A 54,377-nucleotide genomic window follows, 5' to 3' on the forward strand; every position below is an offset into this window, starting at 1 on the left:
AGCTCGGCCGCCGCGAGCTCGGTCGCCGCGTCCCGCACCGCGGCGGGCGCGAGCGAGGCGAGCAGGTCGCGGATCGAGCGCCCGTCGTCGATGCGCCCCACCATCTGGCGCATCACGCCGAGCCCGCCGCTCTGCACGACCTTGCCGCCGTGCGGCGTCTCGTCGCCCGCCACGATGCGCAGCAGCGTCGTCTTGCCCGCACCGTTGGGGCCGACGAGCGCGACCCGCGCCCCGTCGCCGACCCGCAGGTCGACCTCGTCGAGCAGGGGGCGCCCGTCGGGCAGGAAGTAGCTCACGGAGCTGATGTCGAGGTGTCCCACAGGTACCAGTGTCCCGGTGCCGCACCCCTGCTGGCGACCACATATCCCTCTCGCGCGGACGCCGACGCGGTGCAAGTGTGGAGACATGAGCGAAGAGACCCCCGCCACCCGCAGCGACCCGGAGACGTTCACCGAGGGCGACAGCGACCAGCTGTCCAAGGAGGACACCCTCGAGCAGCGCGGGGTGGACGACCTGCTCGACGAAGGCATCGCCCCGCCCGAGTACCCCCTCCACAACCGGTTCGGCGAGACCCCGTGGGAGGAGGTGCACGGCGAGTCCCTCGACGCGCGCCTCGCCGAGGAGGAGCCGGAGGTCTGGGACACCCCGGGCCCGCGCGTCGACCCTGCACGCGAGCCCGACCGTGCCGGTCGGCTCGTGGCCGACGACGAGGCCGTCGAGGCGGGCGTCAACGACCAGTTCGCGATCGACGAGGGGGTCGCCGGGGGTGCCGCGTCGGCCGAGGAGGCCGCCGTGCACGTCATCGAGGAGGACGAGGACCGGTAGGCGCCTGCGCCGTGCTCAGCAGCAGCCCGACGGCAGGACCGGTGTCGGGTCGACGTCGTCCGGCGAGCGCACCGCACGCGTCAGGGCGGCCCGCTCCCCGAGCTCGTCGTCGGGCGGGTACGTGACCTCCTCGAGCGTCAGGCCCAACGCCGGGGCCACCGCGCTGCTCGGGTCGCGCCGACGGGCCGCGAGGACGTCCGCGGGCCACGTCACCGGGCGCCGCCCCTCACCCACGGCGAGCGAGGCGCCCACGAGCGCACGCACCATCGAGTGGCAGAACGCGTCGGCCTGCACCCGCGCGACGAGCAGGCCCGTGTCGGCCCCCTCGACCGGCCGGGTCCACGACAGCCGTTCGAGCGTGCGGATCGTGGTGGCGCCCTCGCGCGGCTTGCAGAACCCCGCGAAGTCGTGGCGTCCGAGCAGCAGCTGCGCGGCAGCGTGCATCGCGTCGACGTCGAGCGGGCGCCGATGCCACAGCACCGACGTGCGGCGCAGCGGGTCACGGAGCATCGGGTCGTCGCACACCCGGTAGGCGTACAGCCGGCGCAGCGCCGAGAACCGCGCGTCGAAGCCCGGGGCGGCCTCGGCGACCCGGTGCACCACGACGTCGCGCGGCAGCACACCCGTGAGCCGGATCTGCAGCGACTCGCCGGCGGTACGCGTCGAGCGCCCGGGGACGCCCGCCCACACCTCGGGGTCGAGGTCCACGTGGGCCACCTGCCCCCGGGCGTGCACGCCCGCGTCGGTGCGCCCTGCGACGGTGACCCGCGGCGGGCTGCCGCTCAGCACCCGCGCGAGCGCGTCCTCGAGGGTCTCCTGCACCGTGCGCAGTCCCGGCTGCCGTGCCCAGCCGGCGAAGTCGGTGCCGTCGTAGGCGAGGTCGAGGCGCAGTCGTACAGAGCTCACTGCGCCACGCTAACGCCTCGCGGCCCCGCTGCTCGGCGGCGCTACCGTGGACGCGTGACCTCAGCCCCGGCGCCCACGCCCGATCCGGCGCCCGACCGCACGGGCCGCACGCTCGCCGTCGACTGCGGCGGCGGAGGCATCAAGGCGTCGGTGCTCGACGCGGCCGGCACGATGCACGCCCCCGCCATCCGGGTCCCGACGCCCTACCCGCTGCCCCCTGAGCGGCTCGTCGCCACCATCGCCGAGATCGCCGCCTCGCTGCCCGCAGCGCAGCGCGCCACGGTCGGGATGCCCGGCATGATCCGCCACGGCGTCGTCGTCTCGACGCCGCACTACGTCACCCGCACCGGCCCGCACAGCCGGGTCGAGCCCGGGCTCGTGACCGCGTGGGCCGGTCGGGACATCCGCGCCGACCTCGAGGCCGGGCTCGGCATGCCCACGCTGGTGCTCAACGACGCCGAGGTCCACGGCGCGGGCGTCATCGTGGGCGCGGGCCTCGAGCTCGTCCTCACGCTCGGCACCGGTCTCGGGTCGGCCCACTTCGACGGCGGCGTGCTCGCCCCGCACCTCGAGCTGTCCCACGCCCCCGTGCGCCGCGGCACCACGTACGACGAGTACATCGGAGAGATCGAACGCGCGCGGCTCGGCGACGGGCTGTGGTCACGACGCGTGCGCCGCGTCGTCGACGGGCTGCGCCCCGTCTTCCGGTGGGACCGGCTCTACCTCGGAGGGGGCAACGCGCGGCGCATCACACCGCAGACCCTGGCCCGCCTCGGGGACGAGGTCGTGGTGGTCCCCCACCAGGCGGGCATCGTCGGAGGGGTCCGCGCCTGGTCGCTGCGCGCCGGGTGAGCAGAGCCCACCCCCTCACGGCTCCCGCTCGTCGAGCTCGTCGAGCGCCTCGAGCACCACGCGGGTGAACCGTTCGGGGCGCATCAGGCTCACCAGGTGGGTGGCCCGCGGCACCACCAGCAGCCGGCCGTCGGGGGCCGCCGCGACGAACCTGTGCTCCTCGCCGCGGAAGTGGTCGTAGCGCCCGTTGACGATCCACACGGGCACCTCGATCCGGGCCAGGTCGTCGAGTGGATGCAGGCCGCTGACCTCGCGCAGCACGTCCTCCATGACCTCGAGCGCGAACCCGCCCGCACCCACGTCGGCTGCGGTCGACATCGGCAGTGAGAGGTCGACCAGGCGCTGGTTGAGCCGCGCGCCGCCGTCCGGCAGGTGGCTGATGCCCCGCGCCGCCATCCGCCACGAGCCCGTGAGCAGCGCCAACGGACGCGTCGAGCACCCCGCGGCCACGAGGCCTGCGACCTGCTCCGGGTGCCGGGCCGCGTGCGCGATCGCCGTGTAGCCGCCGAGCGACAGCCCCACGACCAGTGCGCGTCCACCCACCGTGTCGACCCCGTCGGTCACCGCGCCGATCGCGCCGTCGAGCGTGAACACCTCGCCCCGGCGCGCACCGTGCCCCGGCAGGTCGATCGCGAGCGCTGTGAGACCGAGCTCCGTGAGCACCGCGACCTGGTACCGCCACATCGTGCGCGAGGTGCGCACCCCGTGCACGAGCACGACCGGCAGACTCATACCGCCGACGCTAGCCGCGCCCGCACGCCGACGCAGCAGCGCACGGTCCGGGCACGACGAAGGCCCGGGCCCGAGACGTCTCGGGGCCGGGCCTTCGTACGGTGCGGTGGATCAGGACTTGTCGGCGCTGTCCTCAGCGGTCTCCTCGGCAGGAGCCTCGACGGCGGCCGTCTCCTCGACGACCTCCTCGACGCTCTCCTCGGCGACGGGCTCGGCCACGGGGGCCGACTTCTTCGCGGCCTTCTCGGCCTCGCGGACGACGGCCTGCTTGGGCGAGACGGGCTCGAGGACGAGCTCGATCACGGCCATGGGCGCGTTGTCGCCCTTGCGGTTGCCGATCTTCGTGATGCGGGTGTAGCCACCCTCGCGCTCGGCCATGGCCGGGGCGATCTCGGTGAAGAGGGCGTGCACGACGGACTTGTCGCGGATCGTCGTCATGACGCGGCGGCGGGACGCGAGGTCACCACGCTTGGCGATCGTGATGAGGCGCTCGGCGTGCGGACGCAGGCGCTTGGCCTTCGTCTCGGTCGTCGTGATCCGCTTGTGCTCGAACAGCGACGTGGCCAGGTTGGCCAGGATCAGCCGCTCGTGCGCCGGTCCGCCACCGAGCCGGGGACCCTTGGTGGGCGTAGGCATGGTTGTTACTCCTTGAGTTCCAGTGATGGGCTACGCGCGGGGGCCCGAGAGCCCCTGCACATCCCCCGGCTTCAGTACTGCTCGTCCTCGACGAACTCGCCCTCGTAGTACGTGGCGGCGGTGGGGTCGAAGTCCAGCGGGCTGTCCTTGAGCGACAGGCCCAGCTCGGCCAGCTTCTCCTTGACCTCCGTGATCGACTTCGCGCCGAAGTTCCGGATGTCGAGAAGGTCTGCCTCGCTGCGCGCAACGAGCTCACCCACCGAGTGGATGCCCTCACGCTTGAGGCAGTTGTAGGAGCGGATCGTCAGCTGCAGGTCCTCGATCGGCAGCGCCAGATCCGCAGCGAGAGCGGCGTCCGTCGGGGACGGGCCGATCTCGATGCCCTCGGCCTCGACGTTGAGCTCACGCGCCAGACCGAACAGCTCGACGAGCGTCTTGCCGGCCGAGGCCAGCGCGTCGCGCGGGCTGATGGCCTGCTTGGTCTCGACGTCGACGATGAGCTTGTCGAAGTCCGTGCGCTGCTCGACACGCGTCGCCTCGACCTTGTAGGTCACCTTGAGGACCGGCGAGTAGATCGAGTCGACCGGCACGCGGCCGATCTCGGCGTCGAACGACTTGTTCTGGTTCGCCGAGACGTACCCGCGGCCACGCTCGACCGTGAGCTCGATCTCGAGCTTGCCCTTGTCGTTCAGCGTCGCGATGTGCAGGTCGGGGTTGTGCACCTCGACGCCGGCCGGCGGGACGATGTCCCCGGCCGTCACGACACCCGAACCCTGCTTGCGCAGGTACATCACGACAGGCTCGTCGTTCTCCGAGGAGACGACGAGCTGCTTGATGTTGAGGATGATCTCGGTGACGTCCTCCTTGACGCCCGGCACGGTGGTGAACTCGTGCAGCACGCCGTCGATGCGGATCGACGTGACCGCAGCACCGGGGATGGAGGAGAGCAGGGTCCGACGCAGCGAGTTGCCGAGCGTGTAGCCGAAGCCAGGCTCGAGCGGCTCGATCGAGAACCGCGAGCGGTTCTCCGAGATGACCTCTTCGGTCAGGGTGGGGCGCTGTGCGATGAGCACGGTGGGGTTCCTCTCAGCGAGCGTCCGCCATATGACGCTCTGCAGGTACTGCGAGCCAGCCGGGTCTCGGTCCACCCGGACAGGCGAGGTGTGCCGGATCCGGACGGGGGTCGCCCCCCGTCCGGATCCGGCCTACCTGACGATCAGACCCGGCGACGCTTCGGCGGGCGGCAGCCGTTGTGCGCCTGCGGCGTGACGTCCTGGATCGAGCCGACCTCGAGGCCGGTCGCCTGGAGCGAGCGGATCGCGGTCTCACGGCCCGAGCCGGGGCCCTTGACGAAGACGTCGACCTTCTTCATGCCGTGCTCCTGCGCACGACGAGCGGCTGCCTCGGCGGCGAGCTGCGCGGCGAACGGGGTCGACTTGCGCGAGCCCTTGAAGCCGACCTGGCCCGACGAGGCCCAGGCGATGACGGCACCGGTCGGGTCCGTGATGGACACGATGGTGTTGTTGAACGTGCTCTTGATGTGCGCCTGGCCGTGGGAGACGTTCTTCTTCTCCTTGCGGCGCGGCTTGCGCACGGCGGTACGAGTCTTGGGAGGCATCTGCTTGTTCTCTCCGAGTTTCCAGGTGTGAGGTCGGTGTGACCGACGCGTGGGCGGCGGCGCTCAGAGCGCCTGCCGGGCCCGGCGTCAGGGCTACTTCCGGCCGGCCTTCTTCTTGCCGGCGACGGTGCGCTTCGGGCCCTTGCGGGTACGCGCGTTGGTCTTGGTGCGCTGACCGCGCACCGGGAGGCCGCGGCGGTGCCGCAGGCCCTCGTAGCAACCGATCTCGACCTTGCGGCGGATGTCCGCGGCAACCTCACGCCGGAGGTCGCCCTCAAGCTTGTAGTTGCCCTCGAGGTAGTCGCGCAGCGCGACGAGCTCGGCGTCGCCGAGGTCCTTCACGCGGACGTCCGGGCTGATGCCCGTCGCGGCGAGCGTCTGCTGGGCGCGGGTACGGCCGACGCCGTAGATGTAGGTGAGCGCGATCTCGAGCCGCTTCTCGCGGGGGAGGTCGACGCCGACAAGACGTGCCATGTGCCTGGTGGCTCCTGTGGTGCCTCGGAGGTCTGCCGCACTGCCCTCCCGCGTTCTGCGGGCCCCGGCCTCCGAGCCGAGGGTTCGCTGCTGCCGACCTGTCGGGCGGCATCAGAGTGGCGGTGCGCTTGCTGGTCCCCACCGACAGGCGGTGGACCGGGTGGTGCTGCTCGGGTGCGCCCCGAGCGTCAGGGCATCAGCCCTGGCGCTGCTTGTGGCGCAGGTTCTCGCAGATCACCTGGACGCGACCGTGCCGGCGGATCACCTTGCACTTGTCGCAGATCTTCTTGACGCTGGGCTTGACCTTCATGGTGTGTTCCTCCGCCGCCGTGCTGCCCGCGAGGGCCGACGGCGTGATCGAGTGGCGGTTACTTGTAGCGGTAGACGATCCGGCCGCGGGACAGGTCGTACGGGCTCAGCTCAACGACCACTCGGTCCTCGGGGAGGATTCGGATGTAGTGCTGACGCATCTTGCCCGAGATGTGGGCGAGCACTCTGTGGCCGTTGGCAAGCTCCACGCGGAACATCGCGTTCGGCAGAGCCTCGACAACGCTGCCTTCGATCTCGATGACACCGTCCTTCTTTGCCATATCCTCCGCTATCTCTCTGATGGTGACGAGCCGCCACGGCCACCCGTGCCGCTCGTGCGCACTCTCGCGCACGGTCGATCCCGCGTGGTCGTGGTTTGGTGCCGGCAGCCCGCAAGAGGGCGCACACACCCGACGGACGATCTTACGCCACTTCCCTCGGGAGAGGAAACCGGGCCGAGAACCGGCTGTGGCGAGCCGGACACGGCACCGCCGCACGGGGTCGGACGACCTGTGCGGCGGCGCCGTCGAACGACGGGCTCCGAGGGCGTCAGCCCTCGTCGGTGGCCGACCGGCGGCGGTACAGCACGAGGGCGACACCCGCGCCGACCAGGACGACCCCGCCGAGCAGCACGGGGAGCACGGTCGAGCCCGTGGCGGCCAGGGCGCTGCCGCCCGAGCCCGCCGCGAGCACCTCAGAGGTGTACGTCGGCGACGGCGTCGACGTCGACGTCGCAGCGAGCACCTCGGACGCGGGGGTCACCGACGGCGTGACGGTCGGGGTGGTCGTCGGGGTCACCACGGGCGACGCGCACGTGGTCTGCTCGCCGGCGGTCAGGTCACGCGAGCCGCGCTCGGTCGCCGTCGTGGCGTGCGCGGCATCCAGGACCCACTCGTCACCCTCGAGCACGTAGGGCGTCGTGGTCACGGTGCGGCTGCGCACGACGACGACGTCGTCGCACGTCCACGTGCCGTCCACCCACGCCCCCGGGGCGACCAGGGCGGCCAGCTGCTCGGGGGTCGGCACGGTCGGCGTCGGCGTCGACGTGGGCGTCCCGGTGGGCGTCTGCGTGGGCGTCCCGGTGGGCGTCTGCGTGGGCGTCCCGGTGGGCGTCTGCGTGGGCGTCCCGGTGGGCGTCTGCGTGGGCGTCCCGGTGGGCGTCTGCGTGGGCGTCCCGGTGGGCGTCTGCGTCGGCGTGGTGGTCGGCGTGGGCGTCGCCGTCGGGGTCGACGTCACGCAGGCCGGCACCGTCACGACAGCCGTGAGATCGGAGTGCCAGTCGGCCACGACCGGCGGCCAGCCCAGGACACCCACGTCCTGCTGGCGGTCGACCACGTCCGGGAGCACAGACACCGGTCCCCAGACCTGGTCCTGCTGCACACCCCAGCCCGTGCCGCACACACCCGCCGGAAGCAGGCTCGGGTCGAACGAGGCCTTCCACGACCAGCCGCTCCACGTGGCGACGAGCACCTGACGGCCGCTGTTCCACCAGGTGGCGCCCGCGGTCGCGTCGACCTTCGGGTACACGTACAGGCCCGTCGAACGCAGCGCGAGCTTGCAGCCGTCCGCGAGGATCTGCGTGCCTGTCACGCCGTTGAAGGTCGTCGAGAGGTTGGTACCGGGCTTCCCGGGCACGATGTCCCACTTCTTGGCCCGGAACCCCGACGCCTTGACCTCGGACGCCTTCCAGGTGAAGTCGCCCCAGACCTCGCCACCCGGCGTGGACCGAGAGTTCGTGGCGGGCTGAGCCTTGTCCGAGACGCAGACCGTGATCTTCCCGTTCGACCCGCCGTTCCCCTGGCCCGGGCCGGTCGCACCGGCCGGCAGGCCCGCGGTCACGGCGACCACACCCGCGACCGCCAGCGCCGCAGACACCCACACGAGGCGCGAGCCCAGGGACCCACGCGTCCGACCTGTCCCGACCGGTGTACCGCTCCTGCGCATCATGCTCCATCCACTGCCTCGGTGACGTGCGAGCAGGAGACGCGACGATCCCTGCCGACTGGACTCCGGGCCCGCACCTCGCTCCGCCCGCACCCGTGGGTGTGGCTCCGCGACGATGCCGAAGGCCCTGCGCAGGCACGCGGCCTGCACGATCGGGAGACTAGCCGACAAACTGGACAAGCATCCAACAATCCCCAGATATCCGGGCCGATCGGTCTTCGCACGGCGAAGTTCACCCCCGATCGGTCCAACGGCGACGGATCGGGTGGCGACGGGGCACGACGGCAGGCCCGATCCCCCGCAGGGGTCGGGCGGTCCGCCGGGTGGTGCGGTGGCGCGTGCGGGGACGCGCGGGAAGACAGGCTGCGGGGTGCGGGCTACGCGAGGGGCGCGATGCGCACACCGAGCTCGGCGAGACGCGCTGCCCCGCCGTCGGATGCGGTCAGCACCCAGATCCCGTCCTCGAGCACCGCGACGGTGTGCTCCCAGTGGGACGCCCGCTGGCCGTCCTCGGTGACGACGGTCCAGTCGTCGGCGAGCACGCGGGTCCGCTGGTCGCCGCGCGTGATCATCGGCTCGATCGCCACGCACAGGCCGGGCCGGACGCGTGCGCCGCGGTCCCGGGTGCGGTAGTTGGGCACGTCGGGCGGCTGGTGCATCGCCGAGCCGATGCCGTGGCCCACGTAGTCCTCGACGATCCCGTAACGGACGCCCGCTCCCCCGGCCTGCGCGGCCTCGACCACGTCCTCGACCGCGTCGCCCACGGCGCCGAGCCGGTCGGCGGTCGCGAGCGCGGCGATGCCGGCCCACATCGCACGCTCGGTCAGCTCGCTGAGCGCCACGTCCGCCGGGTCGGCGTCGGGCAGCACGATCGTGAGCGCGGAGTCGCCGTGCCAGCCGTCCACGATCGCGCCGCAGTCGATCGAGACCACGTCGCCGGGTGCGAGCACCCGGGCGCCGGGGATGCCGTGCACGACCTCGTCGTTGACCGACACGCACACGGTGGCGGGGTAGTCGAGGTAGCCCAGGAAGGACGGCGTCGCCCCGGCCGAGGCGATCGCACGCGCGGCGATCGCCTCGAGGTCGCCAGTCGTCATGCCGGGTCGCGCCGCGGCGCGCACCTCGGCCAGCGCGTCGGCCACCACCAGACCGGCCCGACGCATGGCGCGGACCTGGTCAGGCGTCTTGAACTCGATGCGTTCGCGTCCGAACATCGCTCAGGCGACGTGGGGCTCGAGCGCGGACAGCAGTCGCTCGGTCACCTCGTCGACCGCGCCCAGGCCGTCGACCCGCACCAGCAGGCCACGCTCGGCGTAGACGTCGGCGATGGGGGCGGTCTGCAGCGCGTAGACCTCGAGGCGGTGACGGATCACGGGCTCGGTGTCGTCCACGCGGCCCTCGATCTCGGCACGGCCCAGCATCCGCTCGACCACGACCTCGGCGTCGGCCGTGATCTCGACAGCGACGTCCAGGTCGCGGCCCAGCTCGGCCAGGATCGCGTCGAGCTCGGCGACCTGCGCGACGTTCCGCGGGTACCCGTCGAGCAGGAAGCCCTCAGCCGCGTCGGGCTGCGCGAGCCGGTCGCGCACCATGGCGTTCGTGACCTCGTCGGGCACGAGGGCGCCGACGGCGGTGTACTCCTGGACCTTGCGGCCCAGCTCGGTGCCACCGGTGATGTTCGCCCGGAAGATGTCGCCGGTCGAGATGGCCGGGACACCCAGCCGCTCGGCCAGACGGGAAGCCTGCGTTCCCTTGCCCGCCCCGGGGGGGCCGAGCAGGACCAGACGCGCACTCATCGCAAGAACCCTTCATAGTGTCGCTGCTGCAGCTGCGACTCGATCTGCTTGACCGTCTCCAGGCCGACGCCGACCACGATGAGGATCGACGAGCCACCGAACGGGACGTTCGTGCCGACCCCGAGCACGATGAACGTCATCGTCGGGATCAGTGCCACCAGCGCCAGGTACACCGAACCCGGTGCCGTGATGCGCGTGATGACGAAGTCGAGGTACTCGGCCGTGGGCCGGCCGGCGCGGATGCCGGGGATGAAGCCGCCGTACTTCTTCATGTTGTCGGCGACCTCGTCCGGGTTGAACGTGATGGCCGTGTAGAAGTAGCAGAAGAAAATGATCAGCACCACGTAGATGGCGATGTGCAGCGGCGAAGACGCGCTGACCAGGTTGTTGGTGACCCAGATCACCCAGCCCTGCGTCGCGTCGCCGAACTGGGCGATGAGCCCGGGCACGGCGAGCAGCGACGACGCGAAGATGACCGGGATGATGCCGGCCATGTTGATCTTGATCGGGATGTAGGTGCTCGAGCCGCCGTACATGCGCCGACCGACCATGCGCTTGGCGTACTGCACGGGGATCCGACGCTGCGACTGCTCGACGAAGACGACGAGCGCGACCACGAGGACCACGACGGCGAGCACCACGATGAACTTGCCGATACCGCCCGAGCCACCCGCGATGGACCACATGGCCCCGGGGAACGACGCCGCGATCGACGTGAAGATGAGGAGCGACATGCCGTTGCCGACGCCGCGCTCGGTGATGAGCTCGCCCAGCCACATGATGAGGCCGGTACCGGCGGTCATCGTGATGACCATGAGCACCACCGTCATCCAGCCGGCCTGCGGGATCACGTCGACGGTGCAGCCCGCGAAGAGCTGGCCGCTGCGCGCGACGGTGACGATCGTCGTCGACTGGAGCACGGCGAGGGCGATGGTCAGGTACCGCGTGTACTGCGTGAGCTTCGCGGTGCCCTGCTGCCCCTCCTGGTGGAGGGCCTCGAACCGCGGGATGACCACGCGGAGCAGCTGGATGATGATGCTCGACGTGATGTACGGCATGATCCCCAGCGCGAACACCGACAGCTGGAGCAGGGCCCCACCGCTGAAGAGGTTCACCAGACCGAGCAGCGAGTTGCCGTCCGACGTCTGCTGGATGCACTCCTGCACGTTCGTGTACGAGACCCCCGGCGTCGGCAGGAACGAGCCGGCGCGGAAGACCACCATCATGGCGATCGTGAAGAGCAGCTTGCGCCGCAGATCGGGCGTCCTGAACGCCCGCACGAATGCGCTGAGCACCTGTCCTCCTGGTCCGCCGAGGCGGTGTGTCGTACAGCCGGGCCGTTCCAGCCGTCATGTGCGCCGTGGACCGAGACCTGCACGGGGCTACGCGGCACAATAACGGACTTCCGTGCGGATGCGTGAACGGGCACCCACTCGCGCCCGACATCCGGACGGCGGGGGGATGCAGAACGGGGCCGGCGACCGATGGGCCGCCGACCCCGTCCGTGGATCAGTCCTGCGCGACGCTTCCGCCGGCGGCGAGGATCTTGTCCTTCGCCGACGTCGAGTACGCGTCCACAGAGACGGTGAGCTTGACCGTGAGCTCGCCCGTGCCCAGCACCTTCACCGGGGCGCCCTTGCGGACGGCACCCTTGGCGACGAGGTCCTCGACCGTGACGTCGCCACCGCTCGGGTACAGCGCCGAGAGCTTGTCCAGGTTGACGACCTGGTACTCGACGCGGAACGGGTTCTTGAAGCCGCGAAGCTTGGGCAGCCGCATGTGCAGCGGCATCTGCCCACCCTCGAAGCGCTCAGGGATCTGGTACCGGGCCTTCTGGCCCTTGGTGCCACGACCGGCGGTCTTTCCCTTGGACGCCTCGCCACGACCCACGCGGGTCTTGGCGGTCTTGGCGCCCGGGGCGGGCCGCAGGTGGTGCACCTTGAGCGTGCCACCGTTGCCGACCTCGGCCGCAGCGGCCTCGGCCTTCTCGGCTGCCTTGGACGGCGCCTTGGCGGCAGGCTTGTCGGCCTTGGCCTTGGCGGCCGCCTTGGGAGCGGCCTCCGTCGTCGCCTTCTTGGCCGGTGCCTTCTTGGCCGGAGCCTTCGTCACCTCGGCCGTCTCGTCCGTGGCGTTCTTGTCTTCAGCCATCGTCACTCGACCTCCTCGACCGCGACGAGGTGCGTCACCGTGGTGACCATGCCGCGGATCTCAGGACGGTCCTCCTTGACGACGACGTCGCCGATCCGCTTGAGGCCCAGGGTGCGCAGCGTGTCGCGCTGGTTCTGCTTGCCGCCGATGGCGGACTTCGTCTGGGTGACCTTCAGCCGCGCCATCATGCACCAGCCTTCGCTGCGATCCCCGCGGCCTGCGCCCGCAGGAGCGGGGCCGGCGCGACGTGCTCGAGCGGCAGGCCACGGCGTGCAGCCACAGCCTCCGGCCTCTCGAGCCCACGCAGTGCCGCGACGGTCGCGTGCACGATGTTGATCGCGTTCGTCGACCCGAGCGACTTGCTCAGGACGTCGTGGATGCCGGCGCACTCGAGCACCGCACGCACCGGACCACCGGCGATGACGCCGGTACCCGGGGACGCGGGGCGCAGGAAGACGACTCCGGCCGAGGCCTCACCCTGGATGGGGTGCGGGATGGTGCCCTGGATGCGGGGAACCTTGAAGAAGTTCTTCTTGGCCTCCTCGACACCCTTGGCGATCGCCGCGGGCACCTCCTTGGCCTTCCCGTAGCCGACGCCGACCGTTCCGTCGCCGTCACCCACCACGACGAGCGCGGTGAAGCTGAACCGGCGGCCACCCTTGACGACCTTGGCCACGCGGTTGATGGTCACGACGCGCTCCAGGAACGCGCTCTTCTCGACGGCGTCTCCCCGACGTCCGCCGTCCCGACGGCCACCGTCGCGACGGTCGCCGCCGGAGCCCCCCTGGGGGGCGCCCGTGTTGCTGCGCTGAGGAGCAGCCATCAGTAAGTCCTCTTCTTCGATGCGGAGGTGAGCAGCGTCGTCACAGGTTCAGACCGCCTTCGCGGGCCCCGTCGGCGACTGCTGCCACCCGGCCGTGGTACTTGTTGCCGCCGCGGTCGAAGACGACCGCGTCGATGCCGGCGGCCTTCGCGCGCTCGGCGACAAGCTCGCCCACCTTGCGGGCCTTGGCGGTCTTGTCACCGTCGAGACCACGCAGGTCGACCTCGAGCGTCGAGGCCGACGCCAGGGTGCGACCCACCGAGTCGTCCACGACCTGAGCGGTCATGTGCCGGCTGGACCGGGACACCACCAGACGGGGACGAACGGTCGTGCCGCTGACCTTCTTGCGCAGACGCAGGTGACGCCGTGCGCGGGCAATCGACTTGCCCTTGCCACGAATCGTGAGAGCCATCGCTTACTTACCAGCCTTTCCGACCTTGCGGCGGACCAGCTCGCCCGCGTATCGCACGCCCTTGCCCTTGTAGGGCTCAGGCTTGCGGATCTTGCGGATGTTTGCGGCGACCTCGCCGACCTGCTGCTTGTCGATGCCCGCGACCGAGAACTTGTTGGGGCTCTCGACGACGAACGAGATGCCGGCGGGCGGCGTCACGACGACCGGGTGGCTGAACCCGAGCGCGAACTCGAGGTCATCCCCCTTGGCGGTGACGCGGTAACCGGTGCCGACGATCTCGAGCTTCTTCACGTAACCCTCGGTCACACCGGTGACCTGGTTCGCGAGCAGCGTGCGGGTCAGGCCGTGAAGCGAACGCGAGGCGCGCTCGTCGTTGGGCCGCGTGACGACCAGCGAACCGCTGTCGTCACGGGTGACCTCGATAGGGGTGGGAACCGTGTGCGTCAGGGTGCCCTTCGGGCCCTTGAACGTCACGACGGGTCCGTCGATGTTGACCTCCACGCCGGCGGGGACCGGGACGGGGATTCTGCCGATACGAGACATGGCTAGCTCCTTTCCGTCTCGGACTTACCAGACGTAGGCGAGGACTTCCCCACCCACGCCCTTCTTGGCGGCCTGCTTGTCGGTGAGGAGACCGGAGGACGTGGACAGGATCGCCACGCCCAGGCCGCCGAGCACCTTGGGCAGGTTGGTGGACTTGGCATACACGCGCAGGCCCGGCTTGGACACGCGCTTGATGCCGGCGAGCGAACGCTCGCGGTTGGGGCCGTACTTGAGCTCGATGGTGAGGTTCTTGCCCACGGGGGCGTCCTCGACCTTCCAGCTCGAGATGTAGCCCTCGGCCTGCAGGATCTCAGCGATGTGCGACTTCAGCTTCGAGTACGGGATCGTCACCGTGTCGTGGTGCGCCGAGTTCGCGTTACGCAGACGTGTGAGGAGGTCTGCGATCGGGTCGGTCATCGTCATGGGGGGCTTCAGCCCTTCCTCGCCGGGGTATCCGAGGCGATCTGCCTCGGACCTGCGACGTAGTTGTTTACCAGCTGCTCTTGGTGACGCCGGGCAGCTCGCCCGCGTGCGCCATCTGGCGCACGCAGATGCGGCACAGCCCGAACTTGCGGTACACGGAGTGCGGACGTCCGCACTTCTGGCACCGGGTGTAGGCGCGCACCTTGAACTTCTGGGGACCGGCGGCCTTGTTGATCAGGGCAGTCTTCGCCATGTCAGTCCTCCTCCTTGAAGGGGAAGCCGAGACGCTTGAGAAGCGAGCGGCCCTCGTCGTCGGTCGTCGCAGTCGTCACGACAGTGATGTCCATGCCGCGCACGCGATCGATCTTGTCCTGGTCGATCTCGTGGAACATCGACTGCTCCGTGAGGCCGAACGTGTAGTTGCCATGACCGTCGAACTGCTTGGGCGAGAGCCCACGGAAGTCACGGATACGGGGAAGAGCCGTCGACAGCAGACGGTCGAGGAACTCCCAGGCACGGTCGCCACGCAGCGTGACGTGGGCACCGATCGGCATGCCCTCACGCAGCTTGAACTGCGCGATGGACTTGCGGGCCTTGGTGACCTGCGGCTTCTGGCCCGTGATGAGGGTCAGGTCGCGGATCGCGCCGTCGATGAGCTTGGAGTCCTTCGCAGCGTCGCCGACACCCATGTTCACGACGACCTTGGTGAGGCGCGCGACCTGGTTGACGTTCTCGTGCTGGAACTCCTCGCGCAGCGCGGGGACGATCTCCTCGGCGTAGCGGGTCTTGAGACGGGGCTTGATGCCCTGCGTGGTCTCGTCGATGGAGGTCATCAGATGTCCTTACCGGAGCGCTTGGCGACGCGGACCCGGACCGTGCGGGTACGACCGTCGCGCTCGACCTGCTCGCTGCGGTAGCCGACCCGGGTGCCCTTCTTGGTCTCCGGGTCCACGAGCATCACGTTGCTGATGTGGATGGGGGCCTCGACGGTCTCGATGCCACCGGTGCGGGTGCCGCGCTGCGACTGGCCGACCTTGACGTGCTTGGTGACACGCTGGACGCCCTCGACGACAACACGCTGCGACTCGGTGAGAACCTCGAGCACGCGCCCCTGCTGGCCCTTGTCACGGCCGGAGATGACGACCACGAGGTCGCCCTTCTTGATCTTCGCCATGGTCAGAGCACCTCCGGAGCCAGCGAGATGATCTTCATGAACTTCTTGTCACGCAGCTCGCGCCCCACGGGACCGAAGATGCGAGTACCGCGAGGCTCACCGTCGTTCTTGAGGATCACGGCCGCGTTCTCGTCGAACTTGATGTACGAGCCGTCGGGACGCCGACGCTCCTTCTTGGTGCGGACGATGACCGCCTTGACGACATCACCCTTCTTGACGTTGCCGCCCGGGATCGCATCCTTGACGGTGGCGACGATGACGTCGCCGATACCGGCGTAGCGGCGACCGGAGCCACCGAGAACGCGGATGCAAAGGATCTCCTTGGCACCCGTGTTGTCGGCGACACGAAGTCGCGACTCCTGCTGAATCATCTACTGAACTCCTGTCGTCTGCCGGTTCTCGCGAACGAGCCTGGCCGAACGGATAGTTGCCGTCGTGCACACGTCGCCTCGTGGGGCTGATCCAGCCCCACGAGGCCCGTGGGCAACTCTGAGTACTGCGGTACTACTTGGCCTTCTCGATGATCTCGACGATGCGGAACCGCTTCGTCGCCGAGATCGGACGGGTCTCCATGATGGTGACGAGGTCACCGACACCTGCGGTGCCGGCCTCGTCGTGCACCTTGACCTTGCTGGTCCGCCGGATGACCTTGCCGTAGAGCGGGTGCTTGACCCGGTCCTCGACCTCGACCACGACGGTCTTCTGCATCTTGTCGCTGACCACGTACCCACGCCGCGTCTTGCGGTGGGGGCGGTGGGCGGCGGTGGCCGTGGTCTCCTCGGCGGCGGTGGCCGCCTCGACCTTCTCAGTGTTCGCGCTCATCGTGACCTCACTCGCTCGCGCTCGGGGCAGTACGGATGCCGAGCTCGCGCTCACGCAGGATCGTGTAGATCCGCGCGATGTCGCGACGCACGGCCTTGAGCCGCCCGTGGCTCTCGAGCTGACCCGTCGCCGACTGGAAGCGGAGGTTGAACAGCTCCTCCTTGGCCTTCTTCAGCTCAGCCACGAGGCGCTCGTCGTCGAAGGCGTCCAGCTCGCTGGGAGCCAGGTCCTTGGTTCCGATAGCCATCAGTTACCACCCTCGCGAACCACAAAACGGGTCTTCATCGGGAGCTTGTGCTGCGCGCGGCGCATGGCCTCGCGAGCCAGGGGCTCCGGGACACCGGCGAGCTCGAAGAGAACTCGGCCCGGCTTGACATTGGCGATCCACCACTCGGGCGAACCCTTACCGGAACCCATGCGGGTCTCGGCGGGCTTCTTGGTGATGGGGCGGTCCGGGTAGATGTTGATCCAGACCTTGCCGCCACGCTTGATGTGGCGGGTCATCGCGATACGAGCAGCCTCGATCTGCCGGTTCGTGACGTAGGCAGGCTCGAGAGCCTGGATGCCGTACTCACCGAACGAGATCTGCGTGCCACCGGTCGCGGCGCCGGAGCGCCCCGGGTGGTGCTGCTTGCGGTGCTTCAGCCTGCGCGGGATAAGCACGGCTCAGGCCTCCGTTCCGGTCTCAGGTGCGGGGGTCGCCGCGGCCGCGGGGGCCTCGGCAGCCGAGCCCTCGGCCGGAGCCTCGGTCCGCTCGGGGCGACGTGCGCCGCCACGTGCGGGACGCTCGGCACGGTCCGTACGCGGACCGCGGGCGGGACGCGGAGCCTGGGTCGCCTGCTCGCGGGCGAAGTCCTTCTCCGTCATGTCGCCCTTGTAGATCCAGACCTTCACGCCGATGCGGCCGAAGGTCGTGCGGGCCTCGTAGAAGCCGTAGTCGATGAACGCCCGGAGGGTGTGCAGCGGCACGCGTCCCTCGCGGTAGAACTCGGTACGGCTCATCTCCGCGCCGCCGAGGCGGCCGGAGACCTGCACCCGGATGCCCTTGGCGCCGGCGCGCTGGGCGCTCTGCATGCCCTTGCGCATCGCGCGTCGGAACGACACGCGGCTCGCGAGCTGCTCGGCGATGCCCTGAGCGACGAGCTGGGCCTCGATCTCGGCGTTCTTGACCTCGAGGATGTTCAGCTGCACCTGCTTGCCGGTGAGCTTCTCGAGCTCGCCGCGGATGCGGTCGGCCTCCGCGCCACGACGCCCGATGACGATGCCCGGGCGGGCGGTGTGGATGTCGACGCGGACCCGGTCGCGGGTGCGCTCGATCTCGACCTTGGCGATGCCCGCACGCTCGAGGCCGGTGGCCATGAGCTTGCGGATCTCGACGTCCTCGCGGACGTAGTCGCGGTAGCGCTGCCCCGGCTTGGTGGAGTCGGAGAACCAGCGCGAACGGTGGTCTGTCGTGATGCCCAGGCGGTACCCGAGCGGGCTGACCTTATGTCCCACTATCGGGCCCTTCCCTTCGTGCTCTCACGCTCGGCAACAACCACGGTGATGTGGCTGGTGCGCTTGAGGATCTGGCTCGCACGACCCTGCGCCCGCGGACGGAACCGCTTGAGTGTCGGGCCCTCGTCGACGAACACCTCGGAGATGTAGAGGTCGTTCTCGTCCAGACGCTCGTTGGACCGCTTCGCGGCCTCACGGGCGTTGGCGATCGCACTCTCGACCACCTTGAGGACGGTCTCCCCCGCGGCCTGCGGCGCGAACTTCAGCACCGCCACGGCCTCGCCGGCCTGCTTGCCACGGATGAGGTCCACGACGCGCCGGGCCTTCTGGGGCGTGACGCGGACGAACCGCGCCTTCGCCTTGGCTTCCATTGCTGTCCTGCCTTCTTGTCTCGTCGCCGTCTGGGACGTCACCTGGCTGACCCGGGGGTCAGCGGCGACGGCCCTTCCGGTCGTCCTTCTCGTGGCCGCGGAACGTCCGGGTGGGAGCGAACTCGCCCAGCTTGTGCCCGACCATCGCCTCGGTGACGAAGACCGGCGTGTGCTTGCGGCCGTCGTGCACCGCGAACGTGTGGCCGAGGAAGTCGGGCGTGATGACCGACCGACGGGACCACGTCTTGATGACGCTCTTGGTCCCCTTCTCGTTCTGAACGTCGACCTTCTTCTGCAGGTGTCCGTCGACGAACGGGCCCTTCTTCAGGCTGCGTGGCATCTCAGGCTCCTATCAGCGCTTCTTGCCGGTGCGCCGGCGGCGCACGATGAGCTTGTCGCTCGGCTTGTTCGGACGACGGGTACGGCCCTCGGGCTGGCCCCACGGGCTCACGGGGTGACGTCCACCGGACGTCTTGCCCTCACCACCACCGTGCGGGTGGTCGATCGGGTTCATGGCGACACCACGGACGGAGGGGCGCTTGCCCTTCCAACGCATGCGGCCGGCCTTGCCCCAGTTGATGTTGGACTGCTCGGCGTTGCCCACCTCGCCGACCGTCGCGCGGCAGCGCAGGTCGACGTTGCGGATCTCGCCGGACGGCATGCGCAGCTGCGCGTACGGGCCGTCCTTGGCGACGAGCTGCACCGACGCACCAGCCGAACGGGCGATCTTCGCGCCGCCACCGGGCTTGAGCTCGATGGCGTGGATCGTCGTACCGGTCGGGATGTTGCGCAGCGGCAGGTTGTTGCCGGGCTTGATGTCGGCGCCAGGACCGTTCTCGATCATGTCGCCCTGGCGGAGCTTGTTCGGCGCGATGATGTAGCGCTTCTCGCCGTCCGCGTAGTGCAGCAGCGCGATGCGCGCCGTGCGGTTGGGGTCGTACTCGATGTGCGCGACCTTCGCCGGAACGCCGTCCTTGTCGTGACGACGGAAGTCGATCACGCGGTAGGCACGCTTGTGGCCGCCGCCCTGGTGACGCATGGTCACCCGACCGGTGGCGTTACGGCCACCCGTCTTGTGCAGCGGACGAACCAGCGACTTCTCCGGCGTGGAGCGCGTGATCTCGACGAAGTCGGCGACGCTTGCGCCGCGGCGCCCTGGCGTCGTCGGCTTGTACTTGCGGATTCCCATGGGGATCTGTCCTCAATCTGCTCTCAGGTCCGGCGTTCAGCCGACCGGTCCGCCGAAGATGTCGATCGAGCCCTCACGGAGGGTGACGATCGCACGCTTGGTGTCCTTGCGTCGGCCGATGCCGAACTTGGTCCGCCGCGACTTGCCCTTGCGGTTGACCGTGTTCACCGAAGCGACCTTGACCGAGAAGATCTGCTCGACAGCGATCTTGATCTCGGTCTTGTTCGAGCGCGGGTCCACGAGGAAGGTGTACTTGCCCTCGTCGAGCAGCCCGTAGCTCTTCTCCGAGACGACCGGCGCGAGCAGGATGTCCCGCGGGTCCTTGCCGACGGTGGCGCTCACTTGCTCTCCTCCTCAGCCTCGGTCGAGGTCGCACTGGCCGTGGCCGAGCGACCCTTCGCCGGTCCTGCGAGGAACGCGTCGAGCGCACCCTGCGTGAACACGACGTCGTCCGAGATCAGGACGTCGTAGGTGTTGAGCTGGTCGGCGACCAGCAGGTGAACCCGCTCGACGTTCCGCAGCGACTTCCACGTGATCTCGTCCTGGCGCTCGACCACGACGAGGACGTTCTTGCGACCCGACAGGTTCGCGAGGACGTTGAGTGCCGACTTGGTCGAGGGCGCGGCGCCCGGGGCGAACCCGGAGACGACGTGCACACGACCGGCACGGGCGCGGTCCGAGAGGGCACCGCGGAGCGCCGCGGCCTTCATCTTCTTCGGGGTCCGCTGGCTGTAGTCGCGCGGGGTCGGTCCGTGGACCACGCCACCACCGGCGAACTGGGGGGCGCGGGTCGAGCCCTGACGGGCGCGGCCGGTGCCCTTCTGCTTGTAGGGCTTCTTGCCGCCACCACGGACCTCGCCACGAGTCTTCGTCGAGGCGGTGCCCTGGCGTGCCGCCGCGAGCTGCGCGACGACGACCTGGTGGATCAGCGGGACGTTGGTCTGGACGTCGAAGACCTCGGCGGGAAGGTCGGTCGTGCCGGCCTTCTTGCCCGTCGGGTCGACCACGTCGACCGTCAGCGTGTCAGACATGGGGTCATGCCCCCTTCACTGCGGAGCGCACGACGACGACGCCACCCTTGGGGCCCGGAACGGCGCCCTTGACGAGCACCAGGCCCTTCTCGGCGTCGACCGCGTGGACGGTCAGGTTCTGCGTGGTCTGGCGGTCGACACCCATCCGACCCGCCATGCGCACGCCCTTGAAGACTCGCGACGGGGTCGAGGCCCCACCGATCGAGCCCGGCTTGCGGTGGTTGCGGTGTGCACCGTGGGAGGCACCGACGCCGTGGAAGCCGTGACGCTTCATGACACCGGCAGTGCCCTTGCCCTTGGTCGTGCCGACGACGTCCACCAGAGTGCCGGCCTCGAAGACGGCAGCGGTGATCTCCTGGCCGAGCGTGTACTCGGAGGCGTCGGTGGTGCGGATCTCGGCCACGTGCCGGCGGGGGGTGACCCCGGCCTTCTCGAAGTGGCCCTTCAGCGGCTGGGTCACCTTGCGCGGGTCGATCTGGCCATAGGCCAGCTGGACCGCGGTGTACCCGTCCGTCTCAGCGGAGCGGACCTGCGTCACGACGTTCGTCCCGACCTGCAGCACGGTGACGGGGACGAGACGCCCGTTGGCGTCCCAGACCTGCGTCATGCCGAGCTTGGTGCCGAGCAGCGCCGTGACGGGGCGCGCATTCTGCTGGGTGGTCATAAAGATCAGTTCCTTCCCAGCGTCAGAGCTTGATCTCGATGTTCACGTCAGCCGGCAGGTCGAGACGCATGAGCGAGTCGACCGCCTTCGGCGTGGGATCGATGATGTCGATGAGCCGCTTGTGCGTGCGCATCTCGAAGTGCTCGCGGCTGTCCTTGTACTTGTGAGGCGACCGGATGACGCAGAAGACGTTCTTCTCCGTCGGCAGCGGCACCGGGCCCACGACCGTCGCACCAGCGCGAGTCACCGTGTCGACGATCTTGCGCGCCGAGCTGTCGATGACCTCGTGGTCGTAGGACTTGAGCCGGATGCGGATCTTCTGTCCCGCCATGGCGTCGTCTACTTCTCTCTCTCGAACCGCTTCTGTCCGACCCCCGCACTCGGGCGTGTCGCCTTGCGTGACACATCCTTGCGCTGCATCCCGTGCCGAGTCGGCCGGAACGAGGTCGTTGTGTGCTGTCTGAGCTCTCCGCCGCCGGGTGACCCCGGGGCCCGCAGAGCTCTCAACGTGTCTCTGCCCGGCGATATCGGCGCTCGCGCACGAGTGCGCGCGCCCGCACCGGGCAACCTGAACAGTGTGCCAGAACATGGCACCGATGACCAACTCGCCCCCGTCGGGATCCCGATGGATCCCTGCACGGGGACATGCGCAGGGCCCGGACGCGAACGTCCGGGCCCTGCAGGACATCACTTGATGATCTTGATGACCTTGCCCGAGCCGACGGTCCGGCCACCCTCGCGGATGGCGAAGCCGAGGCCCTCTTCCATGGCGATCGGCTGGATCAGCTGCACGGTGATCTCGGTGTTGTCACCAGGCATGACCATCTCGGTGCCCTCGGGCAGCGTGATGACGCCGGTGACGTCCGTCGTGCGGAAGTAGAACTGGGGACGGTAGTTGCCGTAGAACGGGTTGTGACGGCCACCCTCGTCCTTGGCCAGGATGTAGACCTGGCCCTCGAACTCGGTGTGGGGCGTGATCGAACCCGGCTTGACGACGACCTGGCCGCGCTCGACCTCTTCGCGCTTCGTGCCACGAAGAAGCAGACCGACGTTCTCGCCGGCCTCGGCGTAGTCGAGCAGCTTGCGGAACATCTCGACGCCGGTGACCGTGGTCTTGATCGCCTTCTCCTTGATGCCGACGATCTCCACCTCCTCGTTCACCTTGAGCGAGCCGCGCTCGACACGACCGGTGACGACCGTGCCACGACCGGTGATCGTGAAGACGTCCTCGATGGGCATGAGGAACGGCTTGTCGATCTCGCGGACCGGGTCCGGGACGTTCTCGTCGACGGCGTCCAGCAGGTCCTCGACGGACTTGACCCAGACCGGGTCGCCCTCGAGCGCCTTGAGGCCGGACACGCGCACCACGGGGACGTCGTCGCCCGCGAAGCCCTGCGACGTGAGGAGCTCGCGCACCTCCATCTCGACGAGGTCCAGGATCTCCTCGTCGTCGACCATGTCGGTCTTGTTCAGCGCGACGAGCAGGTACGGGACGCCGACCTGACGGGCGAGCAGCACGTGCTCACGCGTCTGGGCCATGGGGCCGTCGGTCGCCGCGACCACGAGGATCGCGCCGTCCATCTGCGCGGCACCCGTGATCATGTTCTTGATGTAGTCGGCGTGCCCAGGCGCGTCGACGTGCGCGTAGTGGCGCTTCTCGGTCTGGTACTCGACGTGCGCGATGTTGATCGTGATACCGCGCTGCTTCTCCTCGGGCGCCTTGTCGATCTCGTCGAACGGCGTGAAGGGGTTCAGGTCGGGGTACTTGTCGTGCAGCACCTTCGAGATCGCGGCAGTCAGCGTCGTCTTGCCATGGTCGACGTGACCGATGGTCCCGATGTTGACGTGCGGCTTGGTCCGCTCGAACTTGGCCTTGCCCACTGGGTCCTCCTCAGGACTCTGGTAGAGAATGCCGAACGACGCAGGGAATCCGGATGACTCCTGCGGAGCGTGCGGTCCTACGGGTCGGTTGTGTGTGGTGGAACTACAGGTTGCGACCTGTGGGACTTACTCGCCCCGGGTCTTCTTGATGATCTCTTCGGCAACGTTCCGAGGAACCTCGGAGTAGCTGTCGAACTGCATCGAGTACACCGCGCGACCCTGGGTCTTCGACCGCAGGTCACCGACGTACCCGAACATCTCGGAGAGCGGCACGAGGGCACGGATGACCTTCACGCCCGTCGCGTCCTCCATGGACTGGATCATGCCTCGGCGAGAGTTGATGTCGCCGATGACCTCACCCATGTAGTCCTCGGGGGTGCGCACCTCGACGGCCATGACCGGCTCCAGAAGAACCGGGTCGGCCTTGCGCACTGCTTCCTTGAGGATCATCGAGCCGGCGATCTTGAACGCCATCTCCGAGGAGTCGACGTCGTGCGCTGCGCCGTCGAGCAGGATCGCCTTGACGCCCACGAGCGGGAAGCCCGCCAGGACGCCGAGCTGCATCGCGCTCTGGATACCGGCGTCGACCGACGGGATGTACTCCCGCGGGATGCGACCACCGGTCACCTTGTTGTCGAACTCGTAGAGCTCGCCCTCGGCCGGGTCGAGCGGCTCGAAGGACATCTGGACCTTCGCGTACTGGCCCGAGCCACCGGTCTGCTTCTTGTGCACGTAGTCGATCTTCTCGACCGCGCGACGGATGGTCTCACGGTAGGCGACCTGCGGCTTGCCGACGTTCGCCTCGACCTTGAACTCGCGACGCATGCGGTCGACGAGGATGTCCAGGTGGAGCTCGCCCATGCCGCCGATGACGGTCTGGCCGGTCTCGTCGTCGAGGCGCACCCGGAACGTCGGGTCCTCCTCGGCGAGCTTCTGGATCGCGATCGAGAGCTTCTCCTGGTCGGCCTTCGTCTTCGGCTCGATGGCCACGTCGATGACCGGCTCGGGGAACGTCATGGACTCGAGCACGACGGGCGCGCTCGGGTCGCACAGGGTGTCACCCGTGGTGACGTCCTTCAGGCCGATGAACGCGTAGATGTGGCCTGCCGTGGCCTCGTCGACCGGGTTCTCCTTGTTGGAGTGCATCTGGAAGAGCTTCCCGATGCGCTCCTTCTTGCCCTTGGTCGCGTTGAGCACCTGGGCGCCCTGCGAGACCTTGCCCGAGTACACCCGGACGTAGGTGAGCTTGCCGAAGAACGGGTGCGTCGCGACCTTGAACGCGAGCGCCGAGAACGGCTCGGTCGCGTCGGGGTGACGCTCGACGATGACCTCCTCGTCCTTGACGTCGTGCCCCTGGACGGCGGGGACGTCGAGCGGGGTCGGCAGGTAGTCGATCACGGCGTCGAGCATGGGCTGGACGCCCTTGTTCTTGAACGCCGAGCCGCACAGCACCGGGTACGCCAGGCTCTGGATCGTGAGCTTGCGGATGCCGGCCTTGAGCTCGGCGACCGTCGGCTCCTCGCCACCGAGGTACTTCTCGAGCAGCTCCTCGTCGGCCTCTGCGACCGCCTCGAGCAGCTCGGCGCGGTACTGCTCAGCCTTCTCGAGCAGGTCGGCCGGGATCTCCTCGATCGAGTACGCCTCGCCGAGCGCGGTCTCGCCGCGCCACACGAGGGCGCGCATCTCGACCAGGTCGACGACGCCCGTGAAGTCGCTCTCGGAGCCGATGGGCAGCTGGATGACCAGCGGCTTGGCCTTGAGGCGGTCGACGATCGTCTTGACCGTGAAGTAGAAGTCAGCGCCCAGCTTGTCCATCTTGTTGACGAAGCAGATGCGCGGGACGTCGTACTTGTCGGCCTGACGCCAGACGGTCTCCGACTGGGGCTCCACGCCCTCCTTGCCGTCGAACACCGCGACCGCACCGTCGAGGACGCGCAGCGAGCGCTCGACCTCGACCGTGAAGTCGACGTGGCCCGGGGTGTCGATGATGTTGATCTGGTTGTCGTGCCAGTAGCAGGTCGTCGCGGCCGACGTGATCGTGATGCCGCGCTCCTGCTCCTGCTCCATCCAGTCCATCGTCGACGCGCCGTCGTGCGTCTCACCGATCTTGTAGTTGACCCCGGTGTAGAAGAGGATCCGCTCGGTGGTCGTCGTCTTGCCGGCATCGATGTGCGCCATGATGCCGATGTTGCGGACCTTGTTCAGGTCCGTCAGCACGTCCAGTGCCACGTGTTCAGCCCCTTGTCGGTTGGCTCGGAAGTTCGCGGTCCGTGGTGATCACCAGCGGTAGTGCGCGAACGCCTTGTTGGACTCGGCCATCTTGTGCATGTCCTCGCGGCGCTTGACCGCTGCGCCCAGGCCGTTGCTGGCGTCGAGGATCTCGTTCATGAGGCGCTCGGTCATCGTCTTCTCGCGGCGTGCCCGCGAGTAGTCCGTGAGCCAGCGCAGCGCGAGCGTCGTGGAACGCACCGGGCGGACCTCGACGGGCACCTGGTAGGTCGCGCCACCGACGCGGCGCGAACGCACCTCGAGGGCCGGGCGGACGTTCTCGAGCGCACGCTTGAGCACGACGACCGGGTCGCCCTGCGTCTTCTCGCGCACGCCCTCGAGGGCGCCGTAGACGATCGACTCGGCGACGGACTTCTTGCCGTCGAGGAGGACCTTGTTGATGAGCTGCGTGACGACGGGCGATCCGTAGACCGGGTCGACGATGAGCGGCCGCTTCGGGGCCGGACCCTTGCGAGGCATCAGTTGCTGCCCTTCTTCGCGCCGTAACGGCTGCGAGCCTGCTTGCGGTTCTTCACGCCCTGCGTGTCGAGCGCGCCACGGACGATCTTGTAACGGACACCGGGAAGGTCCTTCACGCGGCCGCCGCGCACGAGCACGATCGAGTGCTCCTGCAGGTTGTGACCGACGCCGGGGATGTAGGCGGTGACCTCGATACCGCTGGACAGCTTGACGCGCGCGACCTTGCGGAGAGCCGAGTTCGGCTTCTTCGGGGTGGTCGTGTAGACGCGGGTGCACACACCGCGGCGCTGCGGGCTGCCCTTGAGGGCGGGAGTCTTCGACTTGTTGGTCTTCGGCTGCCGGCCCTTGCGGACCAGCTGCTGGATCGTAGGCACTACGTCTCCGAGTCTGTAGGTGAGTCTCTGGTCAACCAGGTCCTAGCCCGGTCTGGTGGAGGCACCTCCACCCGGTCGCGTCGCGTGGCGACGTCCCCTGGTGGGGCCCTCAGGCCTTTCCTCCCGCACCGACCCCCGCGCCCGGGCGTGTCGACCGCTCTCCTCACGACGACACACGTCGACATGACATCGACCATGTGTCGCGCGGGGCAGAACACGTCTTCACCCGGCACATCCACCGACCGACAGAGAACGTTGTCCCGGTCTGTCCCGTGATGTGCACGCACGAGGGCCCGACGGCGCGGGCACGGTTCCTCACGCTACCGGCAGGGGCTGCGACAGTCAAAGCAGCAGACCACCGTACCGGCGGCGAGGTGCCGCGCCCAGCCCGTCCCCCGGACCGTCACCGGCACGGGGCGCAGGGCTGGGACGCCCGAGGGGGCCGGCCGTCGCCGGCAGGCCCCCTCGGGGTGGATCAGCGGACGGACATCAGCGGAAGTCGCCGAAGTCGATGTCCTCGAGCGGGATCGCCTCGCCCGAGCCGAGGCCCAGGGCGGGGAAGTCGATCTCGTCGTAGCCGAAGGACGGGTACAGCTCGGCCTTCGCCTCCTCGGTGGGCTCGACCTCGACGTTGCGGTACCGGGCGAGACCGGTACCCGCCGGGATGAGCTTGCCGATGATGACGTTCTCCTTGAGCCCCAGCAGCGGGTCGCTGCGTCCGCTCATGGCCGCCTCGGTCAGCACCCGGGTCGTCTCCTGGAAGGAGGCGGCCGAGAGCCACGAGTCGGTCGCGAGCGAGGCCTTGGTGATGCCCATGAGCTCCGGACGGCCCGAGGCCGGCTGGCCACCCTCGGCGACCGCACGGCGGTTGGCGTCCTCGAACCGGCCACGCTCGGCGAGCTCGCCGGGCAGCAGGTCCGTGTCGCCCGAGTCGAGGACCGTCACGCGACGCAGCATCTGCCGCACGATGACCTCGATGTGCTTGTCGTGGATGTCCACGCCCTGCGAGCGGTAGACCTCCTGGACCTCGTCCACCAGGTGCTTCTGCGTGGCACGGGGGCCCAGGATGCGCAGCACCTTCTTCGGGTCGACGGCGCCGACCACGAGCTGGGTGCCGACCTCGACGTGGTCGCCGTCGTTGACCAGCAGGCGCGAACGCTTGGTGATCGGGTAGGCGAGCTCCTCGGAGCCGTCGTCGGGCGTGAGCACGATGCGACGCGTGCGCTCGGCCTCGTCGATCGTGATCCGACCCGTGAACTCCGCGATCGGACCCTCACCCTTGGGGGTGCGGGCCTCGAACAGCTCCTGGATACGGGGCAGACCCTGGGTGATGTCATCGGCCGAGGCCACACCACCGGTGTGGAACGTACGCATCGTGAGCTGCGTGCCGGGCTCACCGATCGACTGCGCCGCGATGATGCCGACGGCCTCACCGATGTCGACGAGCTTGCCGGTGGCCAGCGAACGGCCGTAGCACTTGGCACACGTGCCGACACGCGACTCGCAGGTCAGGACCGAACGGACCTTGATCTCCGTGACGCCGGCCTCGAGCAGCTCGTCGAGCAGCACGTCGCCGATGTCCTCGCCCGCCTCGCCGATGACCTTGCCGTCGATCTCGACCGGCGTGGCCAGCGTGCGCGAGTAGACGCTCGTCTCGACCTTGTCGTGGCGGCGCAGCGCACCGTCCGCGCCGGGCACGCCGATCGGCATGACCAGGCCGCGCTCGGTGCCGCAGTCCTCCTCGCGGACGATGACGTCCTGCGAGACGTCCACCAGACGACGCGTCAGGTAGCCCGAGTCGGCGGTCCGCAGAGCGGTGTCCGCCAGACCCTTACGGGCACCGTGCGTCGCGATGAAGTACTCGAGGACGGACAGGCCCTCGCGGTAGTTGGCCTTGATCGGACGAGGGATGATCTCGCCCTTCGGGTTCGCCACGAGACCACGCATACCGGCGATCTGACGGACCTGCATCCAGTTACCACGAGCCCCCGAGCCGACCATCTTGTAGACGGTGTTCTGCTTCGGGAAGTTGTCCTGCATCGCCTTGGCGACCTTGTCGGTGGCCTGCGTCCAGATCTCGATGAGCTCCTGACGACGCTCGTCGTCGGTGATCAGGCCCTTGTCGTACTGGCCCTGCACCTTCGCCGCGCGTGCCTCGTGCTCCTCGAGGATGGCCGCCTTGGCCGCGGGGGTCGCGACGTCCGAGATGGAGATCGTGACGCCCGAGCGGGTGGCCCAGCGGAAACCGGCCTCCTTGAGCGCGTCGAGGGACGCGGCGACCGCGACCTTCGGGTAGCGCTCGGCGAGGTCGTTGACGATGACCGACAGACGCTTCTTGTCGACCACGCCGTTCTCGTACGGGTAGTCGACCGGCAGCAGCTCGTTGAACAGCGCACGGCCCAGCGTCGTGTCGAACGACAGCGGGGTGCCCTGCTCCCAGCCCTCGGGCGCGTCGCCCTCGGCCAGCACCGGGTCCTCGAGACGGATACGGACCTTGGCGCTCAGGTCCAGGCTGCCCTGGTCGAACGCCATGATCGCCTCGGCGACCGAGGAGAACGCGCGGCCCTCGCCGAGCGCACCCTCCTTGTCGAGCGTCAGGTGGTACAGACCGATGATCATGTCCTGCGAAGGCATGGTCACCGGACGACCGTCCGACGGCTTGAGGATGTTGTTGCTCGAGAGCATGAGGATGCGGGCCTCGGCCTGCGCCTCGGCGCTCAGGGGCAGGTGGACGGCCATCTGGTCACCGTCGAAGTCGGCGTTGAACGCCGCGCAGACGAGCGGGTGCAGGTGGATCGCCTTGCCCTCGACCAGCTGCGGCTCGAACGCCTGGATGCCCAGACGGTGCAGCGTGGGCGCGCGGTTGAGCAGCACGGGGTGCTCGGTGATGACCTCTTCGAGGACGTCCCACACGACCGGACGGGCACGCTCGACCATGCGCTTGGCCGACTTGATGTTCTGCGCGTGGTTGAGGTCCACGAGCCGCTTCATGACGAAGGGCTTGAAGAGCTCGAGCGCCATCTGCTTCGGCAGGCCGCACTGGTGCAGCTTGAGCTGCGGGCCGACGACGATGACCGAACGGCCCGAGTAGTCGACGCGCTTGCCGAGCAGGTTCTGGCGGAACCGACCCTGCTTGCCCTTGAGCATGTCCGAGATCGACTTGAGCGGACGGTTGCCGGGGCCCGTGACCGGGCGACCACGACGGCCGTTGTCGAACAGCGAGTCCACGGCCTCCTGGAGCATCCGCTTCTCGTTGTTCACGATGATCTCGGGCGCGCCGAGGTCGAGCAGCCGCTTCAGGCGGTTGTTGCGGTTGATCACGCGGCGGTACAGGTCGTTCAGGTCCGAGGTGGCGAACCGGCCACCGTCGAGCTGGACCATCGGACGCAGGTCCGGCGGGATGACCGGGACGGCGTCCAGGACCATGCCCGTGGGCGAGTTCGTCGTCGTGAGGAACGCGTTGACGACCTTGAGCCGCTTCAGGGCACGCGTCTTGCGCTGGCCCTTGCCGTTCTTGATCGTGTCACGCAGCGACTCCGCCTCGGCCTCGAGGTCGAACGCCTCGAGGCGCTTCTGGATCGCCGCGGCGCCCATCGAGCCCTCGAAGTAGTTGCCGTAGCGGTCCTGGAGCTGCCGGTAGAGCATCTCGTCGCCCTCGAGGTCGGCGACCTTGAGGTTCTTGAACCGGTCCCAGACGTGGTCGAGGCGGTCGAGCTCGGCGTCCGCGCGCTTGCGGATCTGCGTCATCTCGCGCTCGGCCGAGTCGCGCACCTTGCGGCGGGCGTCGGCCTTGGCACCCTCGGCCTCGAGCTCGGCCAGGTCGGCCTCGAGCTTCTGCGCGCGGGTGTTGATGTCGTTGTCGCGGCGGTCCGCGATCTCCTTCTTCTCCAGGTCGATCTCGTTCTGGAGGTTGGGGAGGTCTTCCTGACGACCATCGACGTCGACCGACGTGATCATGTACGCGGCGAAGTAGATGACCTTCTCGAGGTCCTTCGGCGCGAGGTCGAGCAGGTAGCCCAGACGCGACGGCACACCCTTGAAGAACCAGATGTGCGTGACGGGCGCGGCGAGCTCGATGTGGCCCATGCGCTCACGGCGCACCTTCGAGCGCGTGACCTCGACGCCGCACCGCTCGCAGATGATGCCCTTGAAGCGCACACGCTTGTACTTGCCGCAGTAGCACTCCCAGTCCCGGGTGGGGCCGAAGATCTTCTCGCAGAAGAGGCCGTCCTTCTCGGGCTTGAGGGTGCGGTAGTTGATGGTCTCGGGCTTCTTGACCTCGCCGTGCGACCAGGTGCGGATGTCCTCGGCCGTGGCCAGGCCGATTCGCAGCTCATCGAAGACATTGACGTCGAGCAAGGGGGTCCTACTTCCTTCGCTTGCCGGAGCCTGCAGGGCGACCGGCGGATGGAGGGTGCTGCTGGGTGGTGTCGGCCCCGGGTCGGTCCGTCACGGATGACGTGCACCGGCCCGGGGCTCGACGTCAGATCTCTTCGACGTTGCTGGCGTTCGGTCGACGCGACAGGTCGATGCCGAGCTCCTCCGCTGCGCGGTAGACCTCGTCGTCGTTCTCCTTCATGTCGATCGAGACGCCGTCGGAGGACAGCACCTCGACGTTCAGGCAGAGCGACTGCATCTCCTTGAGGAGCACCTTGAAGGACTCCGGGATCCCCGAGTCGGGGATGTTCTCGCCCTTGACGATGGCCTCGTACACCTTGACGCGTCCGGGGACGTCGTCCGACTTGATGGTGAGGAGCTCCTGCAGGGTGTAGGCAGCGCCGTACGCCTCGAGGGCCCACACCTCCATCTCGCCGAACCGCTGACCACCGAACTGCGCCTTACCACCCAGCGGCTGCTGCGTGATCATCGAGTACGGACCGGTCGAACGCGCGTGGATCTTGTCGTCGACGAGGTGGTGCAGCTTGAGGATGTACATGTAGCCGACCGCGACCGGGTCCGGGAACGGCTCACCCGAGCGACCGTCGAACAGCCGGGCCTTGCCCGTGCCGTCGACCATGCGCTCGCCATCGCGGTTCGGGAGCGTCGAGGAGAGCAGACCCGTGAGGGTGCCCTCCGGGACGCCGTCGAAGACCGGCGTGGCGACCGGGTTGCCGGCCGGGGACTTCGCGGCGATCGCCGGGACGCCCTCGCGCCACGACAGGTCGTCGCCCGCGGCGATCTCGATGTCCCAGCCCTGCTTGGCGACCCACCCGAGGTGGGTCTCGAGCACCTGGCCGACGTTCATGCGGCCGGGCACGCCGAGCGGGTTGAGCACGATGTCGACGGCGGTGCCGTCCGGGAGGAACGGCATGTCCTCGACGGGCAGGATCTTCGAGATGACGCCCTTGTTGCCGTGACGACCGGCGAGCTTGTCACCGTCGGTGATCTTGCGTCGCTGGGCGATGTACACCCGGACCAGCTCGTTCACGCCGGCGGGCAGCTCGTCGCCGTCCTCACGGTTGAACGTGCGGACCTCGATGACGGTGCCGGACTCGCCGTGCGGGACCTTGAGCGACGTGTCGCGGACCTCGCGCGCCTTCTCACCGAAGATCGCACGGAGCAGGCGCTCCTCCGGGGTCAGCTCGGTCTCGCCCTTGGGCGTGACCTTCCCGACCAGGATGTCGCCCGCGCCGACCTCGGCACCGATGCGGATGATGCCGCGCTCGTCGAGGTCCGCGAGGACCTCCTCGGAGACGTTCGGGATGTCCCGCGTGATCTCCTCGGGGCCGAGCTTGGTGTCGCGCGCGTCGACCTCGTGCTCCTCGATGTGGATCGAGGAGAGCACGTCGTCCTGCACGAGGCGCTGGCTGAGGATGATCGCGTCCTCGTAGTTGTGGCCCTCCCACGACATGAACGCGACGAGCAGGTTGCGGCCGAGCGCGAGCTCGCCCTCGTCCGTGGCGGGGCCGTCCGCGAGGACCGAGCCCTTCTCGACACGGGCGCCCTCGTCGACGAGCACGCGCTGGTTGTAGCTCGTGCCCTGGTTCGAGCGACGGAACTTCGCGACCCGGTGGGTCGACGTCGTCGCGTCGTCGTTCGCGATCACGATCAGGTCGGCCGAGACCTCGGTGACGACACCCGGCTTCTGGGCCACGATGACGTCGCCCGCGTCGACCGCCGCGCGCCACTCCATGCCGGTCCCGACGAGCGGGGCCTCGGAGCGGACCAGCGGCACGGCCTGACGCTGCATGTTCGCGCCCATGAGGGCACGGTTGGCGTCGTCGTGCTCGAGGAACGGGATGAGCGCGGTCGCGACCGAGACCATCTGGCGCGGCGAGATGTCCATGTAGTCCACGGCCGTGCCGGGCACGATCTCGACCTCGCCGCCCTTGGTGCGCACGAGGACCATGTCCTCGGCGAACTTGCCGCTCTCCTCGAGCGGGGCGTTCGCCTGGGCGATGACGTAGCGGTCCTCGTCGTCGGCCGTCAGGTAGTGCACGTCGTCGGTCACGACGCCGTTCAGGACCTTGCGGTACGGCGTCTCGACGAAGCCGAACGGGTTGATCCGTCCGTACGTCGCGAGCGAGCCGATGAGGCCGATGTTCGGGCCTTCAGGCGTCTCGATCGGGCACATGCGGCCGTAGTGCGACGGGTGGACGTCACGGACCTCCATGCCGGCGCGGTCACGGGACAGACCACCCGGGCCCAGCGCGGACAGACGACGCTTGTGCGTCAGGCCGGCGAGCGGGTTGTTCTGGTCCATGAACTGCGAGAGCTGCGAGGTGCCGAAGAACTCCTTGATCGACGCCACGACCGGGCGGATGTTGATCAGGGTCTGCGGCGTGATCGCCTCGACGTCCTGCGTCGTCATGCGCTCGCGCACGACGCGCTCCATCCGCGACAGGCCCGTGCGGACCTGGTTCTGGATGAGCTCGCCGACCGCACGGATGCGACGGTTGCCGAAGTGGTCGATGTCGTCGGTCTCGACGCGCACGGCGACGGGCTCGCCGTTGCGGCGGCCGTCGATCGTGGCGACGTCGGCGTGCAGCGCGGCGAGGTACTTGATCGTCGCGACGATGTCGTCCTTGGACAGCACCGAGTCACGCAGCGGGACGTCGATCCCGAGCTTCTTGTTCACCTTGTAGCGGCCGACCTTCGCGAGGTCGTAGCGCTTGGGGTTGAAGTAGAAGTTCTCGAGCAGCGCGCGACCGGCCTCGATCGTGGGCGGCTCGCCGGGACGGATCTTGCGGTACAGGTCGAGCAGCGCCTCGTCCTCGGTGGACACGTGGTCCTTGTCGAGGGTGTCGAGCACGGCGGGGAAGCCCGCGAACTCCTCGCGGATCTCCGACTCGGTCATGCCGAGAGCCTTGAGGAGCACCGTGGCGTTCTGCTTGCGCTTGCGGTCGACGCGGACGCCGACGTTGTCGCGCTTGTCGATCTCGAACTCGAGCCAGGCACCGCGGCTCGGGATGATCTTGGCGGTGAAGACGTCCTTGTCGGACGTCTTGTCCGGCGTCCGCTCGAAGTAGACGCCGGGCGAGCGCACGAGCTGCGACACGACGACGCGCTCGGTGCCGTTGATGATGAAGGTGCCACGCTCGGTCATGAGCGGGAAGTCGCCCATGAAGACCGTCTGGCTCTTGATCTCACCGGTGGTGTAGTTGACGAACTCCGCCGTGACGAACAGCGGAGCCGCGTACGTGAAGTCCTTCTCCTTGCACTCCTCGGCCGTGTACTTCGGCGGCTCGAAGCGGTGCTCACGGAACGACAGCGACATCGAGCCGCCGAAGTCCTCGATCGGGGAGATCTCCTCGAAGATCTCCTCCAGACCGGCGGTCTCGGGGACGTCCTGACGTCCCTGCTCGAGAGCAGCGGCGACACGCGCCTGCCACTTCTCGTTACCGAGCAGCCAGTCGAAGTTCTCGGTCTGGAGACCGAGCAGGTCGGGGACCTCGAGGGGCTCGTGGATCTTGGCGAAAGAGATGCGACGCGACGCGGTGCGCTTCGCGAGTGCGTCGGCGGACGGAGCAGAAGGGGTGCGCGAGGCAGCCAAGAGGGGTCCTTCCCTGCGGTTCGAGTGCACGCTGTGCGCGGGACGTGCCAACTGCTCACCTGTCCCCTACCCTGGACCGGACGCACGCACGGAGCGCGCGCATGGCGGTGGCAGATCGGGTTCGGGGTCGGGTTTGCAGGCACAAGCCAGCGCAAAGCGCTAGCGTATACGCTCTGAACAGACCTGTCCACCCGGGCACACCAAGCACCCGGGCGCAAGTGCACGGACGTGGGAGTTCACGGACCCCTGACGAGCCCGCCCCGCACCGCCTGACCTGCAGAGCACGAGACCCGCACCCCCCGGAAGGGGTGCGGGTCTCGTCGCGTCAGGTCCTCCTCGCGGAGGCTCCTCGCGGCATGGTCACCACGCCGCGAGGACGCGGGTCACTTGACGGTGACGGTGGCGCCGGCGCCCTCGAGAGCGGCCTTGGCCTTCTCGGCGGCCTCCTTGTTGACACCCTCCAGAACAGCCTTGGGGGCGGCGTCAACGAGGTCCTTGGCCTCCTTCAGGCCGAGGCTCGTGAGGGCACGCACCTCCTTGATGACCTGGATCTTCTTCTCGCCGGCGGCCTCGAGGACGACGTCGAACTCCGACTTCTCCTCAACCTCTTCGGCAGCGGCACCGGCGGCCGGGGCGGCCGCGACGGCGACCGGCGCGGCGGCGGTGACCTCGAAGGTCTCCTCGAAGGCCTTGACGAACTCGGAGAGCTCGATGAGCGTGAGCTCCTTGAATGCGCTGATGAGCTCGTCAGTCGTGAGCTTCGCCATGATGGCGTGTCCTTCCGTGTCGTGCCCGCCGACCTCGGTGGTCGGCGCAAGCGGGGGGTTCGAGCTGCTGGGCCGGGTGGCTCAGGCTGCGACTTCTGCGGACTCCTCGCGCTTCACGCGCAGGGCGTCCACGGTGCGCACGGCCTGAGCCGCAGGCGCCGTGAAGAGGTACGCCGCCTGGAACAGCGACGCCTTGAGCACGCCGGCCGTCTTGGCCAGCAGGACCTCGCGGGACTCGAGGTCCGCGAGGGTGTTGATCTCCGCAGCGGTCAGGGTGCGTCCGTCGAGGACACCACCCTTGATGACCAGCGCGGGGTTCGCCTTGGCGAAGTCACGCAGGCCCTTGGCCGCCTCGACCGGGTCACCGGTGACGAAGGCGATGGCCGAGGGGCCCTGGAGGTCGGCGTCGAGACCCTCGACACCAGCCTGCTTGGCCGCGATGGCGGTCAGCGTGTTCTTCACCACGGCGTAGGTTGCGTTGCCGCTGAGCGCGCGCCGCAGCTGCTTGAGCTGGGCGACGGTGAGCCCGCGGTACTCGGTCAGCACGGCCGCGTTCGAGTCACGGAACGCGTCCGTGAGCTCTGCGACTGCGGCTGCCTTGTCCGGCCTCGCCATGGCAATCCTTCCGGTGGTGGTGCCGTCGGTCGTCCTGGTCCCACAAACGACAAGAGCCCCGCGCAGGCGCGGGGCTCGGACGCACACGGAGGTGCAGCTCGAATCTCTCACCTGCGCTGGCCTCCGCTGCTGCGGGACTTCGGGCGGCATCCACGGCTGCGCTCGCGAGCTGCGAGCACTGTGCGGAGCCGGCGACCGGCGGTCTTGGGCGAGGACCACCTTACGTCACGACGGACGAGGCACCAAATCGCCGGCCGCCCGCGCCCGCCGGACGCACGAGGGCCCGGTCCGTCACCGGACCGGGCCCTCGAGGCTGGAGCTGACGCGTCAGGCGGCGTCGGTCTCCTCGACCGTGAGGTTCTTGACCTTGTTCTGGTCGACGAGGATGCCGGGGCCGTTCGTCGTCGAGAACGTCGCCTTGGTGATGTAGCGACCCTTCGAGGCCGACGGCTTCAGACGCAGGACCTCGTCGAGCGCGGCCGCGTAGTTCTCGACCAGCTGCACGTCAGAGAACGACGTCTTGCCGATGATGAAGTGCAGGTTCGAGTGCTTGTCGACGCGGAACTCGATCTTCCCGCCCTTGATGTCCGTGACGGCCTTCGCGACGTCCATGGTCACCGTGCCGGTCTTCGGGTTCGGCATGAGCCCGCGCGGGCCCAGGACCTTTCCGAGACGACCGACCTTGCCCATGAGGTCGGGCGTGGCGACGGCGGAGTCGAAGTCCGTGTAGCCCGCGGCGACCTTCTCGATGAGCTCGTCGCCACCGACGATGTCGGCGCCCGCGGCGCGGGCCTGCTCGGCACGCTCACCCGTGGCGAAGACCAGGACCCGAGCGGTCTTGCCGGTGCCGTGCGGCAGGTTGACGGTGCCACGGACCATCTGGTCCGCCTTGCGGGGGTCGACACCGAGGCGGAAGGCCACCTCGACGGTCGCGTCGTACTTCGTCGTCGACGTGGCCTGCGCGAGGCGCACGGCCTCGAGCGGCGCGTAGACCTTGTTCGGCTCGATCTTCTCGAGCGCGGCGTTGTACGCCTTGCTGTGCTTAGCCATCTGCTTGGTTCTCCTTGGTCAGCAGTCGTGGTCGTCGGGCCGCACAGGGCCCTGCCACTGCACTTCTCGATGTGGTGCTGGTCAGCCCTGGACCGTGATGCCCATGGAACGGGCGGTGCCGGCGATGATCTTCTCGGCGGCGGCGAGGTCGTTGGCGTTGAGGTCCTCGAGCTTGGTGCTCGCGATCTCACGCACCTGTGCTGCCGAGAGGTTCGCGACCTTGACCGTGTGGGGGGTCGGCGAGCCCTTGGCGACGCCGGCGGCCTTCTTGATCAGCTCGGCTGCCGGAGGGGTCTTCGTGATGAACGTGAAGGAGCGGTCTTCGTAGACCGTGATCTCCACGGGCACGACGTCCCCACGCTGCGACTCGGTCGCGGCGTTGTACGCCTTGCAGAACTCCATGATGTTGACGCCGTGCTGACCCAGTGCGGGTCCGATCGGCGGCGCCGGCGTGGCTGCCCCAGCCTTGATCTGGAGCTTGATCAGGCCGGTGACCTTCTTCTTGGGAGGCATGTCGGGTCCTTCTTCGTGAACTTCAGGTGACTTGCGCGGCCGACGGCGCCGCGCGACGCCGTCGGTGGGGTGTCAGTTTCAGATCTTGGCGACCTGGCTGAACGAGAGCTCGACCGGGGTCTCCCGGCCGAAGATCGAGACGAGGACCTTGAGCTTCTGGCCCTCGGCGTTGATCTCGGAGATCGTGGCGGGCAGCGTGTCGAAGGGTCCGTCCGTGACGGTGACCGACTCGCCGACCGTGAAGTCGACCTTGATCTCGGAGGTGGTGCGGCCCGCGGCCCCACCCGTCGACGCCTTGGCAGGCTCGAGCGTGGGGGCGAGCATCGAGAAGACCTCGTCGAGGGTGAGCGGCACCGGCTGGTGGGTGTGGCCCACGAAGCCCGTGACGCCGGGCGTGTGGCGCACGGCGCCCCACGACTCGTCGGTGAGGTCCATGCGCACGAGGACGTACCCGGGGATCCGCACGCGGCGCACGACCTTGCGCTGCGCGTTCTTGATCTCCGTGACCTCCTCCATGGGCACCTCGACCTGGTGGATGTACTCCTCCATGTTGAGGCTCTGGGTCCGGTTCTCCAGGTTCGTCTTGACCCGGTTCTCGTACCCCGCGTAGGAGTGGATGACGTACCAGTCACCCGGCTGCGAGCGGAGCTGGGCCTTGAACGCGGCGACGGGGTCCTCGTCGACGTCGGGCTCCTCGGCCTCGACCTCGACGGTCTCCTCGGCCTCGGCGACCTCTGCTGCGCTCTCGTCAGCGGCCTCGACGGTCTCGTCGGCGTCGGCAGAACCGGCGGCGGGCACCTCGACCGCCTCGACCGACGCCAGGGCGTCCTCGAGCTCCGTCTCGGCAGCGCCCTGCTCGGGTTCCTGCGACTCGTACGACACGTGCGGACCTGCTTTCTGAACGTCTGTCCTGCGGAACGGGTGGACGGTGGTCCGCCCGGTCGGGGAAGGGTGGCGTCAGCCGCCGAAGATGAGGAACGTCAGCTTGCCGATGCCGAAGTCCACGACCGTCACGAACGCCATCACGATGACGACGAACACGAGCACCACACCGGTGTAGGTCACGAGCTCCGAGCGCGTCGGGCGCACGACCTTCTTCAGCTCGGCGATGACCTGCCGGACGAACAGGGCCACGCGCGCGAAGAAGGTGCGACGACCGGGGTCGTCGCTGCGCGCCGTCCTCGGCCGGTCCGTCCGCGGCGCGGAACCTCCGGCGCCGGACGCCGCTGCGGGTGCGGATTCGCTCACAGCTGTCCCCTACGTGTCGTCGTGTGGTGCGCTGCGTCCCGGACGTACCGGGTCGCGGCGCCGGCCAGCTGAACGCCGGACCGTGACCGCGTGCGCAGGGCAGGCGAGACTCGAACTCGCAACCGCCGGTTTTGGAGACCGGTGCGCTACCAATTGCGCCACTGCCCTACGACGGCTCTGACCACCACGACCAGGTCGAGCACAGCACCGGAAGACCGGTGGCTGGGCACGGCTCATCATGGCGGACGTCAACCGCCGGTGGTCCACTGTACGCGAGACTCGGCCTGGGGTCGAACCCGCCCCCCGGACGGCCCTCCCGAGGGGTGCGCGACGGGCTGTCCGCGCACCAGACGGAGCACTCCCGGAGCGGCGCCTTCTGCCAAGATGGTGGGGTGACCCAGAACACGTCGTCCCCCCGGTCCCGCGTCTCCGCCCGCGTCGGAGCGATCGCCGAGTCGGCGACGCTGGCCGTGGACGCCAAGGCGAAGGCGCTCAAGGCCGCGGGGCGCCCGGTCATCGGGTTCGGCGCGGGCGAGCCCGACTTCCCGACGCCCGACTACATCGTCGAGGCCGCGATCGCCGCCGCGCGTGAGCCCGCGTCGCACCGCTACTCCCCGACCGCGGGGCTCCCGGCGCTGCGCGAGGGAATCGCCGCCAAGACGCTGCGCGACTCGGGCTACGAGGTCTCCCCCGGGCAGGTCCTCGTGACCAACGGCGGCAAGCAGGCCGTCTATCAGGCGTTCGCCTCGATCGTCGACCCGGGCGACGAGGTCATACTGCCCGCGCCGTACTGGACCACGTACCCCGAGGCGATCCGGCTCGCGGGCGGCATCCCGGTCGAGGTCGTCGCGGGCGTCGACCAGGGGTACCTCGTGACGGTCGAGCAGCTCGAGGCCGCGCGCACCGAGCGCACCAAGGTGCTGCTGTTCTGCTCGCCCTCGAACCCCACCGGGGCCGTGCACTCCCCCGAGCAGACGGCCGAGATCGGGCGCTGGGCCCTCGAGCACGGCATCTGGGTCATCACCGACGAGATCTACGAGCACCTCACCTACGACGACGCGGTCTTCACCCCGATCGTGCGCGTGGTGCCCGAGCTGGCCGACACCACGATCGTGCTCAACGGCGTGGCCAAGACCTACGCGATGACCGGCTGGCGGGTGGGCTGGATGATCGCCCCCACCGACGTGATCAAGGCCGCGACCAACCTGCAGTCGCACCTCTCCTCGAACGTCGCCAACGTCTCTCAGCGCGCCGCGCTGGCCGCCGTGACCGGCGACCTGACCGCCGTCGAGCAGATGCGCACAGCCTTCGACCGGCGTCGCCGCACGATGGTCGAGATGCTCCGCCAGATCGACGGCGTGGTGCTGCCCGCACCGCAGGGCGCGTTCTACGCGTACCCGTCGGTCGAGGGCGTGCTCGGGCGCACGATCCGGGGCGTCACGCCCACCTCGTCGGTCGAGCTCGCGGCGCTGATCCTCGAGCAGGCCGAGGTCGCTGTGGTCCCCGGCGAGGCGTTCGGGCCCAGCGGGTACCTGCGGCTGTCCTACGCGCTCGGCGACGACGACCTCGTCGAGGGCGTCACGCGCATCCAGGCGCTGCTCGCCGAGGGCGCCTGAGCACGATCCGCGCGCCCGGCTGACGGGCGGAGGGGGTCCACCCGCACGGTGGGCCCCCTCCGCTGCGTCCAGGGCTTCCGCGCGGGCCCGCCGCACGCCAGGCTGTGCGCATGAGCCTCCCCGAGCTCGCGGTCGACGTCCGCGGGCTGCACAAGCGATACGGCGACAAGCGGGCGGTCGACGGGCTCGACCTCGCTGTGCACCGGGGCGAGGTCTTCGCGATCCTCGGCCCCAACGGTGCGGGCAAGACCACGACCGTCGAGATCCTCGAAGGGTTCCGGGGGCGCGACGAGGGCCACGTGCAGGTGCTCGGGGAGGACCCGGGCACCGCGGGGCGGGCCTGGAGATCGCGCATCGGCGTGGTGCTGCAGAGCGCGAACGACCTGTCCGAGTCCTCGGTGGGTGAGCTCGTGCACCACTTCGCGACGTACTACCCGTCGCCGCGCGACCCCGACGAGGTGATCGACGCGGTCGGGCTGCGCGACAAGGTCCGCACCCGCACCCGCCAGCTCTCGGGCGGCCAGCGCCGACGCCTCGACGTCGCGCTCGGCATCGTCGGGAACCCCGAGCTGCTGTTCCTCGACGAGCCCACGACGGGGTTCGACCCCGAGGCGCGGCGGGCGTTCTGGGACCTCGTCGCCGCGCTGCGCCACGACGGCACGACCGTGCTGCTCACCACGCACTACCTCGACGAGGCCGAGCACCTCGCGGACCGGGTGGCCGTGGTGCGCGACGGGCGTGTCGTGGCGCTCGACTCCCCCGCCGAGCTCGGCGGTCGCCGTGCCCGGCGTGCGATCGTGCGGTGGACCGAGGACGGCCGTCACCACGAGACCTCGACCGACCACCCGACGCGCACGGTGGCCGAGCTCACCGCCCGCCTCGGGGCCGCCGCGCCCGACGGCGAGGTCGCCGGGCTGCAGGTGGTCCGCCCGAGCCTCGAGGACGTCTACCTCAGCCTCATCGGCGAGACCGCCGACGCGACCGCCGGGAGCCTGTGATGACCTCGACCGCGGCCGGCCGCACCGCTACCCGCACCGCCCCCGGACCTCGGCTGCCGAGCGCGCTGCGGCTGGGCCTGGGGCGTACCCGGATCGAGCTGCGCACGTTCTTCCGCGAGCGCGACGCGGTCGTGTTCATCTTCGCGTACCCGGTGATCATGCTCGCGATCTTCGCGACGGTCTTCGGCCAGGACGGGGGCCGGGTCGGGCCGCCGCCGGGCATCCCCTACGCGCAGTACTTCCTGCCCGGGATGGTCGCGACCGGGGTGATGCTCTCGAGCTTCCAGTCGCTCGCGATCACGATCGCCGTCGAGCGGGACGAAGGAGCCCTCAAGCGGCTGCGCGGCACCCCGTTGCCCGCCGCGTCCTACTTCCTCGGGAAGACCGGCCAGGTGCTCACGACGTCGCTCGTGCAGGTCGCTCTGCTGCTCGCGGTCGCGGCGCTGGTGTTCGACGTGCCGCTGCCGGCCGACGCCGCGCACTGGGCCACGTTCGCGTGGGTGTTCCTGCTCGGCACCGCGGCCGGCTCGGTGTGCGGGGTCGCGTTCTCCTCGGTGCCACGCACCGGGCGCAGCGCGAGCGCCGTGGTGACCCCGATCGTGCTCGTGCTGCAGTTCATCTCGGGCGTGTTCTTCGTCTTCAACGACCTGCCGACGTGGATGCAGCAGGTCGCCTCGGTGTTCCCGCTCAAGTGGATGGCGCAGGGCATGCGCTCGGTCTTCCTGCCGGAGCAGGCCGAGGGCTTCGAGGTCTCGGGGTCGTGGCAGCACGGTGCGACGGCCGCGGTGCTGGGGGCGTGGCTCGTGATCGGCCTGGTCGTGGGCGTGCGGACGTTCCGGTGGAGGCGCCGCGACGACGGCTGAGACCTCGCGTGAACGTCGGCAGACCAAGGCCCTGACCTGCGATTTCGTGCAGCGCTCGAGGAAAACCCCGATAGTGTGCGGTATGCCTCGAAATGCCTCGGTCGTCGCGGGCGGCACCGTTGCCGTGCTGGTGCTCGGCGTGGCGGCGGCGGCGGTGTTCTCGAACCACGAGCCCGAGCGCGGCCCTGTCGGAACACCCCTGGTGGTCACCCGCGCACCCGAGATCGACCCGGCCCCGCGGAGCGCCCACCCCGAGGCCGAGGTCTCCTCGCCCGGCACCGAGGCCATCGAGGGCACCGAGGCCGCCGAGAGCCTCGACGCGCAGACCCCGGAGCCCGACGGCCCGGCAGACCTCGTCCCGACCTCGCAGTCGCGCGACGAGCCCGAGGACGAGAGCACCCGCGACCCGACGGACGGACCGTCCGATGGCGGGCTCCCGAGCCAGACCCCACCGACCGACTGGTGGACGCCCCCGACCGAGCCGTGGTGGATACCGCCCACCGACGGGTGGTGGGTACCGAACGGCGCCACCCCCAGCACCGGTGCCGGCGCGCCCGCAACGGCGACGTCCCCGAGCGTCGCACCGACGTCGACGGTCGCACGGTGAACGCGTCCCACGCCCGGAGGCAGCACGCGGCCTGGAGCACTGTGCGCCGCAGCCCGTACGTGACGGTCCGGACCCGGCTCCTCACGGCAGTCGTGCTGCTCGGCGCCCTCACCGTGCTCATCGCAGGCGCCGCGGCGTACGCGCTGCAGATGCAGAGCACCGACGAGCGCATCGACCGGTCGTTGCGCCGGGCCGTCGAGGTGCTGCACATCGTCGCCGACGACGGCCCCACCCCCGAGACGGCCGCCGACGCCGAGTTCGGCTCGGTCGAACAGCTCCTCAACGAGGCGGTCCGCCGGCACGGCCTCACCGAGAACCAGGGGGTCATCGCGCTGCTCGACGGGGTCCCCCGCTGGCTCACCTCCGACCTGGTGATGTCGAGCATCGAGGTGCTGCACCTCGAGGACGACGACGAGCTGATCGAGCTGCTCGGCACCGTCTCCTCGGACGCGCCGGTCGAGCTGCGCACGGTCGAGACAACAACCGCTCAGTACCGCCTGGTCGCGGTCCCGGTGACGATCACCGGCGACCCCCGCTCAGGGCTGTTCGTCGTCGCTGTCGACCGCTCGGCCGAGATCGCCCGGCTCTCGTCGACCTACCTCACGTACGCCACGGTCGCGCTCGGCTCGCTCCTGGTGATCACCGTCGTCGCGTGGTTCGTGGTCGGACGGCTGCTGAGCCCGGTGCGCCTGCTGCGCGACACGGCGCGACGCATCACCGAGTCGGACCTCTCCGAGCGCATCACGGTCTCGGGCACCGACGACCTCTCGGACCTGGCCGCGACCGTCAACGCGATGCTTGACAGGCTCGAGAACGCCTTCGGCTCCCAGCGCGAGCTGCTCGACGACGTGGGGCACGAGCTCAGGACGCCGCTGACGATCGTGCGTGGCCACCTCGAGCTCATGAACCCCCGTGACGTCGAGGACGTGCTCGCGGTCCAGGCCCTGGCCCTCGACGAGCTCGACCGGATGCACCGTCTCGTGGACGACCTCATGACGCTCGCGACGGCCGACCGCCCCGACTTCGTCCGGCTCGCGCCCACGGACATCGGGCGGCTCACGGACGACGTGCTCGACAAGGCCCGCGGCCTGGGCGAACGCCACTGGCAGATCACGGCGCGCGCCGACGTGGTGCTGCTCGTCGACTCCCAGCGGATCACGCAGGCCTGGCTGCAGCTCATCGCGAACGCGGTGTCCGTCTCGGCGCCCGGCACCCGGATCCGCATCGGCAGCGAGCTGAGGGCCGGCCGGGTGCGCCTGTGGGTGCACGACCAGGGTCCGGGGGTGCCCGTCGAGGAGGAGCAGCGCATCTTCGAGCGCTTCCACCGCGGGCGCGCCGACCGGGCCGGTCGGCGCAGCGAGGGCGCCGGGCTGGGGCTGCCCATCGTCGCCGCGATCGCCGCCGCCCACCGCGGGCGGGTGCGCCTCGAACGGTGGCCCGCGCACGCCGGCCCTGGTGCCGTGTTCCTGCTCGACCTCCCGGCCGTCCACATCGTCCACACACCGCGCGTCGAGCGCGCCGAGCTCGTGGAGCACAGATGACGCAGATCCTCATCGCCGAGGACGAGGAACGGATCGCCGCCTTCGTCGCCAAGGGCCTGCACGCCGAGGGGTTCGCGACGACTGTCGTCGCGTCGGGGAGCGAGGCGCTCGAGCTCGCCCAGGCGGGCGAGTACTCGCTCCTGGTGCTCGACCTCGGGCTCGCGGACATGGACGGCTTCGAGGTGCTGCAACAGCTGCGGGCGAGCGGCCAGGCCGTACCCGTGATCATCCTCACGGCGCGCAGCTCGGTCACCGACACGGTCGCCGGGCTGGAGTCCGGGGCCGACGACTACATGGCCAAGCCGTTCCGCTTCGAGGAGCTGCTCGCCCGGGTGCGCCTGCGGCTGCGGGCCCCGCAACCGCCCGGTGAGGTCACGACGCTCACCCACGGGCCCCTGCAGCTCGACCTGCGGACCCGTCGCATGCGGGTCGCGGGGCACGAGGTCGACCTCTCGGCCCGCGAGTTCGCGCTGGCCGAGACGTTCCTGCGGCACCCCGGGCACGTGCTGAGCCGCGAGCAGCTGCTCTCGCAGGTGTGGGGCTACGACTTCGACCCCGGCTCGAACGTGGTCGACGTGTACGTGCGGTACCTGCGCAAGAAGCTCGGCGCGGCGCACTTCGACACCGTGCGCGGGGTGGGCTACCGCCTGGTCGACGCCACCGCGGTGCCGAGCCGACCCGCGTCGCACGGTCGGCACGTCGCGGTCGACTGACCGGGACCGCTCGCGTCCGCGCGCGGTCAGCGAGCCGGCGCAGCCCTCTCGGGGCTCGTCGCGCGAGAGCCGGCTCGGTGTGTTTGGCACACTGGGCAGGTGCGTGACCTGGATCTCCTCCCGAAGGCTCATCTGCACCTGCACTTCACGGGGTCGATGCGCATCGCGACGCTCGCGGAGCTGGCGGACGGCTACGGCGTGCGGCTGCCCGCGGCGCTGCTCGACGGCGACCCCCTGCGGGTGCCCGCGGACGAGCGCGGATGGTTCCGGTTCCAGCGGCTCTACGACGCGGCGCGAGCCTGCGTCCGCGGCGAGGCGGACATGCGCCGGGTGCTCACCGAGGCCGTCGCGGACGACGCCGCCGAGGGTTCGGGGCGGCTCGAGATCCAGGTCGACCCCACGTCGTACGCGCCGTTCGTCGGCGGGATCACCCCCGCGCTCGAGATCGTGCTCGACGCCGCCCGGACCGCGGGCACCACGTACGGGGTCGACGTCGGGGTGGTCGTCGCCGCCTCACGCATGCGGCACCCGCTCGAGGCACGCACGCTCGCGCGGCTCGCCGCCCGCCACGCGGGCGACGGACCCGGGCAGGTGGTGGGCTTCGGCCTGAGCAACGACGAACGCCGCGGCGAGACCCCGGAGTTCGCGCCCGCGTTCGCCCTCGCCCGTCGCGCGGGCCTCGCGCTCGTGCCGCACGGCGGGGAGCTGCTGGGCCCCACGCACGTCGACGCTGTGCTCGACCACCTCACGCCGGACCGGCTGGGCCACGGCGTGCGCGCCGCCGAGGACCCGGCGGTGCTCGAGCGGCTCGTGACGCACGGCGTCGCGCTCGAGGTGTGCCCCGCGTCGAACGTGTCGCTCGGCGTGTACGCCGAGCCGGGTCAGGTGCCGCTGCGCACCCTGGTCGACGCGGGTGCGCGGGTCGCGCTCGGCGCCGACGACCCGCTGCTCTTCGGCTCGCGGCTGACCGCCCAGTACGAGACCGCGCGCACGGTGCACGGCTTCGACGACTCCGAGCTCGCCGAGCTGGCCCGCTCCTCGATCCGGGCGAGCCGCGCGAGCGGGACGACGCAGGCGCGGCTGCTCGCGGGCGTCGACTCGTGGCTCGCGACCCCCGATCCGGACCCGGTGCCGCCCACGCGCGCCGGCGGCCCGCCGCACCCCTCCGCAGCGGGCTGAGCGAGCAACCGGCCGACCACCGCGACAGCGGTCAGGGCACCCAGCTGCTCGCGCGGTACGCCGTGAACGCCACGACCGCGGGCACGGGCACCGCGTAGCCCTCGGTGTCGCTCAGCACGATCTTCTCGGCCCCCAGGAGCGCCCCCGTGCGCGGGTCGAGCAGCAGCACCCAGCGCACCCCGAGCCCGAGCGCGGGCGACGCGGTGAACGCGACGGCCGACCGGCCGACCCGGTCGGTCACCGCGCCCAGCGTCACCAGGTCGGGCTCGGTGGCGAGCATCGACCAGACCGCGGCGTCGACGGCGCCCGTCACGAGCGTCTCGTCGTGCAGCCGGGCGACCGACTCGAGCAGGCACGCGGCCTCGGGGACGACCCCGCAGGCCTGCTCCGCGAGCAGAGCCGCGCGCAGCTCCTCCGGGGCGAGCGCTGCGAGGTCGGCCGCACGGTGCACCCGGGCCGATCCGGCGCCGAACGACTCGGTGGTGGCCGACGCGTCGGCGAGCGCGGGGTCGTCCGCGTCGAGCCGTCCGTCGGGGCGCACGGGGACCCCGGCGCGTGTGCTGCGCACGAGCGAGCCGTCGGGCGAGATCCAAGTCTCGGTGCGCGACGCGACGAGCTCGACGTCGGAACCCTCGCCCTCGAAGGTCCCCGCGTACGTCCAGCGGTCCGCGCTCAGGTACTCCCGCCCGCCCTCGGATGCCGGTTCGGCACGCCCGAGCGCGACCTCGGCCAGTGCGTGCAACGAGGGTGCGGCGGGCCGACCAGCGGCGCGGACGAAGTCGTGGTCCACCACGAGGTCGAAGTCGAGCAGCGGCGGCGTCGTCGCGGCCACGGCGTCCCCGGAGTACCACGGGGCCAGCACGCCCGTCATCGCGACGAGCAGCGTCGCGGCGACGGCCGCCGCGCCCGCGAGGACCGGCCGGCGCCCGGAGCGGGTACGGGCCCGACCCGTCCGGCCGTGGCGGCGCGAGCCCTGTCGGGTCGCGGTCGGGGCGAGCGACCCGCCGACCGGGGCGGGCAGCAGCCGCGGGTCCACGGCGCCCGGGTCGCGCGGGGTCGCGAGGATCCGGGCGAGCGCGAGCCGTGCCGCAGGGCGCTCGTGCGCGTCGCCCAGGACGCGGGCGGGGACGGGGTTGGTGCCCACGAGCAGGTCGCGGACGCGGTCGAGCTCGGGCTCGTCGGCCCTGGCCTGGCTCATCGGTCCTCCGATGCGGTGAACGGGCCCTGCGGCTCGTCGTCGGTGGCGTGCTCCCCCGTCCGCGTGCCCGGCACCACGGCCGCGGCGTCGTCCGCCTCGTGCTCCGGACGTCCCGACCGCATCAGCACCTCGATGCGGTGGCGCGCCCGGTGCAGACGGGTCGAGGCGGCGGTCGGTGAGCACCCGAGCACGCTCGCGAGCCCCGCGATGTCGAGCCCTTCCCAGGCCACGAGCTGCAGCACCTCCTGGTCGCGCGGGCTGAGCCGGCGCATCGCGGCGGACGCGAGCAGGCGATCGGCCACGACGTCGGCCGGGTCGAGCTCGACGGTCGGCACGCCGGCCGCGAGAGCGGCCCGGATCCGCAGATCGAGCCGGGCCGCGCGCAGGCGTGACCGCTGCGAGTTCGCGAGGAGGTTGCGGGCGACGACGATCAGCCACGCCCGGCGGGCGTCGGGGTCGGTGGGGACCGCGTCCGCGCGGTGCCACGCGACCGTGAGCGCCTGGGAGGCCACGTCCTCAGCGACGTGCCAGTCGGTGCGCCGAGTCAGGTAGCCGAGCACGACGGGGTACAGCTCGGCGTACATCGCCGCGAACTGCTCGTCGTCCACCGGGCACCCCCTCCACGCTCCTGGCGTGGAGTGTACGGGCCGCCCCGGACACCGACGGGGAGCCGGAGCCCCAGGTCAGCACGACGTCGCGGTCGAGTGCTGGAGCATCGAGCGGGCACCCAGCAGCCAGCCGGCGACGGACTGGTTCTGGGTGTTGGGCGCGGCGCACTTCTCGTTCCCGGCGCCGCTCAGCAGCTCGTAGAACTTCGTGCGGTAGGAGCGCTTGTTCGCGTACGACGCGACGGTGATCGAGGGCAGCGTGATGATGTTGCCCGGATTGTTGTACTGGAACAGGATGCCGATGTAGAGCGGCGAGTCCCAGATGCAGGTGAAGCCGCTCCTGCAGTCGGTGAACGCCAGGGTGCCGACGTCGGCCTGGGTCACGAGCAGCGAGCCGCCCAGGTACGAGTCGGTGCGGATGACCCGTGCGGTCGTCTCGGGCTCGTCGGCGACCGCGGGCAGCGCGGTGGCGCCGGCCACGAGGCCGAACGCGGCGATGACGGCCGCGAGCCGGCGCCGGGTGCGGAGGGGTGCTGCGGGTGAGGACTTCTGGTGGGGTGCCATACCCCTAGATGTCCGGATTGTTCCCCAGGTCACACCCCGACGGTGTGACCTGCCTCACTCGTGGCGCCGACGCTACAGCGCGACGCCCACCAGCACGGGCTCGGGCTCGAGGGTCACACCGAAGCGCTCACGCACCCCGTCACGGACCTCGCGCGCGAGGGCCACGAGGTCGGACGCGGTGGACCCGCCCCGATTGGTCAGCGCGAGCGTGTGCTTGGTCGAGAGCGCCGCCGGGCCGGGCAGCCCGAAGCCCTTGCCGAACCCGGCCTGCTCGATGAGCCACGCCGCGCTGAGCTTCACGTCGCCGTCGCCGCTCGGGTAGCGCGGTGCGTCCTCGGGCAGCAGCGTCGCGTCCGAGCGGCTCAGCACGGGGTTCGTGAAGAACGAACCCGCGCTCGACGTGTCGGGGTCGTCCGGGTCGAGCAGCATGCCCTTGCCCGCCCGCAGCCCGAGCACGGCCGTACGCAGGTCCGCGAGCGGCACCCTGTCCCCCACCGCGACGTCGAGCGCTGCCGCGAGCTCGCCGTACGCGATCGGGGCGGACAGGTCGCCCGGGCGCAGCTGGAACGTCACGTCGAGCACGACGTAGCGGGGCGTCGGGAACCACGGCGAGAGCTCGTCGGCGGGGTCGACGCGCATCGAGCGCTTGAGCATCGACGTCCGGTAGCCGAACCCCAGCTCGGCCAGCGGGAACGTGCGCACCCGCCCGCGCCCGCGGTCCCACGCCCGGACCGTCGCGATGGACTGGGCCACGTCCTGGCCGTACGCGCCGACGTTCTGCACGGGGGTCGCGCCCGTCGACCCCGGGATGCCCGAGAGCGCCTCGATGCCCACCAGGTGCTCCTCGACCGCGTGCAGCACGACGTCGTCCCAGGGCGTGCCCGCCGGGACGGTCAGGGTCGTCCCGGCGCAGGCCGAGGCGTCGGGGGTCTGCACGCCCGTGCGCACGTCGTGCACCACGACGCCGTCGAAGCCCTCGTCCGAGACGAGCAGGTTCGAGCCCCCGCCCAGCACGAGCAGCGGCTCCCCCGCGGCGTCCGCGGCGCGCACCTCGGCGAGCAGCGAGGCCTCGTCCGACGTCTCGACGTAGCGCCCGACGGGGCCACCCACCCGCAGGGTCGTGAGCTGGGCGAGCGTCGGGGTCTCGGTCGAGGTGGTCATCGGTCCAGGCTAGTTCCCCCGCGCACCGTCGGCTCCCCGCGGGTCCGAGGGGGCCGGGGGTCGCACCGCGTCGAGCACGAACAGGCCCACGACCACCGGCACGGCGATCGCGAGCAGCGCGTGCCGGTAGCCCACGAACCCCGCGAGCAGACCCAGCACGGGCGGGCCGGCCAGGAACGCCGAGTACCCGACCGTGGCGACCACGCTCACGCGCGCCGCGGCGCGCGCCGGGTCGTCGCTCGCCGCGCTCATCCCCACCGGGAAGCCGAGCGCGGCACCCATCCCCCACAACACCACGCCCACGAGCGCGAGCCACAGCAGGTCGGCCGGGACCAGAGCGAACAGCCCGAGCCCGACGAGCGAGAGCGCCGCGCACAGCCGCAGCGTCGCGACCCGCCCGAACCGGTCCAGGAGCGGGGTGCCGAAGAAGCGCATCCCTGTCATGGCGGTGACGAAGACGCCGAAGGTCAGGGCGCCCGCGGCGTCGCCCGCCCCGAAGCCGTCCACGACGGCGAGCGCGACCCAGTCGTTCGCCGAGCCCTCGGTCAGCGCGGCCGACAGCACCACGAGGCCGATCAGCAGCGTGCGCGGCTCGAGCCAGCTGCGGAACGCCCCGCCCCGACCAGCCGAGACCTCGACCGCCGTGGCCGGGTCGACGCCGGTCCCCGCGGCGTGCAGCGCGGCGTCGACCGTCCGCTCGTCGCGCTCGGGCAGGAACCGCCGCACCGCCCACACCACGCCGAGGCTCGACAGCCCGATCGCGACCGGGACGTGCACCACGACCGGGACACCCGTCCACGCGGCCAGCGCGGCGAGGCCCGCTCCGACGGCGGTGCCGACCGAGAAGCCCGCGTGGTACCTCGGCATGACCGTGCGCCCGAGCCGCTGCTCGACGGCCGCCCCCTCGAGGTTCATCGCCGCGTCCCACGTCCCGGTGCCGATGCCGAAGACCACGACCCCGACGCCCACCACGAGGACGGCCCCGGCGGCGACGCCCGTCGCGGCCAGCGCCAGGCCCGCGCCGTTCACGAGCGCGAAGGCCAGCACCGTGCGCCGCGCACCCAGCCGCGTGACGACGAGGCCCGAGACGGGCAGCGCCACGAGCGAGCCGATCGATCCCACGAGCAGCAGGACGCCCATCTGCTGGGGGGTGAAGCCGAGCGCGTCGCGCACCGCGGGCAGGCGTGAGGCCCAGCTCGAGAAGTTGAAGCCGTTGAGCGCGAACACCACGAACACAGCGAGCGAAGCGCCCCTGAGCTGGGCGGTCTCGGTCGGTCGCCTGGTCATCGCGCCCCTCGTCGTCGTGGGATCGGGTCGTCGCCGCACGGCCGGTCGTGCACCTCAGGTCAGGTCGGCGACGGGGCGCCTGCGCGCACAGTAGCGGGACCGTGGGACGTGAGGAGCGGGGTGACGCTGCGCGAGAGCAGGACGCTCGCGACCATCGCGACGGTGATGAGCACGAGCGCGTGCCGGGCTCCCATCGACTCCGCGGCGAGGCCCAGCAGCGGCGGTGCGCCGAGCGAGGCGACCGAGGAGAAGGTCGAGACGACCGCGACCCGGCCGGCCGCACGCATCGGGTCGTCCGAGGCGGCTGCGATGCCCAGGGGCACAGCGAGGGCGGCACCGAAGCCCCACCCGACCACCCCCAGCGTCGCGAGCTCGAGCGTGGGGGCGAAGCCGAAGAGTAGGAGGCCCACGAGCGAGACGACCCCGGAGGCCCGGAGCACGGGCACGCGCCCGAGCCGGTCGATCAGGCGGGTGCCGAGCAGCCGCACGAGCGTCATCGCACCGACGAAGACGCCGAACACGACGGCGCCGACGGCCTCGGTGCGCTCGAAGCCGTCCACGACCGCGAGGGCGAGCCAGTCGTTGGCCGACCCTTCGGAGAGCGCGGCGGCCATGATGACGACGCCGATCAGGAGCGTGCGGGGCTCGCGCCACGCGTCGAGCGCCGAGCGCACCCCTCCACGGGCCCGTGCGGGCGGAGCGGGCGTCCCGGCGTCGATGTCGACCACCGCGACGCGCTCGCGCACCGGGACCGAGTCGAGCACCGCGTGCGGCACGGCGGCGAGGCGCCAGAGGGTGCCGACGAGCGCCGTCACGGCGAACTGGACGAGCAGCGAGACCTCGAGGTGCGACGCCGCGGCGCCGACGAGCGAGCCGAGCACGGCGCCGATCGAGAACGCGGCGTGGAACTGGGGCAGCACGGTGCGACCCATGCGGCGCTCGACCGCGGCGGTCTCGACGTTCAGGGGCACGTTGCCGATCGAGAACGACACCCCGATGAGGAAGATGCCCACGGCCAGGACCGGCACCGAGCCGAGGGCGGGGCCGAGCCCGAGCAGCACGTACGCGAGGGCGAACCCGGCGGTCGACAGGTAGAGGCCGATCTTTCCGCCGTAGCGGGTCACGAGGATGCCCGAGACGGTGGCGGTGGCGAGCGAGCCGATCGACCCCGCGAGCAGCACCACGCCGAGCTGGCCCGTCGTCAGGTCGAGCGTGTCGCGCACCGTGGGGATGCGCGCGAGCCAGCTCGAGAACATCAGGCCGTTGAGCGTGAACAGGCCCATCAGGACCCAGCGGGTGCGTTCGAGCGAGCGCTTCGACGCCTGCCTGCCGAGCAGTGCGGTCAGGCGCGTGGTGCCTTGCCCGGGATGGAGCCGCGGCTGACTCAAGGGGAACTCCAGAACGGTCGGGCGAGCGTCGAACGAATCGATTCGATCATGTCCACGCGACCCGTGTCGAATCGATTTGATCACAGAAGCGCCGCGACCGGTACGCTGGCGGCTCACACGCGTCCGTGCACGCTCGCCGGGTGCACCACCGAGCCGGAGGGCGGTAGTCCCCCTGTCGCACGACCGACCGACCCTCGCGGACGTCGCCGCCGCCGCGGGTGTCTCCGTCTCGACCGCCTCGCTCGCGTTCTCCGGAGCCGGGCCCATCGCGGCCACGACCCGCGAACGCGTGATGCACGCGGCCGAGGACCTGGGCTACAGCGGACCCAACCCGCTCGGCCGCCAGCTGCGCAGCGGACGCTCGGGCATCGTCGGGGTGATCGTCGGCGACGCGCTGCGCCGCTCGTTCCGCGACCCCGTGTCGGTGCAGATGCTCGACGGCCTGGTGCGCACGGTGGGGCCCCTCGGGCTCGGCGTGCTGCTCATCCCCGGATCGAGCACCCCCGAGGAGGGCGCCGTCGACCCGCTCGTCGAGACCGCCGCGATGGACGTCGCCGCGATCATCTGGGGCGGCACCGTCGAGGACCCGAACCTGGCCGCGCTGCGCCGCCGTGGCATCCCGACCGTCGTCGTCGAGGGGCAGGCGGTCGAGGGAGTCGCCGCGATCGGCATCGACGACCGGAACGGCATCGCCGAGCTCGGACGCCACCTTCGGGCGCTCGGGCACGAGCGGATCGCCACCGTGACGCTGCCGTTCAACCGCGCCGGCCGGTCCGGCCTCGCCGACGCCGCCCGCATGGCGCAGCTCGAGTGGGAGATCACCCGCCGCCGGCTCGCGGGCCTGCACGACGCGGGGATCGTGCCCGTCGCGACGTGGGAGGCCCCTGCCTCGCTCGTCGAGCACGGCACGGACGCCGGACGCGCGCTGCTCACCGGACCCGACCGGCCCACCGCTGTGCTCGCGCAGTCGGACCTCCTCGCGTCGGGCGTCGTGCTCGCCGCCCGCGAGCTGGGCCTGCGCGTGCCCGAGGACGTCTCGGTCGCCGGCTTCGACGGCCTCGACCTGCCCTGGCTCGCCCCCGACGTGCTGACGAGCGTGTCGCAGCAGCTCGCCGACAAGGGTGCGGCCGTGGGGCACGCGATCGAGGCGCTGATCGACGGTCGGATGCCGGACCCGGTCACGCTGCCGGTCGCTCTCCGGCTGGGCACGACCACGGGTCCCGCGCCTCAGCACTGAGCCGCGCCAGGCCCCGCGCGACGGCGCAGACAGGTGATGGGTGGGCTCAGCCGAGCCGGACGACGACCTGGGCCTTGCCCAGCACCCGGGTGCCCCCGCACGTGACCGTCAGGTCGACGCGTGCCGTCCGGGCCCCGGCGTCGATCTGCCCGACGACTGCCACCACCTGCACCGTCGCGGCCCCCGGGTCGGGGACGGGGACGGGGCGGGTGAACCGCACCTGGTAGTCGACCACGGCTCCCGGGTCGCCGACCCAGTCCGCCACGACGCCGACCGCCGCACCCATGGTCCACATGCCGTGCGCGATGACGCCCGGCAGCCCGACCTCGGTCGCGACGCGCTCGTTCCAGTGGATGGGGTTGAAGTCCCCGCTCGCGCCGGCGTACCGGACGAGGCGGGCGCGGTCGACGACGAGCTCACGGCGGCCGATCTCCTGGCCGACCTGCAGGTCGTCGAGCACGGGGGCGCTCACGCGTCGGCCCCGCGGACCGCCAGGGTCGAGACGACCGTCGCGACCGGCTCGTGGTCCTCGGTCGATATCTCCGACCGGGTCGTCACCATCGACAACCCGGCGCGCTCGGTGATCGCGTCGACGTGCAGCACCGTGACCAGGCGGTCGCCCGCGTGGATGGGCCGGTGGTGCGTGAACCGCTGCTCGGCGTGCACGACCCGCGAGAAGTCGATGCCGGCCGCAGGGTCCTGCACGAGCTGCGCCTCGGCGCGCTGAGCCACGAGCACCGCGAACGTCGCCGGAGCGATGACGTCGGGGTACCCGAGCTCACGTGCGGCCGAGGCGTCGCTGTGTGCCGGGTGCGTGGCCCCCACCGACTCCGCGAACTCGCGCAGCTTCTCCCGCCCGACCTCGTACGAGGCGTTCGGCGGGTACTCGCGTCCGGCGAAGTCGATGTTGACGGCCACTGGAGTCGCTGAGGTCAGCGGGTCTCGCGGTGCACCGTGTGACGGTTGTCGCGCGGGCAGAACTTCTTCATCTCGAGACGGTCGGGGTCGTTCCGACGGTTCTTCTTGGTGATGTAGTTCC

At 70.3% G+C, this 54,377-nt stretch carries 65 protein-coding genes and 1 tRNA gene (2 of these 66 cut by a window edge); 10 read left to right on the forward strand and 56 right to left on the reverse strand.

From position 1 onward, the window contains the following. A protein-coding gene (locus ACGIF2_RS12840) for an ABC-F family ATP-binding cassette domain-containing protein (RefSeq protein WP_396047200.1) crosses the window boundary here: on the reverse strand, positions 1-320 show its beginning. It extends 1,363 nt beyond the left edge of the window; the window shows 320 of its 1,683 coding nt (coding positions 1-320); its start codon is at positions 318-320; its stop codon lies beyond the left edge, outside the window. An 85-nt stretch (positions 321-405) separates the two neighbouring features. Here ACGIF2_RS12840 and ACGIF2_RS12845 point away from each other — a divergent pair, with 85 nt between their 5' ends. Beyond that, a complete protein-coding gene (locus ACGIF2_RS12845) occupies positions 406-825 on the forward strand; it encodes a DUF5709 domain-containing protein (protein ID WP_396047202.1) in 420 nt (139 codons plus the stop codon). 15 nt (positions 826-840) lie between these two features. On the opposite strand, the gene truA is transcribed toward ACGIF2_RS12845, so the two are convergent. Beyond that, the gene (truA, locus tag ACGIF2_RS12850; RefSeq protein WP_396047204.1) at positions 841-1,731 is read right to left on the reverse strand and encodes a tRNA pseudouridine(38-40) synthase TruA; all 891 of its coding nucleotides are present in this window, start codon (positions 1,729-1,731) and stop codon (positions 841-843) included. A 54-nt stretch (positions 1,732-1,785) separates the two neighbouring features. Here truA and ACGIF2_RS12855 point away from each other — a divergent pair, with 54 nt between their 5' ends. Beyond that, positions 1,786-2,583: an ROK family protein gene (locus tag ACGIF2_RS12855; protein ID WP_396047206.1), complete on the forward strand. Its 798-nt coding sequence runs from the start codon at positions 1,786-1,788 to the stop codon at positions 2,581-2,583. A gap of 15 nt (positions 2,584-2,598) precedes the next feature. On the opposite strand, the gene ACGIF2_RS12860 is transcribed toward ACGIF2_RS12855, so the two are convergent. The 45 genes from ACGIF2_RS12860 to ACGIF2_RS13080 form a co-directional block, all read right to left on the reverse strand. After that, complete coding sequence (locus ACGIF2_RS12860; RefSeq protein WP_396047208.1) at positions 2,599-3,315, reverse strand: alpha/beta fold hydrolase; 717 nt, start codon at positions 3,313-3,315, stop codon at positions 2,599-2,601. Positions 3,316-3,426: 111 nt separating this feature from the next. After that, positions 3,427-3,951: a 50S ribosomal protein L17 gene (gene rplQ, locus ACGIF2_RS12865; RefSeq protein ID WP_396047210.1), complete on the reverse strand. Its 525-nt coding sequence runs from the start codon at positions 3,949-3,951 to the stop codon at positions 3,427-3,429. Between the two features lie 71 nt (positions 3,952-4,022). Then, positions 4,023-5,024, reverse strand: coding sequence for a DNA-directed RNA polymerase subunit alpha (locus tag ACGIF2_RS12870; RefSeq protein ID WP_396047212.1), 1,002 nt, complete (start codon positions 5,022-5,024; stop codon positions 4,023-4,025). 143 nt (positions 5,025-5,167) lie between these two features. Next, positions 5,168-5,569, reverse strand: a complete 402-nt coding sequence (gene rpsK, locus ACGIF2_RS12875; RefSeq protein WP_066582357.1) for a 30S ribosomal protein S11 — start codon at positions 5,567-5,569, stop codon at positions 5,168-5,170. A 93-nt stretch (positions 5,570-5,662) separates the two neighbouring features. Then, on the reverse strand, positions 5,663-6,043 hold the full coding sequence (gene rpsM, locus ACGIF2_RS12880) for a 30S ribosomal protein S13 (RefSeq protein ID WP_066582356.1): 381 nt from the start codon (positions 6,041-6,043) through the stop codon (positions 5,663-5,665). Between the two features lie 196 nt (positions 6,044-6,239). Continuing rightward, complete coding sequence (rpmJ, locus tag ACGIF2_RS12885) at positions 6,240-6,353, reverse strand: 50S ribosomal protein L36 (protein ID WP_013117849.1); 114 nt, start codon at positions 6,351-6,353, stop codon at positions 6,240-6,242. 58 nt (positions 6,354-6,411) lie between these two features. Then, on the reverse strand, positions 6,412-6,633 hold the full coding sequence (gene infA, locus ACGIF2_RS12890) for a translation initiation factor IF-1 (protein WP_024286981.1): 222 nt from the start codon (positions 6,631-6,633) through the stop codon (positions 6,412-6,414). Positions 6,634-6,901: 268 nt separating this feature from the next. After that, on the reverse strand, positions 6,902-8,227 hold the full coding sequence (locus ACGIF2_RS12895; RefSeq protein WP_396047215.1) for a hypothetical protein: 1,326 nt from the start codon (positions 8,225-8,227) through the stop codon (positions 6,902-6,904). 446 nt (positions 8,228-8,673) lie between these two features. Beyond that, positions 8,674-9,510, reverse strand: a complete 837-nt coding sequence (gene map, locus ACGIF2_RS12900; RefSeq protein ID WP_396047217.1) for a type I methionyl aminopeptidase — start codon at positions 9,508-9,510, stop codon at positions 8,674-8,676. Positions 9,511-9,513: 3 nt separating this feature from the next. After that, on the reverse strand, positions 9,514-10,092 hold the full coding sequence (locus ACGIF2_RS12905) for an adenylate kinase (protein WP_396047219.1): 579 nt from the start codon (positions 10,090-10,092) through the stop codon (positions 9,514-9,516). Further along, positions 10,089-11,387 (reverse strand): preprotein translocase subunit SecY, encoded by a 1,299-nt coding sequence (secY, locus tag ACGIF2_RS12910; RefSeq protein ID WP_396047221.1) that lies wholly within the window; start codon positions 11,385-11,387, stop codon positions 10,089-10,091. The genes ACGIF2_RS12905 and secY overlap by 4 nt, the downstream gene beginning before the upstream one ends. A gap of 214 nt (positions 11,388-11,601) precedes the next feature. Then, complete coding sequence (gene rplO / locus ACGIF2_RS12915) at positions 11,602-12,240, reverse strand: 50S ribosomal protein L15 (protein ID WP_396047512.1); 639 nt, start codon at positions 12,238-12,240, stop codon at positions 11,602-11,604. A gap of 2 nt (positions 12,241-12,242) precedes the next feature. Next, positions 12,243-12,425 (reverse strand): 50S ribosomal protein L30, encoded by a 183-nt coding sequence (gene rpmD / locus ACGIF2_RS12920; protein WP_066582352.1) that lies wholly within the window; start codon positions 12,423-12,425, stop codon positions 12,243-12,245. Further along, the gene (gene rpsE, locus ACGIF2_RS12925) at positions 12,425-13,063 is read right to left on the reverse strand and encodes a 30S ribosomal protein S5 (RefSeq protein ID WP_396047223.1); all 639 of its coding nucleotides are present in this window, start codon (positions 13,061-13,063) and stop codon (positions 12,425-12,427) included. Before rpsE ends, rpmD begins: the two co-directional genes overlap by 1 nt. Before the next feature lie 40 nt (positions 13,064-13,103). Then, positions 13,104-13,475, reverse strand: a complete 372-nt coding sequence (gene rplR, locus ACGIF2_RS12930; RefSeq protein ID WP_396047225.1) for a 50S ribosomal protein L18 — start codon at positions 13,473-13,475, stop codon at positions 13,104-13,106. A 3-nt stretch (positions 13,476-13,478) separates the two neighbouring features. Next, positions 13,479-14,018: a 50S ribosomal protein L6 gene (rplF, locus tag ACGIF2_RS12935; RefSeq protein WP_396047227.1), complete on the reverse strand. Its 540-nt coding sequence runs from the start codon at positions 14,016-14,018 to the stop codon at positions 13,479-13,481. A 24-nt stretch (positions 14,019-14,042) separates the two neighbouring features. Then, positions 14,043-14,441: a 30S ribosomal protein S8 gene (gene rpsH, locus ACGIF2_RS12940; RefSeq protein WP_396047229.1), complete on the reverse strand. Its 399-nt coding sequence runs from the start codon at positions 14,439-14,441 to the stop codon at positions 14,043-14,045. A gap of 67 nt (positions 14,442-14,508) precedes the next feature. Beyond that, on the reverse strand, positions 14,509-14,694 hold the full coding sequence (locus ACGIF2_RS12945) for a type Z 30S ribosomal protein S14 (protein ID WP_396047231.1): 186 nt from the start codon (positions 14,692-14,694) through the stop codon (positions 14,509-14,511). Between the two features lies 1 nt (position 14,695). Beyond that, positions 14,696-15,274 carry a 50S ribosomal protein L5 gene (gene rplE, locus ACGIF2_RS12950; protein WP_396047233.1) on the reverse strand — a complete coding sequence of 193 codons (579 nt, stop codon included), beginning with the start codon at positions 15,272-15,274 and terminating at the stop codon, positions 14,696-14,698. Next, positions 15,274-15,615 (reverse strand): 50S ribosomal protein L24, encoded by a 342-nt coding sequence (gene rplX / locus ACGIF2_RS12955; protein ID WP_396047235.1) that lies wholly within the window; start codon positions 15,613-15,615, stop codon positions 15,274-15,276. The genes rplE and rplX overlap by 1 nt, the downstream gene beginning before the upstream one ends. Before the next feature lie 2 nt (positions 15,616-15,617). Further along, positions 15,618-15,986, reverse strand: coding sequence for a 50S ribosomal protein L14 (gene rplN, locus ACGIF2_RS12960; RefSeq protein WP_396047237.1), 369 nt, complete (start codon positions 15,984-15,986; stop codon positions 15,618-15,620). A gap of 133 nt (positions 15,987-16,119) precedes the next feature. Further along, complete coding sequence (gene rpsQ / locus ACGIF2_RS12965) at positions 16,120-16,437, reverse strand: 30S ribosomal protein S17 (protein ID WP_396047239.1); 318 nt, start codon at positions 16,435-16,437, stop codon at positions 16,120-16,122. Positions 16,438-16,444: 7 nt separating this feature from the next. Next, the gene (rpmC, locus tag ACGIF2_RS12970; protein WP_034625876.1) at positions 16,445-16,684 is read right to left on the reverse strand and encodes a 50S ribosomal protein L29; all 240 of its coding nucleotides are present in this window, start codon (positions 16,682-16,684) and stop codon (positions 16,445-16,447) included. Continuing rightward, the gene (rplP, locus tag ACGIF2_RS12975) at positions 16,684-17,100 is read right to left on the reverse strand and encodes a 50S ribosomal protein L16 (protein ID WP_396047241.1); all 417 of its coding nucleotides are present in this window, start codon (positions 17,098-17,100) and stop codon (positions 16,684-16,686) included. Before rplP ends, rpmC begins: the two co-directional genes overlap by 1 nt. A 3-nt stretch (positions 17,101-17,103) precedes the next feature. Beyond that, complete coding sequence (rpsC, locus tag ACGIF2_RS12980; protein ID WP_396047243.1) at positions 17,104-17,934, reverse strand: 30S ribosomal protein S3; 831 nt, start codon at positions 17,932-17,934, stop codon at positions 17,104-17,106. After that, complete coding sequence (rplV, locus tag ACGIF2_RS12985; RefSeq protein ID WP_396047245.1) at positions 17,934-18,305, reverse strand: 50S ribosomal protein L22; 372 nt, start codon at positions 18,303-18,305, stop codon at positions 17,934-17,936. The genes rpsC and rplV overlap by 1 nt, the downstream gene beginning before the upstream one ends. Before the next feature lie 58 nt (positions 18,306-18,363). Further along, positions 18,364-18,645: a 30S ribosomal protein S19 gene (rpsS, locus tag ACGIF2_RS12990; protein ID WP_066582339.1), complete on the reverse strand. Its 282-nt coding sequence runs from the start codon at positions 18,643-18,645 to the stop codon at positions 18,364-18,366. Positions 18,646-18,657: 12 nt separating this feature from the next. Further along, complete coding sequence (gene rplB, locus ACGIF2_RS12995) at positions 18,658-19,494, reverse strand: 50S ribosomal protein L2 (protein WP_396047247.1); 837 nt, start codon at positions 19,492-19,494, stop codon at positions 18,658-18,660. Positions 19,495-19,530: 36 nt separating this feature from the next. After that, on the reverse strand, positions 19,531-19,836 hold the full coding sequence (gene rplW, locus ACGIF2_RS13000) for a 50S ribosomal protein L23 (protein WP_396047249.1): 306 nt from the start codon (positions 19,834-19,836) through the stop codon (positions 19,531-19,533). Further along, complete coding sequence (gene rplD, locus ACGIF2_RS13005; protein ID WP_396047251.1) at positions 19,833-20,525, reverse strand: 50S ribosomal protein L4; 693 nt, start codon at positions 20,523-20,525, stop codon at positions 19,833-19,835. Before rplD ends, rplW begins: the two co-directional genes overlap by 4 nt. 4 nt (positions 20,526-20,529) lie before the next feature. Next, positions 20,530-21,189, reverse strand: coding sequence for a 50S ribosomal protein L3 (gene rplC, locus ACGIF2_RS13010; protein ID WP_396047253.1), 660 nt, complete (start codon positions 21,187-21,189; stop codon positions 20,530-20,532). Between the two features lie 22 nt (positions 21,190-21,211). Next, positions 21,212-21,520 carry a 30S ribosomal protein S10 gene (gene rpsJ, locus ACGIF2_RS13015; protein WP_012867945.1) on the reverse strand — a complete coding sequence of 103 codons (309 nt, stop codon included), beginning with the start codon at positions 21,518-21,520 and terminating at the stop codon, positions 21,212-21,214. A 356-nt stretch (positions 21,521-21,876) separates the two neighbouring features. Next, entirely contained in the window at positions 21,877-23,070 is a 1,194-nt protein-coding gene (gene tuf / locus ACGIF2_RS13020) for an elongation factor Tu (RefSeq protein ID WP_396047255.1), read from the reverse strand. Positions 23,071-23,196: 126 nt separating this feature from the next. Next, positions 23,197-25,299: an elongation factor G gene (gene fusA / locus ACGIF2_RS13025; RefSeq protein WP_396047257.1), complete on the reverse strand. Its 2,103-nt coding sequence runs from the start codon at positions 25,297-25,299 to the stop codon at positions 23,197-23,199. Between the two features lie 48 nt (positions 25,300-25,347). After that, positions 25,348-25,818: a 30S ribosomal protein S7 gene (gene rpsG, locus ACGIF2_RS13030; protein ID WP_066582332.1), complete on the reverse strand. Its 471-nt coding sequence runs from the start codon at positions 25,816-25,818 to the stop codon at positions 25,348-25,350. Next, complete coding sequence (gene rpsL, locus ACGIF2_RS13035; protein WP_066582331.1) at positions 25,818-26,192, reverse strand: 30S ribosomal protein S12; 375 nt, start codon at positions 26,190-26,192, stop codon at positions 25,818-25,820. The genes rpsG and rpsL overlap by 1 nt, the downstream gene beginning before the upstream one ends. Before the next feature lie 489 nt (positions 26,193-26,681). Beyond that, positions 26,682-30,551: a DNA-directed RNA polymerase subunit beta' gene (locus ACGIF2_RS13040; protein ID WP_396047260.1), complete on the reverse strand. Its 3,870-nt coding sequence runs from the start codon at positions 30,549-30,551 to the stop codon at positions 26,682-26,684. Between the two features lie 124 nt (positions 30,552-30,675). Then, positions 30,676-34,185, reverse strand: coding sequence for a DNA-directed RNA polymerase subunit beta (rpoB, locus tag ACGIF2_RS13045; RefSeq protein WP_396047263.1), 3,510 nt, complete (start codon positions 34,183-34,185; stop codon positions 30,676-30,678). Positions 34,186-34,568: 383 nt separating this feature from the next. Continuing rightward, the gene (rplL, locus tag ACGIF2_RS13050) at positions 34,569-34,952 is read right to left on the reverse strand and encodes a 50S ribosomal protein L7/L12 (protein ID WP_396047265.1); all 384 of its coding nucleotides are present in this window, start codon (positions 34,950-34,952) and stop codon (positions 34,569-34,571) included. Between the two features lie 81 nt (positions 34,953-35,033). Then, on the reverse strand, positions 35,034-35,567 hold the full coding sequence (rplJ, locus tag ACGIF2_RS13055) for a 50S ribosomal protein L10 (protein ID WP_396047267.1): 534 nt from the start codon (positions 35,565-35,567) through the stop codon (positions 35,034-35,036). A gap of 327 nt (positions 35,568-35,894) precedes the next feature. Beyond that, positions 35,895-36,617 (reverse strand): 50S ribosomal protein L1, encoded by a 723-nt coding sequence (gene rplA / locus ACGIF2_RS13060; RefSeq protein ID WP_396047269.1) that lies wholly within the window; start codon positions 36,615-36,617, stop codon positions 35,895-35,897. Positions 36,618-36,698: 81 nt separating this feature from the next. Further along, complete coding sequence (gene rplK / locus ACGIF2_RS13065; RefSeq protein ID WP_396047271.1) at positions 36,699-37,130, reverse strand: 50S ribosomal protein L11; 432 nt, start codon at positions 37,128-37,130, stop codon at positions 36,699-36,701. A gap of 78 nt (positions 37,131-37,208) precedes the next feature. Further along, positions 37,209-38,012, reverse strand: a complete 804-nt coding sequence (gene nusG / locus ACGIF2_RS13070) for a transcription termination/antitermination protein NusG (RefSeq protein WP_396047273.1) — start codon at positions 38,010-38,012, stop codon at positions 37,209-37,211. 75 nt (positions 38,013-38,087) lie between these two features. Then, the gene (gene secE, locus ACGIF2_RS13075; RefSeq protein ID WP_396047275.1) at positions 38,088-38,378 is read right to left on the reverse strand and encodes a preprotein translocase subunit SecE; all 291 of its coding nucleotides are present in this window, start codon (positions 38,376-38,378) and stop codon (positions 38,088-38,090) included. A gap of 95 nt (positions 38,379-38,473) precedes the next feature. Beyond that, positions 38,474-38,546, reverse strand: a tRNA-Trp gene (locus tag ACGIF2_RS13080). A gap of 224 nt (positions 38,547-38,770) precedes the next feature. Between ACGIF2_RS13080 and ACGIF2_RS13085 the strand changes: the two genes are divergently transcribed. The 7 genes from ACGIF2_RS13085 to ACGIF2_RS13115 all read left to right on the forward strand — a co-directional run bounded on the left by ACGIF2_RS13085 (position 38,771) and on the right by ACGIF2_RS13115 (position 45,895). Continuing rightward, positions 38,771-39,994, forward strand: a complete 1,224-nt coding sequence (locus ACGIF2_RS13085; RefSeq protein WP_396047277.1) for a pyridoxal phosphate-dependent aminotransferase — start codon at positions 38,771-38,773, stop codon at positions 39,992-39,994. Positions 39,995-40,104: 110 nt separating this feature from the next. Continuing rightward, positions 40,105-40,992 (forward strand): ABC transporter ATP-binding protein, encoded by an 888-nt coding sequence (locus ACGIF2_RS13090; protein WP_396047279.1) that lies wholly within the window; start codon positions 40,105-40,107, stop codon positions 40,990-40,992. Further along, the gene (locus tag ACGIF2_RS13095; protein WP_396047281.1) at positions 40,992-41,855 is read left to right on the forward strand and encodes an ABC transporter permease; all 864 of its coding nucleotides are present in this window, start codon (positions 40,992-40,994) and stop codon (positions 41,853-41,855) included. The genes ACGIF2_RS13090 and ACGIF2_RS13095 overlap by 1 nt, the downstream gene beginning before the upstream one ends. Before the next feature lie 82 nt (positions 41,856-41,937). After that, complete coding sequence (locus ACGIF2_RS13100; RefSeq protein ID WP_396047283.1) at positions 41,938-42,462, forward strand: hypothetical protein; 525 nt, start codon at positions 41,938-41,940, stop codon at positions 42,460-42,462. After that, positions 42,459-44,003, forward strand: coding sequence for a sensor histidine kinase (locus tag ACGIF2_RS13105; RefSeq protein WP_396047285.1), 1,545 nt, complete (start codon positions 42,459-42,461; stop codon positions 44,001-44,003). The genes ACGIF2_RS13100 and ACGIF2_RS13105 overlap by 4 nt, the downstream gene beginning before the upstream one ends. After that, entirely contained in the window at positions 44,000-44,716 is a 717-nt protein-coding gene (locus ACGIF2_RS13110; protein ID WP_396047287.1) for a response regulator transcription factor, read from the forward strand. Before ACGIF2_RS13105 ends, ACGIF2_RS13110 begins: the two co-directional genes overlap by 4 nt. A gap of 99 nt (positions 44,717-44,815) precedes the next feature. Next, positions 44,816-45,895 (forward strand): adenosine deaminase, encoded by a 1,080-nt coding sequence (locus ACGIF2_RS13115; RefSeq protein ID WP_396047289.1) that lies wholly within the window; start codon positions 44,816-44,818, stop codon positions 45,893-45,895. Between the two features lie 31 nt (positions 45,896-45,926). Here the strand turns inward: ACGIF2_RS13115 and ACGIF2_RS13120 are convergent, their stop codons facing one another. From ACGIF2_RS13120 to ACGIF2_RS13145, 6 genes are all read right to left on the reverse strand, one after another. Next, entirely contained in the window at positions 45,927-47,093 is a 1,167-nt protein-coding gene (locus ACGIF2_RS13120; RefSeq protein ID WP_396047291.1) for a hypothetical protein, read from the reverse strand. Next, complete coding sequence (locus tag ACGIF2_RS13125) at positions 47,090-47,701, reverse strand: RNA polymerase sigma factor (protein ID WP_396047293.1); 612 nt, start codon at positions 47,699-47,701, stop codon at positions 47,090-47,092. The genes ACGIF2_RS13120 and ACGIF2_RS13125 overlap by 4 nt, the downstream gene beginning before the upstream one ends. A 75-nt stretch (positions 47,702-47,776) precedes the next feature. Then, complete coding sequence (locus tag ACGIF2_RS13130) at positions 47,777-48,265, reverse strand: hypothetical protein (protein ID WP_396047295.1); 489 nt, start codon at positions 48,263-48,265, stop codon at positions 47,777-47,779. Between the two features lie 72 nt (positions 48,266-48,337). After that, positions 48,338-49,426 (reverse strand): UDP-N-acetylmuramate dehydrogenase, encoded by a 1,089-nt coding sequence (locus tag ACGIF2_RS13135; RefSeq protein WP_396047297.1) that lies wholly within the window; start codon positions 49,424-49,426, stop codon positions 48,338-48,340. 9 nt (positions 49,427-49,435) lie between these two features. After that, positions 49,436-50,713, reverse strand: a complete 1,278-nt coding sequence (locus ACGIF2_RS13140) for an MFS transporter (protein ID WP_396047299.1) — start codon at positions 50,711-50,713, stop codon at positions 49,436-49,438. Positions 50,714-50,772: 59 nt separating this feature from the next. Then, on the reverse strand, positions 50,773-52,101 hold the full coding sequence (locus ACGIF2_RS13145) for an MFS transporter (protein WP_396047301.1): 1,329 nt from the start codon (positions 52,099-52,101) through the stop codon (positions 50,773-50,775). A gap of 172 nt (positions 52,102-52,273) precedes the next feature. Between ACGIF2_RS13145 and ACGIF2_RS13150 the strand changes: the two genes are divergently transcribed. Further along, positions 52,274-53,338 (forward strand): LacI family DNA-binding transcriptional regulator, encoded by a 1,065-nt coding sequence (locus ACGIF2_RS13150; RefSeq protein ID WP_396047514.1) that lies wholly within the window; start codon positions 52,274-52,276, stop codon positions 53,336-53,338. Between the two features lie 46 nt (positions 53,339-53,384). On the opposite strand, the gene ACGIF2_RS13155 is transcribed toward ACGIF2_RS13150, so the two are convergent. The 3 genes in view from ACGIF2_RS13155 to rpmG are tightly spaced (at most 14 nt apart) and all read right to left on the reverse strand, a layout consistent with a single transcriptional unit that may run on beyond the window. Then, positions 53,385-53,810, reverse strand: a complete 426-nt coding sequence (locus ACGIF2_RS13155; RefSeq protein WP_396047303.1) for a MaoC family dehydratase — start codon at positions 53,808-53,810, stop codon at positions 53,385-53,387. Further along, positions 53,807-54,256 (reverse strand): MaoC family dehydratase N-terminal domain-containing protein, encoded by a 450-nt coding sequence (locus ACGIF2_RS13160; RefSeq protein WP_396047305.1) that lies wholly within the window; start codon positions 54,254-54,256, stop codon positions 53,807-53,809. The genes ACGIF2_RS13155 and ACGIF2_RS13160 overlap by 4 nt, the downstream gene beginning before the upstream one ends. A 14-nt stretch (positions 54,257-54,270) precedes the next feature. Then, on the reverse strand, positions 54,271-54,377 hold the 3' portion of the coding sequence (rpmG, locus tag ACGIF2_RS13165; protein WP_028045094.1) for a 50S ribosomal protein L33. Its footprint extends 64 nt past the window's final position; 107 of the gene's 171 nt are visible here — the last part of the coding sequence; its start codon lies beyond the right edge, outside the window; it ends in the stop codon at positions 54,271-54,273.

Source organism: Cellulomonas sp. P22, from assembly GCF_044392165.1.

Bases quoted from the DNA above. Each gene is read 5' to 3' on its own strand.
- ACGIF2_RS12845 (WP_396047202.1), top strand. From the start codon at position 406: ATGAGCGAAGAGACCCCCGCCACCCGCAGCGACCCGGAGACGTTCACC.
- ACGIF2_RS12860 (WP_396047208.1), bottom strand. From the start codon at position 3,315: ATGAGTCTGCCGGTCGTGCTCGTGCACGGGGTGCGCACCTCGCGCACG.
- rplQ (WP_396047210.1), bottom strand. From the start codon at position 3,951: ATGCCTACGCCCACCAAGGGTCCCCGGCTCGGTGGCGGACCGGCGCAC.
- rpsK (WP_066582357.1), bottom strand. From the start codon at position 5,569: ATGCCTCCCAAGACTCGTACCGCCGTGCGCAAGCCGCGCCGCAAGGAG.
- rpsM (WP_066582356.1), bottom strand. From the start codon at position 6,043: ATGGCACGTCTTGTCGGCGTCGACCTCCCCCGCGAGAAGCGGCTCGAG.
- rpmJ (WP_013117849.1), bottom strand. From the start codon at position 6,353: ATGAAGGTCAAGCCCAGCGTCAAGAAGATCTGCGACAAGTGCAAGGTG.
- infA (WP_024286981.1), bottom strand. From the start codon at position 6,633: ATGGCAAAGAAGGACGGTGTCATCGAGATCGAAGGCAGCGTTGTCGAG.
- map (WP_396047217.1), bottom strand. From the start codon at position 9,510: ATGTTCGGACGCGAACGCATCGAGTTCAAGACGCCTGACCAGGTCCGC.
- ACGIF2_RS12905 (WP_396047219.1), bottom strand. From the start codon at position 10,092: ATGAGTGCGCGTCTGGTCCTGCTCGGCCCCCCCGGGGCGGGCAAGGGA.
- rplO (WP_396047512.1), bottom strand. From the start codon at position 12,240: ATGGCTGAAGACAAGAACGCCACGGACGAGACGGCCGAGGTGACGAAG.
- rpmD (WP_066582352.1), bottom strand. From the start codon at position 12,425: ATGGCGCGGCTGAAGGTCACCCAGACGAAGTCCGCCATCGGCGGCAAG.
- rpsE (WP_396047223.1), bottom strand. From the start codon at position 13,063: ATGGCTGCTCCTCAGCGCAGCAACACGGGCGCCCCCCAGGGGGGCTCC.
- rplR (WP_396047225.1), bottom strand. From the start codon at position 13,475: ATGGCTCTCACGATTCGTGGCAAGGGCAAGTCGATTGCCCGCGCACGG.
- rplF (WP_396047227.1), bottom strand. From the start codon at position 14,018: ATGTCTCGTATCGGCAGAATCCCCGTCCCGGTCCCCGCCGGCGTGGAG.
- rpsH (WP_396047229.1), bottom strand. From the start codon at position 14,441: ATGACGATGACCGACCCGATCGCAGACCTCCTCACACGTCTGCGTAAC.
- ACGIF2_RS12945 (WP_396047231.1), bottom strand. From the start codon at position 14,694: ATGGCGAAGACTGCCCTGATCAACAAGGCCGCCGGTCCCCAGAAGTTC.
- rplE (WP_396047233.1), bottom strand. From the start codon at position 15,274: ATGACCTCCATCGACGAGACCACGCAGGGCATCAAGCCCCGTCTCAAG.
- rplX (WP_396047235.1), bottom strand. From the start codon at position 15,615: ATGGCGAAGATCAAGAAGGGCGACCTCGTGGTCGTCATCTCCGGCCGT.
- rplN (WP_396047237.1), bottom strand. From the start codon at position 15,986: ATGATTCAGCAGGAGTCGCGACTTCGTGTCGCCGACAACACGGGTGCC.
- rpsQ (WP_396047239.1), bottom strand. From the start codon at position 16,437: ATGAGCGCGAACACTGAGAAGGTCGAGGCGGCCACCGCCGCCGAGGAG.
- rpmC (WP_034625876.1), bottom strand. From the start codon at position 16,684: ATGGCTATCGGAACCAAGGACCTGGCTCCCAGCGAGCTGGACGCCTTC.
- rplV (WP_396047245.1), bottom strand. From the start codon at position 18,305: ATGGAAGCCAAGGCGAAGGCGCGGTTCGTCCGCGTCACGCCCCAGAAG.
- rpsS (WP_066582339.1), bottom strand. From the start codon at position 18,645: ATGCCACGCAGCCTGAAGAAGGGCCCGTTCGTCGACGGACACCTGCAG.
- rplB (WP_396047247.1), bottom strand. From the start codon at position 19,494: ATGGGAATCCGCAAGTACAAGCCGACGACGCCAGGGCGCCGCGGCGCA.
- rplD (WP_396047251.1), bottom strand. From the start codon at position 20,525: ATGTCTGACACGCTGACGGTCGACGTGGTCGACCCGACGGGCAAGAAG.
- rplC (WP_396047253.1), bottom strand. From the start codon at position 21,189: ATGACCACCCAGCAGAATGCGCGCCCCGTCACGGCGCTGCTCGGCACC.
- rpsJ (WP_012867945.1), bottom strand. From the start codon at position 21,520: ATGGCGGGACAGAAGATCCGCATCCGGCTCAAGTCCTACGACCACGAG.
- rpsG (WP_066582332.1), bottom strand. From the start codon at position 25,818: ATGCCTCGCAAGGGTCCGGCCCCGAAGCGGCCGCTCATCGTCGACCCG.
- rplL (WP_396047265.1), bottom strand. From the start codon at position 34,952: ATGGCGAAGCTCACGACTGACGAGCTCATCAGCGCATTCAAGGAGCTC.
- rplJ (WP_396047267.1), bottom strand. From the start codon at position 35,567: ATGGCGAGGCCGGACAAGGCAGCCGCAGTCGCAGAGCTCACGGACGCG.
- rplA (WP_396047269.1), bottom strand. From the start codon at position 36,617: ATGGCTAAGCACAGCAAGGCGTACAACGCCGCGCTCGAGAAGATCGAG.
- rplK (WP_396047271.1), bottom strand. From the start codon at position 37,130: ATGCCTCCCAAGAAGAAGGTCACCGGCCTGATCAAGCTCCAGATCAAG.
- ACGIF2_RS13090 (WP_396047279.1), top strand. From the start codon at position 40,105: ATGAGCCTCCCCGAGCTCGCGGTCGACGTCCGCGGGCTGCACAAGCGA.
- ACGIF2_RS13095 (WP_396047281.1), top strand. From the start codon at position 40,992: ATGACCTCGACCGCGGCCGGCCGCACCGCTACCCGCACCGCCCCCGGA.
- ACGIF2_RS13100 (WP_396047283.1), top strand. From the start codon at position 41,938: ATGCCTCGAAATGCCTCGGTCGTCGCGGGCGGCACCGTTGCCGTGCTG.
- ACGIF2_RS13110 (WP_396047287.1), top strand. From the start codon at position 44,000: ATGACGCAGATCCTCATCGCCGAGGACGAGGAACGGATCGCCGCCTTC.
- ACGIF2_RS13120 (WP_396047291.1), bottom strand. From the start codon at position 47,093: ATGAGCCAGGCCAGGGCCGACGAGCCCGAGCTCGACCGCGTCCGCGAC.
- ACGIF2_RS13130 (WP_396047295.1), bottom strand. From the start codon at position 48,265: ATGGCACCCCACCAGAAGTCCTCACCCGCAGCACCCCTCCGCACCCGG.
- ACGIF2_RS13135 (WP_396047297.1), bottom strand. From the start codon at position 49,426: ATGACCACCTCGACCGAGACCCCGACGCTCGCCCAGCTCACGACCCTG.
- ACGIF2_RS13140 (WP_396047299.1), bottom strand. From the start codon at position 50,713: ATGACCAGGCGACCGACCGAGACCGCCCAGCTCAGGGGCGCTTCGCTC.